The sequence below is a fragment of the Providencia sp. genome (assembly GCF_003533305.1).
Classification (GTDB): Bacteria; Pseudomonadota; Gammaproteobacteria; order Enterobacterales; family Enterobacteriaceae; genus Providencia.
In genome coordinates this window covers 57,672-115,342 of sequence record NZ_DOEH01000015.1, presented here as the reverse complement: position 1 = coordinate 115,342, position 57,671 = coordinate 57,672, and the positions used below count along the sequence as shown (strand labels likewise).

The window sequence follows — 57,671 nt, the reverse complement described above, 5'->3', positions numbered from 1 at the left end:
GTGACCTTTTGTAACTTATAACTTCACACTAAAAGGAAGAAAATATGTTGAAAAAAATTAGTTTCCTCATCTGCTCATTAGCAGTTGCTTTCACATTAACTGCCTGTAACACCACTAAAGGTGTTGGTGAAGACATAGAGGCGGGAGGAGAGGCAATACAAAGAGCGGCGCAGTAAAGCCTATCTTCTTACCTAAAACACTAGAGGATATATTTATTTTTAATCTTCTAGTGTTTACTTATGCATTTAACGAAGCTCAAATTTTTATTTTCTTTTCTATATTGATTTACACTTAATTCATGTGATAACTCTTTAAAACACTTATACTGACAGTGTATTCAACTATTACTTCATTTTATTTTGCCCGATACTTTGGACATTTTTATTTTTCTACAATTGAAAAAGTTATCTACAGTAAATTGATAGCTACATAAATTTAATGTAAATTATCGTAAATCAATGTACAAGCTAAACTGGGATAACTTAAATGTGTTATTTAAGAAAAACACTACTCATATGCTCCTTACTTTCTTTATGCGGCTGTATTTCAAGCACTAATATTTATGACGATACAAAGGACGATACTGTGAATAATGCGGTGCTTATTACAGGAGGAGGAAACTGGTCTTTTGTCAAAGATATTAACGCATCGACTTATCAAAAAAATAAAGATAAATTCAAGGGGATTTACGAAAAGTCCTCCATCCCAGAAACTACTATGTTTAATAATGTTATTGATATTTCTTTATTTTCTCGCGCTTGGGATTTTGAACCCACTGATGGTAGTCGGCCACCAGTAAAGCTAGAAATGCAAAGAGACGTCCTAATTATCCCCCCAGGTTCCTATAAAATAAGAACAGACTGTATAACACTAACCCCTCCTGGAGGTGGGTATTATTCAAGCCATAATCATACCCAATCCTTCAAAGCAAATACATATTATGCACTAACTTGTAATTATGTTGCTCCAGGCCCAATAATTAAATCGTCTATTGAAGAATTAAAATAAACTATTAATAACAGTTTAAATCGAAGCAATAATTATTTACTTCTTTCTGCTTCAATTTTCTATATTATTTTTATTACCAGTTACTCTTGTAGACATTCAGTATTTATATAACTCTGTAATCCTTTAATCATTTGTTTGGACTCTGCAATCCGCGTTCTGAGTAACCAATAATTTCCGACAGCGGAGTCAGTAGGTCTGGCGGTTGTTCCATCATCCAAGCCGGTGGCGATAGTGCCTTCGGCTTTTTTACAACTGGCTTTGTGATTGGTTATTTTTTTGTAATAAAAAACCCACCGTAGCGGGTCATTCGTAAAAAAATAGGACGTACAATACTGGTATAAGTATCATTACTGTTATAACTGTGAATATTATGAACATTAACCGTTCTTCTGAATCAATTTGCTTTGACGTTAATTCAGGCTTTGAGCTTTGCTCCATCATCACCTGTTTGTTTTGAATTGATTCTGCCTTTATATGCTTACCTCTGTCATACGTAGATAATATTATTATCGGCAAAACTAAAAGTATCACTATAAAGACTATGACAATTACGAATGTAATTAAGGCTGTTCCGCTATATCCATCCATAGAACACCAGACGCTAATAATTTGTTACTGATTAGTGTATCAATTTAGGTTTAGTATACAAGAATAAAAAGGCCGCTGAGCGACCTATTACGATACTACGTCTTGTAACTCGGGAATTTTTATTTGAATTTCATGTTTAAGTTGAGTTAATTTTGATTCCATAGTCACTTTTTCCCTACCACCCCCCATCTATTCATTATTCTTTCTGCTGTACTCACTCGGCGCTTCTTACTTTGATATTCAAACTCTAGTAAGTTAGCCTTCGCGAACATATCTAGGTGACCAAAAACAATTGAACAAAATGTCTGATAGACCTTAACCTCAAAAGCCGCGGAGAGCCATGCCGCATAACGCAAAGCTATCAGTTCATGCGCCCAAGTCCCCCTATCATTACCACCATGATTTGTAATAAGTATTTGATTTTGCTTCAAGGTGTCTTTTAGTACCTTGGTGACTTCCTCTACAAATTCCCTAACCCCATCAGCTTTTAGGGACTGGCTTGGTTTTTGCCATTTTTTAGCCAACTTCCCTGCCACGGCAGCTTTATGCAGGTCATTCAGATTATAGGTTCCGTTTTCACTCCCCTTTACGTGGGTATCCTCAATAATTATTGTTGGATAATGTATCTTCCCATGGAATGGAAGAACCTTCGCCCATCGGAACGCGCATGTATTTTTTAACCGCTTGTGCAATTGGCATTCGGCGAGGCGCTTTCAATAATGCGGATACATCCTTTCTTACTGTTGCTGCCGAGGCGTAATTTATGGTCACTCTTCTTCATCCTCCGCATCGAGTACTTCAAATGCCAATATATCTCTTAGCTCATCCACAACCTTTTGGGCTTCTGTTATTTGATCGGCTTTCCAACCTTTATCACGTTCGAGTTTATCTGGCCACGTATCCAGAACTTGTGATATGGCCTTTATAATAACGGCCATTTCTCGATGAACCTCGGAGACGGGGACTAATTGCTTGAGTGTTGTTTCAAGCTTGATCCTTTCATTTTCAGATTGGTACCAATCCTTTCTGTCTTTCGGAAACATAACAGCCGGATTTTGGATAGCATCGCCGCTTGCCTCTGGTTCAGCGCCAAAAAGTATTGGTCCCACATCACGTAAAGCTTAAACAGGATTACCCCGAACGGTATTTGCTATGGGGGTATTAGCATCAAGCAACCGCTTTTTAACTGTGCCACGATTTAAGCCGAAAGCTTCAGCAATCTTAGCCACGCTCCAGTTGTAGGCGTCCCCCAGATTGCTGACGTTGGACATTGACACCTCACTCTGTCAGGTGAAAACTGATATTTTTATTGATTATCAGATAGATATAACACATTGAGGTGACAACTCCATGTTGAAATTGTCACCTCAATATCGATATTATCAAGTTAAATCAGAGAGTTGGATTACCTGCTGCTGACAGCATGAAAATTTGAAAATGAGCCGTTTCCCGCGTGGTCGCCGCCCCGTGGAGAGGGTACCCCCTCGGGAGTACCTTTTGACTTATCCATAAAATTAATCAATCTGATGAATTTAAGGTTTCTTTGAGTACAAAAAAACCACCAGCTTTTAACTGATGACTATTTAGAATATTCTTCTAGATGAATTTATATAACTACGTGGTACCAAGTGACCACCAGAATTAAATAAAATCAAATCCTAAATATTCTAATAAGAGAAAATACGGAAGTTATAAGCACTGCAGATAAAGTAAGAACCAGCCAATAATCCAGAGTAAGATCAAATTTCAGCCACGTATATATGGCATTTACAATATAGACAACCATTGCTATTGATATACCAATAAAGAACAACAAAAAGTGTTTATATGTGACTATTGATTTTACTTGGTGTCGAATCATAACCACGCAAATAAATAGGACTAGTATAAAAATCACAGAATTACTCATATCACTACTCTAAAAATATTAATTAAATACAGTATAAATGCTCTCAATAAAATGACTCCAGTTTTCTGCTCCTATCTCGAACAAAAAAGCCACCAGTGATTAGCTGATGGCTATGACTTGATGAAAATGGATATCTAACTTATCCCCAAGTGCCCATTACAACTTTTAATAATTCAAGTTGACCACTTTCAGTTGTTTTAAATATATTAATTGGATAAGGATTCCCATGTGGACGGGACGGTGGTTGCTCTTTAATTCCCTCTGGAAACGTTTCAAAGTCTTCACCTTCATAATAAACAGAAAAACGCTTGCGTGTACCATCATGCCACCCAACAACAACAACGGAATCTTTGCCCACTTTTAATTCGCTAACTGGAAACTCAGATAACAATGAAGATTTATGCCCGGTAGAAACTGTTGATTGTTGTCCGCCAAAAAAAGCAGTAAATTCATCTGAGCCCTCACCGCCAATATAAGAATTATCCCCTAAAATTACAGCTTTCTTAAAAGGCCATTCAGAGACAATAGCGGAGTTATTACCTGTAGCAATACCAGTGCTACCGAAAAATAAATCGCCCATAACAGCCCCCTCTCCTGTAGTAATACCAAGAGAGTTACTTCCAGTCACTTGCAAAAGGGTTTTATCACCAGTCCCAATTAAGATTGCATTTTCCACAGCAGGAACGCCATCAACATATTCTGGTTCATCAGAGTCTATAAGGTCAAATCCTAATCCTAATTTAGCCCCTTTTCCAGAAACAAATGATACAGAACCAGATGACGCCTCAACAACGCAATTCTCACCTGTTGCAATAAAAAGTGAGTCCTTACCATTTCTGATGCTGTTTCCATCAGCATCTTCAACCATGCCTTCATTATCAAGTATTTTTACGTTATTACCCGTATGGATAATTTCTGCATTATCACCAATGCATTTGATAGTTTGGTTATCAAGCGTAAAAATACCTTTCTTAGTCTCACCACTGATTACCAAAGCTTCACTATCTTTTTGATCTGACATAAATACCACCTCTATTAGTTAATGTGACATACTGTATATACATACAGCATATACCTAATATAGATGATTGCAATAAGAGTAATTATGTTTGTTTAGAATCATTACTAATTCGAATTAAAATGCCAACAGACTAATTATAATTAGAATTAAAATTCAATAAATATCAAATAAAATAAAAATAATAGAATTTTAAATTGTAATGTTAGGCGTGTTTTAATTATTAACACGCAAGATAAATTCACTAACTCAGTGTTTTATTACAAATTTAGTTACAAGCCACACATCGTTAATAGATAAAAATAAATTATATTTATCTTGCTATATAGGTTAAATTACTTAAGTTTATTTAATATCAAAGCTGTGTAGTAACTAAATCTCTTCTGTCATTGGTTACCTTCTACTATTTTTTGTACATCACATAAATTCATACCGGTACGAATGGTGATACCTGTATCTAAATGAATCTCAGTGCCGCGAATACCATTAAAACTAATGCCTTCGAAATGAGTAATACGCCCCAATACCACAACAGTACTTGAATTGTAGCCGGGGCCATAAGGTGCAAAGCTATATGTTTTCATTGCGCTAGCCTTTTTATTTCAATCTCTCGAATGGCTTTCTTGTCTAAGTTGCACTTTGCTATTGAATTCATAGCGTCAGCCAGTAGTTGCGGCATATCTTTCCAGTCCATCTGCTCTGGTATATCAGGCTGAGGACAATCAGCGGTTAGTTGTGCCGGTATCGGTGGCGACTGAACGGGTATTAATTTCGGCGGCGTATTTCCGCAACTCACTAACAACATCATCGGGAACAGCAGTATTAGCGCACTCATTGTCTTTGAGCACTGTTTTGATAACAGTCTTAACTTTGACATGTTCTGAGTCCTCTAATTGCTTTGCTTTGATGTTGTCGAGTGAGACTTGATAATGAATAGTGATAGCGGATTGGGTTACTTTGCTTAGTAGCTTGCTTGCTGACAGCTAACTAGATAAAAGTTCATTCTCTTTACTTAGATTGCTAGCTTTTCCCATTGCAAGCCAATACATAAAACCAAGAGCAATAGCGACCACAACTAAAAGCTTTTCTGTTGCGCTCACAACAACGCTGAATGCTTGGCATGGCGTACCACCGACTAACACATCTGGAGCTATCACTTCACTGGCGTTTAACTTGTCAGTGATAACTGTCATATCGCCGAGGTTATGCGGCAGATGTGTGGAGGTATTTACTGTGACACGTACAAAAACATTGAAAACTTGGGCTGAAGAAGAATTTGAGGCTCCAGTGCCAAGCTATCAAACGCTAATACGTTACGCAAAAAACGGCATGATATCACCCCAGCCATTCAAGGCTGGTCGCTGTTGGCGAGTCGACACAAATGCACGATTTATTGGTATGAACACCAAACCAACAATCAAGCACAATGACGATCCGCGATTATTGAGGATATTAGAGGATGGCTCGTCCGCGTAAATACAATATCAACATACCCGGCTTATCTTGTTATATCGACGCCAGAACAAAAAAGGTGTACTGGCGTTATAAGCACCCTATAACTGGTAAATTTCATGGATTAGGTACAGATGAAAGCGCGGCAAAAGAAATTGCAATAGAAGCAAATTCTCGCCTTGCTGAAGCCAAAATGAATCAATTAATAAAAGCTAAAGATGAAATTAGTCGTAAATTAAAAAAAGGAATCACCGTCCATACATGGCTAGATCAGTTCTTAAAAATACAAAAAGAGCGGATCGAATATGGTGAAATAAAGCTTAATACATATAAGCAAAAAATAGCACCAGTAGAAGCATTCCGGCAAGCCTGCGGTAATCAAGTTCTATCAGAAATTGACGTTAGAGATATCGCCTCATTATTAGAAGAATATAAAGAGCGCGGTCAAACTCGAATGGCTCAAGTAGTTAGAATGGTTTTAGTTGATGTATTTAAAGAGGCTCAGCATGCAGGAGAAGTTCCTCCGGGATATAACCCTGCGCAAGCAACAAAATTACCAATGAACCGAATTAAACGTCAGCGACTAGATTTTGATGAATGGCTTGTGATCTTTAATGAAGCTGAAAAAACCCAACGCTATTTACAAAATGCGATGCTACTAGCCGTCATTACTGGCCAACGTTTAGGGGATATTGCCAAAATGCGGTTTGATGATATCTGGGATGACCATCTACATATTATTCAAGAGAAAACTGGTTCTAAAATTGCCATTCCTCTTTCGCTGCACTGCGAAAAGTTGGAGTACTCATTAAGAGATATAATTGCTCGATGCCGAGACCTAATAGTTAGCCCTTATATACTTCATTACCACCATACTACCTCGCAAGCAAAAAGAGGTGGGCAAGTGACAGGGAATGCAATAACTACCCTATTTCAAAGGATCAGAGATCAAACTGATTTAACGTGGGAAGATGGAACACCGCCAAGTTTTCACGAACAACGTTCTTTATCAGAAAGGTTATATAGAGAACAAGGCATCGATACCAAAACTTTATTAGGACATAAGAGCCAAGCAATGACAGATAAATATCATGACGACCGAGGGAAAAACTGGCAGGTATTAGCTATAAAATAGTGTTCATTTTGTAGCCCGTTTTGCAGAAGAGTTTTGCAGGAGTTTTGCAGAAGAATTTTTCAAGGCAAAATAAAACGGGAGTTTTTAGGCTCCCGTTATTAATCACACCACGTAATAAATTACATGTGTTTAATCATTGCGTCGCCAAATTCGCTACATTTCAGTAGTTTAGCGCCTTCTAGTTGACGCTCGAAATCGTAAGTTACAGTTTTAGCCGCGATTGCGCCTTCCATACCTTTAACGATTAAGTCAGCTGCTTCAACCCAACCCATGTGACGTAGCATCATTTCTGCAGATAGTATAATTGAACCTGGATTCACTTTATCTTGACCCGCATATTTTGGTGCAGTACCGTGGGTTGCTTCAAACAATGCACATTCAGAACCGATGTTAGCACCCGGTGCGATACCAATACCGCCGACTTGTGCTGCTAATGCATCAGAAATATAGTCACCGTTTAAGTTCATACAAGCGATAACATCATATTCAGCTGGACGCAGCAAAATTTGCTGTAAGAATGCATCAGCAATCACATCTTTAACAATGATATCTTTGCCAGTTTTAGGGTTTTTAATTTTAAGCCATGGGCCGCCATCAATTAATTCGCCACCAAATTCTTCTTGTGCTAATTGATAACCCCAATCTTTAAATGCACCTTCAGTGAATTTCATAATGTTACCTTTATGAACTAATGTCACTGAATCACGGTCGTTATCAATTGCATATTCAATTGCAGCGCGAACTAAACGTTTTGTTCCTTCTTCAGAACAAGGCTTAATACCAATACCACAATCTTGTGGGAAACGGATTTTTGTTACACCCATTTCATTTTGAAGGAATTTAATAACTTTATCAGCTTCAGCAGAACCTGCTTTCCACTCAATACCTGCATAAATATCTTCAGAGTTTTCACGGAAGATAACCATGTCAGTCAGCTCAGGTTGTTTTACTGGGCTTGGTGTGCCCGCATAATAACGAACTGGGCGTAAACAAATATACAGATCAAGTTGCTGACGTAGCGCAACATTCAAAGAACGAATACCACCACCAACTGGAGTTGTCAAAGGGCCTTTGATTGATACACGGTAATCACGGATTAAATCGAGGGTTTCTTGCGGTAACCAAACATCTTTACCATATAACTGAGTAGATTTTTCACCGGTGTAGATTTCCATCCAAGAAATTTTGCGTTCACCGTTGTATGCTTTCTTCACTGCCGCATCAACCACTTTTAGCATGGCAGGTGTCACATCAACACCAATACCATCACCTTCAATGTAAGGAATAATCGGGTTGTTCGGAACGTTTAGTTTGCCTTTTGCATCAATGGTGATTTTAGCGCCTTCTGCCGGAACTACTACTTTGCTTTCCATTAACCTCTCCTTTCAATTGCGTATTTAGCTTGTTAATTTTTTGTAAGAGACCTGTCAATATTACTTCAATCTGCATCGAACGCCAATGATTACTCGCCTAAGCTTCAATACAGATCGCATTTAACGTATCTATTAGTTATTACAATATAAAGTTAATATCCATGCAATTACTTTTAAATCAAACAATTAATTCTAAAATTATAATTTTCAATCCAATTTTTAGGTTAAAAAACAGACAATTACTATAATGAATTAAACAAATAATAAGATCAAAAAACCATATTCGTATAATTTTCATACTAGCAAAATAGTTTGCCTTAAAAATACGTATTGCTCACATAATTAATAAGCACATAATTATTTATACATTTATTATTAATATAAAAATTTGATTTTATTGTACTAAATGGTTTTAATGAACTTAATTATTTTCAATCAAATATCAATTTGAATTAACATTTATAAAGCGACTAAATACAAACAATCAAATCCAATAAATCATTTTAAAATAAGTTACCCATAAATAAAACCTCTCATTTAATTAAACAACATAAATTTAAATTTGCTCAACACCTTTTCTTTTCTAAAAATATTTCATCAAATTGACTGATTAACGAAAAGCTTTCATTCTTACCCAACATGTTATTTTTTATTATGAGTTTTGGTAATTTAAATAAATTTACATTGCCACTGAGTGATACACTTGAATAGTTTTGGTCAGAAAAATTATCCCCTAGCTGCCAACTTACCTATAATAACTTGATTGCAATAATCTCAAACCAACCTGCTAAATTTAGGCTTGTTGCTATTGAGGTAATGGAAGCAACAGGCAACGTAATGTTTTCATTTTTAAATAGTTTAACTAAATCTTCGCCTCTGCATTAGAGTTTTGCGGTGAGTTACATTTAAGTCATGAATCTGGTCACGCAATTGGAAGTGAACAAAATTTAATTGATCCCATTGATTTTTCTGAAGATGAACATCTATTTTGTGTCGACCTAATTCAACATGGTTTTCAATCATTCTATCAATTTATCAGCCAACTAGATGATTTTAATTAATTCCATTCATCACTTATACCTACTTATATACCTACTTTTTTTTGAATTTAACTAAGCATAATAACAATATTATTATCTCTACACATTACTATTCTTTGACAAGTAAATCACATAAACTAAGATCAATTGAGTAATTTTTTAATAGACAAAGAAAAACAAAAAGTTACTCACTATTTTATGTGGATAATTAACTGATTATGACAAAGCCAAACATTAAACGAACAACCAATAACAAACTGACACCAAAATCCCATGCGGATCGCACTCGACGAGCAACTCACTCCCCCTCTAAACCACCTATTGTGCGTAAAGTCATCCTATTTAATAAACCTTATGATGTGCTACCACAATTTACCGATGAGCAAGGTCGAGATACTTTAAAGAATTATATTCCAATAAGCGATGTTTATGCAGCAGGCCGCCTCGATAGGGACAGTGAAGGATTATTAATTTTAACCAATGACGGTAAATTACAAGCTCGCTTAACTCAACCTCAGAAAAAAACGGGCAAAATATACTATGCTCAAGTAGAAGGGATACCCGATACGGCGGCTCTTGCTAAATTTCGTCAGGGATTAACATTAAATGATGGTTTGACGTTACCCGCAAATATCGAGCTTGTTGAACAACCTGATTGGGTTAAACCAAGGAATCCACCAATTAGAGAACGTAAAAATATCCCGACAAGCTGGCTTAGAATCACATTATATGAAGGCAGAAATCGACAAGTTCGCCGAATGACTGCCAATATTGGCTTTCCTACCCTAAGATTGATTCGCTATCAAATTGGTGAATTCAAATTAGAAAACTTAGCCATCGGTGAATGGATGGAGGTAAAAATTGTCTAGCCCAAAATTTAGACCCAATATTACGGTAGCGACTATCGTACATGCCCAAAACAAATTTTTAGTAGTTGAAGAGTGGGTTAATGGTAAACCTACGTGGAACCAACCTGCCGGGCATTTAGAAGCAGATGAAACATTATTGCAGGCAGCCGAACGCGAACTTTTAGAAGAAACAGGTATCAGCGCTACACCGCAAAAATTAATTAAAATTCATCAATGGATAGCGCCTGATAACACCCCTTTTATTCGTTTTTTATTTGAACTCGAACTACCAAATACCTGTGAAACACATCCACAAGATAGCGACATTAGCTGTTGCCACTGGGTCAGCGCACAACAAATTATTGAAAGTAATTGTTTACGATCTCCATTAGTTGCGCAAAGTATCCTTTGCTTTCAAGAAAATACCACCTATCCCCTTGATATTCTGTCTGCTTATGGTGATCACTTTGGGTAATCAACTCGATTTGGCTTATTTTGATCTAATAAAAAACGATTAATAGAGCCGCGTCAGTCTTTACTCTGTTTTTCTTGCGCCAAGAATATTGCCGCTAACTCTGGTGCAACAAGGGTACAACATGCTAAAGTATGGGGCTTGATTTTTCCGCATTGAGACTATTTATAATGTCAGATAACAGTACCATGTCAGATAACAGCCAAAAGAAAGTCATCGTCGGTATGTCCGGTGGTGTTGACTCCTCCGTTTCAGCCTACTTGCTCCAGCAGCAAGGATATCAGGTTGTTGGTCTGTTTATGAAAAACTGGGAAGAAGATGACGATAAAGAATATTGCTCAGCGGCAACTGATCTTGCTGATGCGCAGTCTGTTTGTGACAAATTAGGCATCGAACTCCATACAATTAACTTCGCCGCTGAATATTGGGACAATGTTTTCGAACATTTTTTATCTGAATATAAAGCGGGTCGTACACCAAATCCAGATATTCTGTGCAACAAAGAAATTAAATTCAAAGCCTTCCTTGAGTTTGCAGCCGAAGATCTCGGTGCAGATTTTATTGCGACTGGTCACTATGTGCGCCGTCGTGATATTGATGGTAAAAGTCAGCTACTACGCGGCTTAGACACCAATAAAGATCAAAGTTATTTTCTATATACCTTAAGCCATGAGCAAGTCGCTAAAAGCCTCTTTCCTGTTGGTGAACTTGAAAAACCTGAAGTTCGTCGTATCGCGGAAGAAATTGGCTTAATCACCGCGAAGAAAAAAGATTCAACGGGTATTTGTTTTATCGGTGAACGCAAATTTCGTGACTTCTTAGGTCGCTATTTACCTGCGCAACCTGGCCCAATTATTACCGTCGACGGTGAAACTATTGGTCAGCATGAAGGTTTGATGTACCACACCTTAGGGCAGCGTAAAGGTCTTGGTATTGGCGGCACCAAAGAAGGCTCAGAAGATCCTTGGTATGTTGTTGATAAAGATGTTGAAAATAATCATCTTATCGTTGCTCAAGGGCATGAACACCCTCGCCTGATGTCTGTTGGCTTAATTGCTCAACAACTACATTGGGTTGATAGAGAAACCATGACGCAACCGCTACGCTGTGTGGTGAAAACTCGTTATCGTCAATCTGATATTCCTTGTACTATTACACCGCTGAGTGAAGATAGAATTGAAGTCGCATTCGACTACCCAGTTGCTGCTGTAACGCCAGGGCAATCTGCAGTATTTTATCTAGATGAAGTTTGCCTCGGTGGCGGTATTATTGAAGCCCGTATTCAGGAGTAACTGTGGCTAAAAATTATTACGATATCACGCTTGCTTTGGCAGGTATCTGCCAAGCAAGTCATATAGTTCAAAAACTGGCTCATGAAGGTGTTTCTAATGAGCAAGACCTTGAAACTATGATCAAAAGCCTGACGAATATGAATCCATCATCTACATTAGATGTTTTCGGTAACGATCCTGCAAATTTAAAAACAGGCCTTAGTACAATGCTTGGCATGCTAACAGGCGGCAACAGTGGTTTATCCGCTGAAATGACACGCTATATGCTTAGTATGATGGTTCTTGAGCGCCGCCTTAATAAAAATCAAGACGCCATGAACCAACTAGGTCAACGTATAGAACAATTTGAACGTCAAGCAAGCTATTTTGAACCGATGTCTGAAGGTGTTTTTAATGCTCTTGCGGGTATTTATGTGGATGTTGTCAGCCCTCAAGGACCACGTATTCAAGTTACAGGTTCTCCAGACATTCTCAAAAATACGTTGGTTCAAGCAAAAGTTAGAGCCACTTTACTGGCAGGTATCCGTTGTGCGGTGCTTTGGCAGCAAGTCGGCGGCAGCCGTATTCAATTAATGTTTTCCCGAAGCCGTCTGTCTAATCAGGCGAAAGATATTTTGTCTCACCTTTAATCTGGAGTTGCTACCAATGGAATTATCCTCACTGACCGCTGTATCGCCGATTGATGGCCGTTATGGTGATAAAGTCAGCGCTTTACGCACTATTTTTAGTGAGTTTGGCTTACTGAAATTTCGCGTTCAAGTTGAAGTTCGCTGGCTGCAAAAACTGGCGGCAACCGCTCAAATCAATGAAGTTCCTTCATTTGATGCTGACGCAAACGCTTACCTAGATGAAATTGTTGCAAACTTCTGCGAAAAAGATGCAATGCGTATCAAAGAAATTGAGCGCACCACTAACCATGATGTTAAAGCAGTTGAATATTTCCTAAAAGAAAAAGTCGCTAACATTCCAGCTCTACATGCTGTTTCAGAATTTATTCACTTTGCTTGTACTTCTGAAGATATTAATAATTTGTCTCACGCGCTGATGCTTCAAACTGCACGTAAAGATGTTTTATTGCCACAATGGCGTCAAATTATTGATAAAGTTAAAGCAATGGCTCACGAATATCGTGACTTACCGTTGTTATCACGTACTCATGGTCAGCCAGCAACACCATCGACTATTGGTAAAGAATTTGCAAACGTTGCATACCGCTTAGAGCGCCAGTATCGTCAACTCACACAAGTTGAAATCCTCGGTAAAATCAATGGTGCAGTGGGTAACTATAATGCTCACATCGTGGCTTATCCTGAAGTTAATTGGCACGAATTTAGTGAAACCTTCGTGACTTCACTCGGTATTCAGTGGAACCCATACACCACTCAAATAGAACCGCATGATTACATCGCTGAGCTATTTGATTGTGTCTCACGATTTAACACTATTGTGCTAGATTTTGACCGTGATATCTGGGGCTACGTCGCACTAAATCACTTCAAACAAAGAACCATTGCGGGTGAAATTGGCTCATCCACCATGCCACACAAAGTGAACCCTATTGATTTTGAAAATTCAGAAGGCAATTTAGGTTTAGCAAATGCGGTACTTGGCCATTTATCAAGCAAATTACCTGTTTCTCGTTGGCAACGTGACCTAACGGACTCAACAGTACTGCGTAACTTAGGTGTTGGCCTCGGCTATTCACTTATTGCTTATCAATCCACAATGAAAGGATTGAATAAACTGGAAGTTAATGAACAACATCTGCTTGATGAGTTAGACCAAAACTGGGAAGTATTAGCTGAACCAATTCAAACCGTAATGCGTCGCTATGGCATTGAAAAACCATACGAAAAACTTAAAGAGTTAACGCGTGGAAAACGTGTTACCGCAGAAGGGATGAAACAATTCATTGATAGCTTAGCACTACCTGAAAGCGAAAAAGCACGTTTGAAAGAAATGACACCAGCTAATTATATTGGTTATGCTGTCACTTTTGTTAACGATTTAAAATAACTCGTTAAATTTAATAAAGGCGAACATTTCACTCTGAATTGTTCGCCTTTATATCCTTCTCAGTGTCATTCTTGATATTTCGACGCTTAACTCCCCCATTAATTTTACTTATCCCATACAAATAAACCCCCTACCTCAGATAAGATCAAATAACACTTTGATAATTGACTAAATCGCAATAAATTGATCATTTGGAGTATATTTTTGGTTTGTTTGACTTATATTTACTTAATGACTTGTCGTCAGTGATTTCTCTTTTTAACATAGTGATAATATAACCGACAGGTTAACTCTCTTTTTTTAATATGAGGCTTTCAGATGCGTATTCTCATCGTCGAAGATAATGCTTTACTTCGCCATCACTTAACCGTTCAACTCAAAGACCTTGGACACCAAGTTGATTCAGCGGAAGATGCAAAAGAAGCAGACTACTTTTTAAATGAAAGCTGCCCTGATATTGCGGTAGTTGATCTTGGCTTGCCAGATGAAGATGGTCTATCCATGATCAAACGCTGGCGTAGTATGCATGTGACTATTCCCATTCTCGTCCTGACAGCCCGAGAAAGCTGGCAAGAAAAAGTGCAAGCATTGAATAGCGGGGCTGATGACTATGTAACTAAACCTTTCCAATTAGAAGAACTCGTTGCTCGTATGCAAGCGTTGATGCGCAGGAATAGTGGACTTGCCTCGCAAATACTTGAGCTAGACCATTTTGTTATCGATTTATCACGTAAAGAATTTACGGTTGCAGGTGAGCCCGTCAAACTAACAGCCTTTGAATATACCATCATCGAAACACTACTGCGTAATAATGGTAAAGTGGTGAGCAAAGACTCATTAATGCGCCAGCTCTATCCAGATGCAGAATTAAGAGAAAGTCATACCATTGATGTTTTAATGGGTCGGTTACGCAAAAAAATACAACAATTTCATAGTAATGATGTAATTGTTACCGTTCGTGGCCAAGGTTATCGCTTCGACGTGAATGGTTAATATGTCATTAAGAAAATTTAAAATTAAGCCACTATCATTACGGGCGCGCTTTTTATGCGCGACCTCTGCGGTTATTCTCGCACTAACATTGTCCTATGGTATTGTTGCCATACTGGGTTATCTGATTAGCTTTGATAAGACGACCTACACCCTGCTGCGCAGCCAAAGCAATCTAATTTATAGCCTTGCACAGTGGCAAAATAATAAAATTGATATCCGTGTTCCCCCTAATTTTACGTTAAATAATCCAACTTTGGTCATTATCTATGATGACCATGGTCAAGTTCTTTGGCGTCAACGCGATGTTCCCAATGTTGAGCAACTCATTCATCAAGATTGGCTAAGAAAAGAGGGATTATACGAAATTGACACCGATATTAAAGAAACGCGTCAACTGCTATATAACAATCCTGAATATAATACCAAGCTTAACGACATGAATAATGACGATGAGCCTCTCACCCACTCCGTTTCTGTCAACCAATACAGTGAAAGCGAGCATCTTCCACCTCTCACTATTGTTGTAGTCGATACACTTCCTCAAGATTTACAAAAAACAGGTTTAGTTTGGGAATGGTTTGGCTATGTGTTACTCGCCAACTTAATTTTAGTGATACCACTATTATGGCTTGCTGCCTACTGGAGCTTACGCCCTATAAAATCATTGGTGTCGCAGATTAGCGGCCTCGAAAAAGGTGAACGAGAAACCTTGGATGAAAATCCACCCGCAGAGTTAAGAGGGCTTGTCCGCAATCTCAATATTTTGCTCACCAATGAGCGCAAGCGTTATAGTAAATATCGCACAACACTTTCTGATTTAACGCATAGCTTAAAAACACCCTTGGCCGTTATACAATCCACACTTAGATTATTGCGCTCAGGTAAACAAATGAATATCGAGCAAGCAGAACCTATCATGTTGGAACAGATTGGACGTATTTCACAACAAGTCGGTTATTATTTGCACCGTGCATCAATGCAAGGTGACGAAAACCTGATATTACGTGAAATCTCATCAGTTCCTTCCATTATTGATAGTTTAGCGAGCGCACTTCATAAGGTCTATCTGCACAAAGGCGTATCTATTACTGTCGATATCTCACCTGAAATCACATGGTTAGGACAACCTAATGACTTTATGGAAGTGATGGGTAATGTGATGGAAAATGCCTGTAAATACTGTCTTGAATTTGTTGAGGTAACAGCTGCTGTAGGACAAGACAGTTTAACCATCACCGTTGATGATGATGGCCCTGGCGTACCTGAAAACAAACGAAATGTCATTTTTATTCGAGGACAGCGTGCGGACACCTTGCGTCCTGGGCAAGGTCTTGGCTTATCTATTGCTGTTGATATTATTGACCAATATGATGGCGAAATCTCAATTATTGATAGCCCACTTGGTGGAGCCCGCGTTATCGTCACTTTTAGGCAACAGATGGTCATTGAAGATAGCTAATCTGTGATGTGAAGCTATTTAGACCCTGTATTGCAGGCCATTTCAGGTATACTATTTACGACATGTTTTCTAATAGGGACAATAAGATGGATTATAAACTGAATCTTGACTGGCAGAGTTTTCTTGACAGTCATTGGCAGAAACGACCGCTGCTTATTAAACAGGGTTTTACGCGTTTTATTGATCCTATCTCGCCTGATGAACTTGCGGGATTAGCGATGGAAAATGAGGTTGATAGCCGTCTAGTCAGCCACAAAGAAGGAAATTGGCAAGTGGGTCATGGCCCATTTGAAAGCTATGAACACTTAGGTGAAGAAAATTGGTCACTACTCGTTCAAGCCGTTGATCATTGGCATCACCCAAGCTCGGCGCTAATGAAACCATTCAGAGTATTATCTGACTGGCGCATGGACGACTTAATGATTTCTTATTCAGTACCTGGGGGTGGCGTAGGCCCACACCTTGACCAATACGATGTGTTTATTATTCAAGGTGAAGGTCGTAGACAATGGCGCGTTGGGGAAAAAATCCCAATGAAACAGCACAGCCCTCACCCCGACCTACTCCAAGTCCATCCATTTGATGCGATTATTGATGAAGAGATGGAACCTGGAGATATTCTCTATATTCCACCTGGATTCCCACATGAAGGTTATGCCATCGAGCCTTCCCTAAACTACTCTGTAGGCTTTCGCGCGCCAAATACCCGTGAACTGATTAGTAGCTTTGCCGACCATTTGATTTCGAATGATCTTGGGAGTTATCGCTATAGCGATCCTGATTTATCATTTCGTGATAATCCCGCCGAAGTTTTGCAAGGTGAGCAAATTAAGCTACGTGAAATGATGGTCTCTCTGATTAATGACCCTGAATTATTCCGCAAGTGGTTAGGTGAGTACATTTCTCAATCTCGCCATGAATTAGATGTTGCACCACCAGAGCCGCCATATACGCAAGAAGAAATTTATGACTTGTTGAAAACTCAAGATGAAACTTTGTACAAACTCAACGGGTTAAGAGCTCTACGTGTTGGCGACCAATTTTTTGTCAATGGCGAATGTTTAGAGACTCAGTGTTATGAAGCAGCAGATAGCCTATGCCGATTTGATTCGGTAAATAGTAAGACGCTCGGCGATGCAATTGATGATGTGAATTTTATCCCATTAATTACTGCACTGGTAAATAATGGATACTGGTATTTTGACGACTAATATTAATAATCGCATTCAATAATTAATCTTAATAGGCCTTTATTAATAAACAAAACGCCCTATACATTGAACTGTGTAGGGCGTTTTACTGTAGTCAGATAAATATAATTTGATTACGATTGATTATTGCTTGCGTGTATTGCCGTCAACTCAGCGATACGCATGATGACACTAACCGCTTGCTCCATCCCTTCTTGAGTTATAAATTCATGTTTACTATGAAAATTATATCCACCAGTGAAGATGTTCGGGCACGGTAGGCCGCGATGAGATAATTGAGCACCATCAGTACCACCACGAATAGGTTGGATGATAGGTTTAATGTCACAATCAATCATGGCTTGTTTTGCTAGCTCTACAACATGCGGAAATTTCATTACTTCTTTATGCATATTGTAATAAGTATCATCTAAAGTGAGCTCGATATAACAGCTAGGATGCAGCCCTTCTCCGACTTTTTCAGCAATCCGAATGACATTTTTCTTTCTTGCTTCAAAGCCATTAAGGTCAAAATCTCGAATAATATAATTTAACTCTGCTTTTTCTACCGTTCCTTTAATCGAGGTCAAATGATAAAATCCTTCATAACCCTCAGTATTTTCAGGCGTTTCATCAGCAGGTAACATTGAATGAATGCGATTAGCTAAAGTTAATGCATTGACCATAACCCCTTTAGCCATACCTGGATGGGTATTATTACCCACAATTTTAATGGAGACATTGGCCGCATTAAAATTTTCATACTCAAGCTCACCGACACCGCCACCATCAACGGTATAAGCCCAAAGCGCATCGAACTCTTTAAAATCAATATGACGAGCCCCACGCCCTATCTCTTCATCAGGTGTGATAGCAATACAAATTTTTCCATGTGGCGTATTATTTGCTTTCAAGCGCACTAGCGCAGTGATTATCTCGGCAATGCCCGCTTTATCATCAGCACCAAGTAACGTTTTACCGTCAGTCATGATAAGAGTCTTACCTATCATTTGATGCAATATAGGGAACATCACGGGGGATAAAACTTCATCGCCAATCCCTAATGCAATATCACCACCACGATAATTTTCTAGCACTTGTGGACAAACATTTTTGCCCGAAAAGTCAGGCGCCGTGTCCAGATGAGAAATAAATCCAATAGTTGGCACATCCCAATCAACGTTTGATGGCAAATAGGCCGTCAAGCAACCTTGATCAGTCAATGTCACTTTTTCAAATCCTAACTCATTCAGTTCTTTATGCAACGCACGGGCAAATTTTAGTTGGCCACTGCTACTAGGTACTGTTTTTGCATTCAGTTTTGATTGTGTATCAAAAGCAGTATATTCAAAAAACCGCTCCAAGAGTTTGTCCATACTCCATCCCCCTTAATATTAATATTCATATTATGGGAAAGATCACACAAACAATTATTGTTTCAAATCAGCTTTGAGGTTAATGCAGGTGATTTTTTAAATAAAAATTGAATAGTTAATTCGTTAACTACTCTCTATTTACTCAAAATAGCATCTTATTGACTATCAACTACCTAATAATTAGGATATCAATAATAATTTAGTATTATTGTAACTATACCTCATGGTTTAATATAGAAATAATAATCTTAAGTTAAATAATATGAAGTCAAGTTAATTTTAATGCTAACACTTTAAAAATAAATGCTTTATTTCAGTAAGTCGAATTATTTTTGAGACGATAGTATTAATTTAACATTATTAATTTATATGCACATTTAACCAAACATCTACCCATTCATTCATGCTATACACTAATACTTAATATTGTAACGCTATTATCCCTTATAAAAATAAGGTGTATTTACACTTAATTTTACAGGTAATCAAATGTCAAAAACATTTTTAATTTATGGTGTGAGTAAAGGTTTAGGCAAAGCACTTATTGAAGGAATACCCTCCGAAAAAGATTTTATTTATGGGGTCTCACGTTCTGTGCCGCCGTTTAAAGCAGATAATTTTCATTGGATCCAAGCCGACCTTAATCAAATAAACTGCGCACAAATGATTAAAAACAAAGTGGGTGAACGCCCTATAAATACGCTTATTTATAACGTCGGTATCTGGGAAAAATTAGCATTTACTGAAGAATATACATTTGAATCCTCTGATGATCTCGAATTACTCAATATCATTCAAACAAATATTAGTGCATGCCTATTAAATTTAAAAAGCCTGTTAGCAAACCTAAGATTAGCCAATAACAGCAAAATAATACTTATTGGCTCCACATGGGGGCTGGATAATCATAAGAGCAAAGAAGTGACTTTTTCTGCAACTAAATATGCTCTGCGAGGTATTGTTCAATCCCTAAGGGAAACATTACGAGAGGATAAAATTGGTATATCTATTCTTAACTTAGGTTACTTAGCGACAGAATATCCATTATCGATGCCTGTAAACGAAGTTATTGAACACAGCGAAGGCAAGTTAATCCCCCTGCAAGATGTTATTAATGCTGTTCGCTTTATTTTAAGTACCAGCAATGCGACCTGTGTAAAAGAAATCACCATGCCAGCGATGATGGATGAGAACGTTTAAAATAGAATCAGATTGAATACTTTATTTCTAAAATCGCTAAAAGGGAGTCTAATGCTCCCTTTTCAGCTGTTTCGATGACTCTAACTATCAAAAATTAGATTTTGTTCGCTGAATTAAGCTCAGTAACTAGCTTATTAATGTACTCAACAACCACCTTACTCGCTAATCCATAGTGTTTTTCTTCAAACTCACTTTCTACTTGGCTAGGTTCCAAATTAAGCTCAACAGTATGGGCACCGTGTAATTTTGCTTCATGTACAAAACCTGCCGCAGGGTAAACATGCCCTGATGTACCAATAGAAATGAAAATTGTTGCATCTTCAAGCGCTTGATAAATACGTTCCATACCCAATGGCATTTCACCGAACCACACAATATGCGGGCGCAAAGGTTGAGGAAATTGGCAACAATGGCAGCGTTCATCAACAGCTAAATCGCCCTTCCAATCGAGAACCTGATTTGACCAACTGCAACGTACTTTAAGCAGTTCACCATGCATATGAACAATTCGTTTACTACCTGCTCTTTCATGCAAGTTATCAATATTTTGTGTGATAAGTAAAAATCTATCACCTAATAGTTCTTCTAATTGTGCCAATGCAAAATGTGCAGCATTTGGCTTTATATCATCGCTTTGTAGCTGCCGACGGCGCTCATTATAAAAGCGTTGAACTAATTTAGGATCACGCGCAAAGCCTTCTGGCGTAGCCACATCCTCAACACGATGCTCTTCCCACAATCCATCGGCAGAACGAAAGGTTTGAATTCCAGACTCGGCAGATATACCGGCTCCAGTTAATACAACAATGTTCACTTTTTTCATATCAGCTAGTCTACTATCAATATAAAAAGCCCGATTGCGAAGTCGCTGGCGGCGCACACACTTATTTTTTTTAACTTTTTTTAATCTATAACGGTATCGCAACATCAGAAAACATCCTTTCATCCATGCGTTTTAGCAACAAGTCTTGGCGACAGTTTACTGTAAAAATAATTTTTACTAAGAATGACTTATAATATCACTTCTACATGATGTAAATGTTAACACACTCAAACACATCACCATCATGAATACAGACAAAACAATGCTAAATTCATTAAATGACTGACGGTTAAAAAGGATAGTTACGTCAGCTTAACACCCTAAATCATAATATTAACAAAAAAACCTTTATCCACATGCCCCCAAACCGCTAAAATGTGACATACAGTTTTATCTGTTATCATTTTTATCACTTAAAAGGGTTTTCATGGAAAAGTTCTTCGAAAAAACAATGTATGCATCACGTTGGATCCTCGCCCCTATCTATTTTGGGCTTTCACTTACATTGCTTACGTTAACAATTAAATTCTTCCAAGAACTGTTTCATATTTTACCTAATATCCTCGCCATTCCAGAAGCTGACCTCATCCTCACGTTATTATCATTGATTGATATGGCATTAGTCGGTGGCTTATTAGTCATGGTCATGTTTTCAGGTTACGAAAACTTTGTTTCTCAACTTAGTATCCCTGATAGTAGTGATAAACTAGGTTGGATTGGCAAAATGGATGCAACTTCATTAAAAAATAAAGTTGCGGCTTCGATTGTTGCCATTTCCTCGATTCATCTACTAAAAATCTTTATGAACCTACAAAATATAGAAAATACCAAATTGATGTGGTACGTCATTATCCACCTCACCTTTGTTCTTTCAGCTTTTGTTATGGGTTATTTAGACAAAATGACCAAAAAAGAAGCCTATTAATACGGTGCTATTTTACTCTTAATATTTAGAAAATCAGACTCATCTTCCAATTTTAAAGCGCCTATTTATCATTCAGTTCAAATAGGTGCTTTACCTAAAAATAGTCTCACCTTTACAACCAAACACTTAGTAACCTGTGCTACCATCCCGTTAATTAAAACAAACGGTAATGACAAGACAGGTAAATCTCATGAGCGAACATTTTGTCGGAAAATATGAAGCTGAAATTAAATTCAAACTACCTGATCCTCAAGCATTTTTACAAAAAATAATTAACGATAAAGCTCAGGTTTTTACCTCAGACAATATAGAAACAGACTATTTTTTCGATAATGAAAATACATCACTTGCCGATAAAAATATCAGTATGTCAGTCAGAGAAATGACCCCATCGGGGATCAAATTATGGATAGTTAAGGGTCCTAGTGCTACTGAATGTAAAGCCATTAATATAGATGACTGCCAACATGTCAAAAATATGCTGCAAACATTAGGTTACCAATGCAATTTAACTTTAACGAAAACACGCAGTATTTATTTTCTCAACGACGTTCATATCACAATAGACAATCTTACTGATTTCGGTTGGTTCGCTGAGTTCGCAATTATGACCGATGACATAATGCGACTTAATGAGTTTAATCAACGCCTTATGAATCTAGCAATCCATTATGGGTTTACGGAAGAATTAATTGAGAAACGAAGCTATAAGCAGTTATTTTTAGAAAAAATAAGCAAAGGGATCACAACTAAATAGATTGGGCTAGTTACCGAATGAATAGCTCACTCAAAATAACTAACCCAATAGGATAGAGCAGAAAAATTATTGTTCACTACGATTAATAGCGACTATTGCCCACTTAGAATACGCGCAGGATCTAACTTACTTGCTCTGCGAGCAGGATACCAACTCGCTAATAAACTCAGGACAATCGTTGTTATTAGCACATAAATAACATCCATAAAGTGCAACTCTGATGGTAAGAAATCAATAAAATATACATCACCAGATAAAATAGGATGCCCAATCAATAATTCTAATCCTTTGATCATCGTGGTTAAATTAAGCGAAATAAGTACACCAAATATCACGCCAATTAAAGAACCAATTAGACCACTTAATAAGCCATACCATAAGAAAATAGCGCGAATTTGTCGGTCTTTGGCTCCTAAAGTACGAAATACTGCGATATCACTGCTTTTATCTTTAACCGCCATCACTAACGTCGAAACGATATTAAAGCATGCGACGCCAATGACTAAAATCATCGCTAGATACATAATACTTCGTACCATTTGAATATCGTTGTACATATAGCCATAGTCACCAATCCAACTTTTAACCATGACATGATGCATTGTCCTTAACCCTGCATCATAGACAACTTTATCAGCGATAAATGGGTCATCCGCTTTAATTTCAAATCCACTAATTCCATTGTCATAACCAAGATATTCTTGAGCATCCGCAAGAGGAATTAGGGCCAACTGGTGGTCAAGTAATCCACTCAAACGAAAAATACCAGATACCTGAACTCGAATGCGTTTTGGCTGCTGAATTTTTAAGCTAGTATCCGTATTTGGGATCATGATAGTCACCCAATCACCTACTTTTACATTCAGTGAATTAGCAACCCCTTGGCCTAAAATAATCGATTGTTTACCTGCTTCAAAATGCTGCCATGCATCATTAAGAATGAATTGAGGTAAAGCGCTAACTTCCGATTGGCTTTCTTTTGAAACACCCATCACTTGAATCGCTTTTAGATTTGCGCCACGCTCAAGTAAACCGGTAAAATTCACATAGGGACTAACGCCCTGCACGCCTGGCGTTTTACGAATAATATCCTCAGTGAATTTCCAATCATTATAAGGCGGTTTAACAGCATAGATTTGTCCATGGGGTACCACTGAAAGCACACGATTATTTAGCTCGCGCTCAAAACCATTCATGGCACTTAAACCAATAATCAATACCGCAACACCCAATACGATCCCAAGCGTTGACACAATAGAAACCAAAGACACCATGCCTGTTCGGCGGCGTCCTCGACTAAAGCGTAATGCCGCTAATAGCGTCAGAGGCATTTTAAGCATCAGTTAGCCCCCAAGCTGAGTTCCTGCTGTAAATGTCCATCACGCATTTCTAATTGACGTGATAAACGATGCGCAAGTTTCATATCATGAGTAACGACTAAAAATGCAGTTCGTTGCTTACGATTAAGCTCACCTAGCAATTCAAAAATTGCATCTGCATTACGTAAGTCCAGATTCCCTGTCGGTTCATCAGCGAGTACCAAAGCAGGGTCATTCACTAATGCTCGCGCTATTGCCACTCGTTGGCGCTCACCACCAGAAAGTTCTGATGGGCGATGCCCCGCACGGTGAGCCAACCCCACGGCCGTAAGCATTTCTGTCGCTTTAGCAAAAGCTTGTGTTTTCGATACACCACCAATTAATAAGGGCATCGCAACATTTTCTAAGGCGGTAAAATCAGGTAATAAATGATGAAATTGATAAATAAAACCTAATTCTTTATTACGGATTTCAGCTCTTGAATCAGAAGACAACTGGTTAATGTGTTGCCCTTTAAAAATAACATTACCTTGAGAAGGCGTATCTAGCCCACCTAATAGGTGTAATAATGTACTTTTGCCAGAGCCTGAGCTGCCGACAATTGCCATCATTTCTCCCTCATTCATTGAAAAATTAACGTTTTTCAACACTTCTGTCGTCATTGGCCCTTCTTGATAAACCTTACTTAAATTTTCACAGACAAGAAGTGGTTGATTATTCATAACGTAAAGCCTCAGCAGGTTGCACCGCTGCCGCACGCCAAGAAGGGTATAGCGTAGCAAGCAACGAAATAAACATAGCGGAAAGTGCAATAATTAAAATACCGGGGTAATCAAGTACAATGGGTAATGCCACCCCTTTAGGTAGCAAACCAATTAACGGCATCAATACATTCAATTGGCTCGAAAGCAATATACCCAAGAACGTGCCGATTAAAGTACCAATAATACCAGCCCCTGCACCTTGGATCATGAATATCGCCAATATACGACCACGCTTTAATCCTAATGTTTTAAGGATCGCCACCTCTCCTTGCTTTTCCATAACAAGCAAAGAAAGTGATGTAATGATATTAAATGCTGCAACCGCAATAATCAGGCTGAGCAATAATCCCATCATATTTTTTTCCATTTTAACAGCTTGAAAAAACTCACCTTTGCGTTCACGCCAATCCGTCCAGACAAGCCCGTCAGGTAAAATTTGCTTACTCAAAATATCTACTTTGAGAGGCTCATCCAAAAATAATCGCCACCCTGTCACATGGCCAATAGGGTAACGTAAAATTCTAGCGGCATCTGACTGCGCAACAATTAATTCGCTCGTATCAGCTTCACCATTAGTTTGAAAAATACCCGCGACGGTAAATAGTCGCTGACTCGGAATGCGCCCCATCGGTGTTAATTGGCTCACTCCAGGTATGATTAAACGCACATCATCGCCACGCTTAAGCCCTAAGGTTTCCGCTAATCGACTCCCTAAAAAAACATTGTAACTTCCCTCGACAAGTTCTTTACGGTCGCCGCTAATCAGCTTATCCAATAACGGAGATGGCTCGTTAACATTAACCCCTGTCATCATACCGACACCAACGTTGGTACGGCTTTGTAAGACCACATCCGATTGCACTGTAGGAGTAATGTAGTTCACCCCCTGCAAGTGCTGTAGGTCAGAAAGAGGATGTGCTTTTGGGTCAATATTTCCAGTTGCTGATGTCAATATAGCCTGCGGCATGTATGCAAGTATGCTATCTTGTAGCGATCGCTCGAAGCCGTTCATTACTGAAGTTACTGTAATTAATGCCGTAACCCCAAGTGTGATACCTATTGCCGATAAACTGGAAACAAAACGACCAAATTTATCAGCAGCTCGTCCGCGCATATAGCGCAGACCTATGAATATTGAGACAGATTGGTGCATGAAATCTTTGATGCCCCTGTTGCCAAAGCGAAGTGTTTAGCGATAATAAAGGGTACGATAGATGAATGGAACCACCCAACCCTGCTTTTGTGGTTTTTTTTATTATTGATATACCTATTTGCGTTACTTTCAGACAAATCATGGAGTAAAGCGGACTAATTTATTGATAATTTTTTATCGGTAACTGAACTGCAAGTTTAGCTAGTCGCTTAATTTTTTAACTAATAGCTGTGAGAAGCCGAATATTTTTATGTCGTTAAAAACTCGTTATGAACTGCCTAGCCGTAGTGGCGATGTTCGCCATTTAGGATGCCTAATAGGTGCAGCTGGTGCCCTTGAATGTGCACAGATGATGGAACGTCATCAAGGCCCTGTCGTTATTGTCACTCGCGATATGCAAAATGCATTACGCTTGAGAGATGAAATGCAACAGTTTTCTCATCATCCAATCGAAACACTCTCGGATTGGGAAACCTTGCCTTACGATAATTTTTCGCCTCATCAAGAAATTATCTCTCATCGCTTATCGACACTTTATCATTTGCCAACAATGCAAAAAGGCGCATTAATCTTACCGGTTAATACCTTAATGCAGAAAGTGTGTCCATCGAGTTTTTTAACCAGTCATGCACTCGTAATGGCAAAAGGCGATAAACTTTCGCGCGAAAACTTGACAATAGAGCTCGATAAAGCAGGCTATCGCCATGTCGAACAAGTTTTAGAACATGGTGAATACGCCATAAGAGGCGCTTTACTCGATTTATTCCCGATGGGAAGTTCATTACCATTTCGTCTTGATTTCTTTGATGACGAAATTGATAGTTTACGTACTTTTGATGTGGATTCTCAACGAACCCTTGACGAAGTGACGAGCATTAATTTATTACCGGCTCATGAATTCCCTACAGACAAAGAGGCAATTGAACGCTTTCGTAGTCAATGGCGCGAACGCTTTGAAGTTCGTCGAGATCCTGAACATATTTATCAACAAGTCAGTAAAAACACACTACCAACAGGCATTGAATATTGGCAACCGCTCTTTTTCCCCGAGCCACTAAGTTCGCTTTTTGATTATTTTCCCGATAACACCTTATTTGTCTCACAAAGTTTGCAAGAAGCCGCAGAACGTTTTCAATCTGATACCCAACAGCGTTTTGAAAGTCGTAGCGTTGACCCGATGCGTCCGTTGCTACCACCCGCAGATTTATGGTTGACCGTTGAACAACTTAATCAATCATTAAAAAAATGGCCTCGAGTTCAACTATCAGCAGAAAAACTAGCAGATAAAGCCGCCAATACTAATTTAGATTATCTACCATTGCCGGATATCAGTACCCAAGGGCAAAGTAAAACCCCGTTAGAGAAACTGCGCCAATTTATAGAACAATTTGATGGTACCGTTGTTTTTTCAGTAGAAAGCGAAGGCCGCCGTGAAACTGTTACAGAATTATTAGCACGCTTGAAAATTCGCCCTGAGATTATTGATGACTATACGCATCAAACCACGAGCCGTTTTGCAATAACGCTAGGTGCAGCAGAGCATGGATTTATTCAATCAAGCTTACACAGGGCACTGATTTGTGAAAGTGATTTGCTTGGAGAGCGAGTTGTTCGCCGGCGTGCTGATAACCGCCGCACCATTAATACAGATACCTTAATTCGTAATCTTGCTGAATTACGTCCAGGACAACCTGTTGTTCATATTGAGCATGGTGTAGGCCGCTATCAAGGGTTAACCACACTTGAAGCTGGCGGTATAACAGCCGAATACCTCATACTGACTTATGCAGGCTCAGATAAACTGTATGTTCCCGTATCATCATTACATTTAATTAGCCGCTACTCAGGTGGAGCGGATGAAAATGCCCCATTACATAAATTGGGGAGCGATAGTTGGGGCAAAGCGCGCCAAAAAGCCGCTGAAAAAGTACGCGATGTGGCCGCTGAGTTGCTGGATATTTATGCTCAGCGTGCAGCAAAAGCTGGATTTGCTTTCAAACATGACAAACAACAATATCAAGAGTTTTGCCAAGGTTTTCCTTTTGAAACAACGCCTGACCAAGAAATGGCAATCAATGCTGTTTTAAGTGATATGTGCCAACCTTTAGCCATGGATAGATTAGTTTGTGGTGATGTCGGCTTTGGTAAAACTGAAGTTGCTATGCGAGCAGCATTTCTTGCGATCAACAATAATAAACAAGTTGCTGTATTAGTGCCGACTACCCTACTTGCTCAGCAACATTTTGATAATTTCAGAGATAGATTTGCAAATTGGCCGGTTAAGATTGAAATGCTGTCGCGCTTCAAAACAGCAAAAGAACAACAACAAATTATTGCTGAAACCGCTGAAGGTAAAGTTGATATCTTAATTGGTACTCACAAACTGCTTCAGCCAGATATCATCTGGAAAGATTTAGGTCTGTTGGTCGTGGATGAAGAACATCGTTTTGGTGTCCGTCATAAAGAACGCATTAAGGCCATGCGAGCAGACGTCGATATTTTAACCCTAACAGCCACGCCAATTCCCCGTACACTAAATATGGCAATGAGTGGTATGCGTGATTTATCTATCATTGCAACACCACCAGCGCGTCGTTTAGCGGTTAAAACCTTTGTTCGCCAATATGACGATTTAATCGTACGTGAGGCAATATTACGTGAAACCTTGCGCGGCGGGCAGGTCTACTATTTATACAACGACGTAGAAAATATAGAGAAAACGAAAGAGCGTCTTGAGAAATTAGTCCCTGAAGCCCGCTTTGTTGTGGGGCATGGACAAATGCGAGAGCGTGAATTAGAACGGGTAATGACCGATTTTCACCATCAACGTTTTAATGTCCTTATTTGTACCACTATCATTGAAACGGGCATCGACATCCCAACAGCCAATACAATTGTGATTGAACGTTCAGATCGTTTCGGTTTAGCACAATTACACCAGCTACGAGGTCGTGTTGGTCGCTCCCATCATCAAGCTTATGCTTATTTACTGACGCCACACCCGAAAGCGATGGCAGCTGATGCCCATAAACGCCTTGAAGCTATTTCGTCATTAGAAGATCTCGGCGCAGGTTTTGCACTTGCAACCCATGACTTAGAAATTCGAGGAGCAGGTGAATTACTGGGTGATGACCAAAGTGGACAAATGACAACCATAGGCTTCACGCTATATATGGAATTACTAGAAAGCGCCGTGGATGCATTAAAAGAAGGTCGTGAACCTTCCCTTGAAGATTTAACGAATCAACAAACAGAAGTTGAATTAAGAATGCCAGTCTTGTTGCCTGATGATTATATTCATGATGTAAATATCAGACTTTCTTTCTATAAACGCATTGCTAGCGCCAAAGATTCACTCGAGCTGAATGAGTTACGTACAGAACTAATTGACCGTTTTGGTAAAATACCAGATGCAGGTAAATTCTTGCTCGCTAACGCTGCGATACGACTACAAGCACAAGCTCTTGGTGTGAAACGAATTGAAGCCCATGAAAAAGGTGGATTTATTGAGTTTGGTGAGAAAAATAAAGTCGACCCAAGCTTTTTAATCAGCTTATTACAAGGACAACCACAAACCTATCGTTTAGATGGCCCTGTACGATTGAAATTCTTCAATGACCTGAGTGATCGAGTCGGTAGAATCGAATTTATTAAGCAGCTACTGACGGATTTTGAAGAGCATCAATTATCATAGATAACAAGAAAGGCTATCAGAAATAAACCTTGATAGTCTTTTTTATCACTTCAATTGGTATGATTCAAAAATAAGCTATTACTCGAAAAAACCATAGGTATTTTTGCTGGGTTTTAATTCCAAAATGGAGGAAGGGTCATTATTCGTCAGTAATTCGTTTTGCTTGATACAGTAAAAAGGGGCTAAATCCTTAACGTCACTTCGTAATGTCTCACAGACAGCACTATTAGACACCGTTAAATTTAAGCGGCCATCTTCATTCAATGGAATAAATAAGCCGGGGTCATAAGCTGTTCTAACCTTACCGACTGTATCCCCTATCCGATATACCACATCATATCCGACGATAACCAGTTCCATTTTTTTAGTAATCACACAAGTTCGTTGATGACTATCTGAAAAGAAAGGAAATGATTTATCTTGTAGTGCTTCAATCATAAACACTATTTTGCATTCATTTTGCGCAGGATGAAAACGGGAAAGTGATTCTTGACTAAAAGTACCTGGCACCCCAGTTACTGCACAATTTTCATATTCAATAATACGATTTGATTTAATAGGTTCTGTAGATAATACCGTTGCTAATTTAGCTTCTGGAGAGCGAGAAAATGAAGTTATTAGGAATGCTATAATTAAGATTACAGTAAGGCAAACTACTGATGCTGTTAACAACTTAAATCTAAGCTTCATAGAATGCCCTTATAAAAAAACAGAATGAATCTATTGTAGCAATTAATTAGGATAATTCGATAATTACCTACAGTAAATAAGGTTTTTTAGAATAATCCTAATTTTCAAAATATTATTTTAATAATATTTTGAAACAATTATAAACATTAAGTCACTCTAATAGCATACCCCCAAAATGAGTCGAGATTTAATGTTATCTTCTATCCAAAATAACAATATTACACCAATGATATCACAGGATAAAATCAATATTAATCATGATGTTAAAAAATCACGCACAAAATACATACAAAATAAACTTCAATTTAGACAATCTAACCTTGACTAACATTTAGCCAAAAAACTTTTTTATAAAATTTTCCAAATAGTCATTAATTATATTTCGTATTTATTTAATATAAGGTCATAATATTTTTTAAATAATTAATGTGCTTTCTATCATAAAAACAATTAAATAATTATTTAATTCGTAACAATTAAAATTTATTTAATTAAACTTTACTTATAAAATCAATTATATTTAACAACAAAATACATAAATCTCAACTATCTCTAAATACAGATTCGTTTAAATACATAACAAAAGAAATAATAACCATTGTAATTAGTTTCGGGCGGTAATGAGTGGTCAAGCAGTAAGATCCCATCATAGCAATAAATTCACCCTAATATAATAAGGTGAATTTTTATTGCCAATAAATACCTAACCGCTATTTTTAAAGATTGAATTAATGAAGTTTTAATTTAGGTCGAATAATACGGTTAATACTTCCTACTAGCATCATCAATCCTGTTTTCACATAACCATGAAGCGCTATTTGATGCATTCGATATAGCGAAATGTAGACAAATCGAGCAATACGCCCTTCAACCATCATGTCTCCACGCATCAGATTACCCATCAAACTACCCACGGTACTAAAACGCGACAACGAAACCAAAGAACCGTGATCTTTGTAGATATAATCTTTAAGCGGTTTTTGTTTCATAATCGCAATAATATTATCATAGCAACGACTTGCCATTTGATGGGCAGACTGTGCTCTTGGCGGGACAAATCCACCTTCGGGCTTAGCGCAAGAGGCACAATCACCAATAGCAAAAATCGAATCATCGAGAGTTGTTTGTAACGTCGGTTTGACTACTAATTGATTAATACGATTAGTTTCAAGCCCCGCAATATCTTTCATAAAGTCTGGTGCTTTAATTCCAGCAGCCCAAACCATAAGGTCTGCATAAATTTTGCCATCATCTTTAGTGTTAAGACCTTCTTTATCGGCACTTATTACCATCGTTTTAGTCAATACATTGACACCGAGCTTGTTCAGCTCTTGATGTGCGGCTCCCGAAATTCGAGGAGGTAAAGCAGGTAGAATTCGTTCCCCCGCTTCAACCAAAGTGACGTTTAATGCATCAGTATCTAAACCTTTGAAACCATAACTCGTCAATTGTTCAACAGCATTATAGAGCTCAGCCGATAACTCAACACCCGTTGCACCCGCGCCAACAATCGCGATATTAACTTTTTCTTCAGCATTATCACGAACCGAGTAACGAAGAAATAAATTAAGCATTTCATCATGAAAACGATGCGCTTGGTTCGGGCTATCTAAGAAAATACAATTTTCTTTCACCCCAGGTGTACCGAAATCATTTGAGGTACTGCCGAGCGCTATCACCAAAAAATCATAATGTAATTCACGCAATGGCACTAATAACTCGCCATTTTTATCGCGCAATTCACCTAAAATCACTTTTTTATTTTCACGGTCAATATTTGTTAACGAACCCAATTGGAAATGAAATGCATTATGGCGTGCATGGGCAAGATAGCTAATAGCATCTACACCATCATCTAATGAACCCGTAGCGACTTCATGTAATAGCGGCTTCCATAAATGACTTGGATTACGGTCAACTAAAGTGATCTCGGCACGTTTTTTGCGGCCCAATTTGCGTCCTAAGCGAGTTGCCAGCTCTAAACCACCAGCACCACCACCTATAACGACAATCTTAGGTTGAGATAAGGTCATAATTTCCTCAATACAAAATATATTAATGTTATTAAAGATTTCTCATCATAAACATCTTTAATAACAATAATTAACCACTATTAACTCGAATAAAATAAAGAATATCACGACTGGCGCATTGGTCATACCAAATATTGATCAATATCAATTTAGTTGATTATTATGACAACGATCACAATCGTCAAATCATTTTTTGAAAAAAAGGAATCCAGATAGCGCTGACCATGCTGATATTAATCAATTTATGATAATCCGTCCAAGCTATTTGATAATACGAATCATTAATATTTTACATATCAAAATAAATTAGCCATAACGTAATCATTTATATTGTGATATTTGGATTAAAATTGAGGAAGTTATGATGAAATAGTCAAAAAAATGAGAAGGAATTATAGCGATAAAAAACCCTGAAAATAGTCATTTACTTTCAGGGTTTGTTCAATGTTAAATCATAGCGTCATCCAACGCTGATAGGTAAACTCACCTTATTTAACTTTTTTGATACGTGTATCCGTTGGTAATGCAATTGGTGAATTATCTTTGAAGTATTGCATCAATGCTTCATTGTCAGGTAAACCATAAACACGGTCTTTACCTTCTTTGAATGCAGAGAAACGACTTCCACCTGTTGCCAAGAATTCATTGGCAGCAACACGATAACTCTTATTCATATCAATTGGCTTACCGTTAAGCTTCATTGAGCCTGGAATGACTTTATCGCCAACTGCACGACTATCGTCCCACTCATAATAGAAACCTTTGGAAACTGGCATAATTTGTGGACGAGCACGATCCCATTGCTGTTCTAGTGCAAGCTTAATTTGAGCGCCAGTTAATGACTGAGTCACAATTACATTTGAGAAAGGCTGCACAGTGAAGATATCACCATAAGTTAACTCGCCTGCTTTCAAATCAGCACGGATACCACCACTATTCATAAAGGCAATTTGTGCACCGCCAGCTTCTTTTGAAGAGGCTGAATACAATTGTCCGTCTGCAATAATTTTACCGAGTGTTGAATCACCCGCTGGCGATAATTTTTTATCCGCTGAGCCATTTAATGTTCCCATCACTTGTTGGGCGATAGGTAAAGAAATACGCTCATACTTTTGCACAAACGTGGTTAACTCAGGATTTTTCTCATATCGCTTAGTTTCAACTGGGATATTTTTAGCGTCAATGCTAACAATATCTTTCGTTTTTCTATCAATTTCGATATTCAGTTGAGAAATCAATGTCCCGTTAGATTGTGCAGAAATCACTGTTTTACCATTAATTTCACAATTATAAGCTTGATGTGTATGTCCACTAACAACAAAATCCACAGCACCATCTAATTGCTTCACGATATCCACGATTGGACCTTGGATATTATCACAACGGTTTATATCTTTTTTCTTGGTATCAATTTGTTGAGTCGCACCTTCATGGATCAACACACCAATACTATTAATACCTTGTGCTTTTAACAATTGCACTTGCTTATTAATAGTTTCAACTTCATTTTTGAACTCTAAACCCGCAGTTCCGCTTGGTGTAACAATCGCAGGCGTACCTTCAAGTGTTAGACCAATGAATGCAACGGGGACACCGTCAAACTCTTTGATAAAGTAAGCAGGAAACAGCGTATTTCCCGTTTCTTTCACGATAACGTTAGCTGCTAAATAATTGAAATCAGCCCCTGCAAATGAGTCTTTACCGACACAACCCGCAGTTGGATGACAGCCACCATTTTGTTTTCTTAAAAGCTCTTCTTTACCTTTATCGAACTCATGATTACCAACGGCGCTGGTTTCCATGCCGATTGCACTTAAAGCTTCAATCGTAGGCTCATCATAAAACATGGATGAAAGTAGCGGACTCGCTCCCACTAAGTCCCCTGCACCCACCACGATCGTTTTATTATTTTCAGCTCTTAATTGATTGATAAGGGTCGCGATAGACTCAATACCACCTAATTCACCATCACCTGGTGCTTGAAGTGCACCATGGAAGTCATTGATACCAATAACTTGAACTTTCAAATTATCATTAGTCGTTTTAGGTGCGCAACCAGCCATTAATGCACCAGCAACAAGCACTGTGAGTAACCCAATTTTATGTTTCATTTATTATTACCTTTTATAAACATCTACTTTCTAGAACATTTTGAAACGATATGTGGTTGTCATAGAGCCCGATAATGAATGCGCGCGCTGTGAATGGCCATTATATAATTTCGGTGTAGAATAATCAGATTCTTGCTCATGGTGCCAGCCATAACCACCGCTTAAAGAGATTGATAAATTCTTCATTGGCGTCCAATAACTAAACAAACCTGCTTGGCCTTGTCTTAATTTTTCGCCTTCATAAGAGAATTCACTATAGTTAGAACGAACACCCACTGAGAGATCTGGATTAATTTGATATTCAGCAGAAAGTCCTAACATTGTTTCGCCATCACGAACATAGTCGATATCTGAGTAGGCTGGTGAATTAAAACGACCTCGCGTATTACCGATTGGATTACGTGCAAATTGACCCACGCCATTGGTTTTTTTCGCCGTGGTATGTGTTAAGCCTGCACCCAAAGTCCAAGGCGTTTCTGGCACTTTCCACTCGACAGTACCCGCGTAGTGCCATGCTCTCTTATCAAAATTGCGTTTTGTATTTTTTTCAGTAGTACGTTTTCCGTCACTGCCATACTCATGATTATAAATTTGAGAAGCCAGTGTAACGTCCGATGTTAGTTTATATTTAGCCTCGAGACCTTGTTGACGGAATACATCATCTGCTTGACCATAGAAATAATAAACTTTCAGCGGTTTTGTTTCATAATTGATGCCACCCGTAATTACGTGATCAAGGACATGGCGTTTACCATTACCGTCATCAAAATACATTTTATCAATATTAGGGCTATCACGACGCATTACTTTACTGTCGAGATACATCAAGTCTAAATTCCAATCACCGAGTGCAGTATTGGTGTAATAACCGCTATAGGTATTAAGAGAAAGACGTTGGGAGTTAGTAAAAATACCCTTGTTTTTCAGTGTAAACCAACCTGCTTTACCATTTATTTTAACAGGTTCAAAATCAAGTTTTACTTTAGCGTAGCGTTGACCAATTTTGTTATAGCCTTTAGCTTCACCATCATCGTTATACAAAATTGCACGAGAGGCGAAGTCTTTACTTGCCGCAAGTTTAATACCACCGTAGTACGAAGCATCAAACCCGATAACATCAGCGAAATAACCTGATTTATAATCAAGTTGTAAGTTTTGACCCCAAGCCTGTGCGACTTGTTTTTTATAACGTTGTTCTTCTTTGTCAAAACGATTTTCTGTTTTTAAATACTTCCACATATTACGTGTAGAAATCTCAAGTTCAGAATCAGCAACAAACGAATTTTCCTTGATTGTATCTTCCCAGTTACTCGCATTCGCTGCAGTAACGGCTAAATAACAAGGAGAAAGCATTAGTAAAACAAAATTTTTAACTTTCATTATGAATAAACCTAGTTAATGATTATTTGAATTAATTTTATGTTTGCCCATGTTGCCATGGGCAATAAAACACCATCTTTATATTTAGCTTAAAATAACTTCACTGACTTTTAATAAACATCACTTCCATTTCAAACACTAAAATCTTATTTTTCTACGCAAAAGAATTAAACACTAATATCAACTTACTTATCTCTTTAATTATTATCTTAATAACTATTTAAAAATAGACAAAACGAGTACGATGAGGCGTAATCCTCATACATTTAGTTATATTTAACTTAAACAGTTCAGCGTTTTTTTTGTTTTTTATCTCTCGTCGAGTAAATCTTCATTAGCTTCGAATTGTAATAATTTCGTCATAATCTGAATGCTATCGTAATTTACCGTCAATTAAAACGATCACTGTCACAACCTGTTACATCACTTGCATTTTATCTATGATTCAATGTGATTTACATCACATTGCGCTGTTGTATTCACTTTAATATCCACTGAACGATTAAAATTAAAAATCGCTATTTAGGTACATTTCAAATTTATCCAAACAATTTAAATGCAGATATATGTAATTACCTTCTACATATCGGTAAAGCAACCGATTACTTAATAGTAAAGATTGAAATATTAGATTTTGGATACATTGCAATCTATTTCTATATAACATTATTAATAAATATCTTTTTATATTACTTAACTTTTTTTATTATTTTCATTTCAGTTAAATAATATTAACAATTTGAAATCACACTAATTAGATGTAAATTCCATCAGTACTATTTTTAGTTTTATATGACAAGTTAACTAATAACTGCCAACTCTTAATGGACTATTTACCTAAAAAAATAAAAATAAAAAGAGATTAAAACTATATGAAGCTAAAAAACAATCAATATTTTTCCGATGCACAATAATGGTATTGATTAGAAATAATACTATTGGGGTATCGACTGCGTTCACTAACCTCATGTGAAATTTTGGACGATAGAGTAACAATAATTAATGTAATGGAAGATGTTTTAATCAGGGGGGAATCGAAAATTTATCCATCTGACATGGATCATCAAAGAATCAGCATGGTAAGGAATCGGAGGTTGTTACATATTTTGATGTATATCAGCTAGATATAATTTCTAGCTGATATCGATAAATTAGAAATTCAATAAAACTACTGACGATGCTCTTGCCATTTTTGGTGCAAATTGACTAATTGACGATGACCATCTTTCCAACGCTCTACACTTTGCAACTCTTTCAAACTGTATTGACGACCACTATGATATAACTTAGAGGCTTGGCTATTTTGTTGTTTTGGTAAATTATCCAAAACACTCACAGCTCCTTCAGGGTTATTACAAACAAGAACCATATCACAACCCGCATTTAAAGAAGCGCTAGCTCTTTCAGGGTAACTTCCCATAATAGCCGCGCCTTCCATAGAGAGGTCATCAGAAAAAATAACCCCGTTAAAGCCAAGTTGCTCACGAAGCACTGATTTCAACCAAAATGGCGAACCACTTGCAGGACGTTCATCTACCTGAGTGTATATAACATGAGCTGGCATAATGGCATCTAATAAATCTCGCTGGATAAAATCTTTAAAAATCGACATATCCTTACCACGAATGGTTTCTAATGAACGCTCATCACGAGGCGTTTCTTTATGTGAATCAGCTTTTACAGCACCATGCCCAGGGAAATGTTTACCTGTGGTCTTCATTCCAGCACTGTGCATACCTTTAATGAAACGCTCAGCCATCAGCATTGCAATCTCAGGATTATCATGAAATGAACGTTCTCCAATCGCAATACTTTGATGACCTAAATCTAAAACGGGCGCAAAGCTGATATCAATATCCATCGCTATCATTTCGGATGCCATTAACCACCCTGCTTCTTGAGCAAGTTTTGCACCATCCATTTGGCTGTTTAGCTCAGCAAAAGCTTGTGCTGAAGGTAAGGCGGTAAAACCATCACGAAAACGCTGTACACGTCCACCTTCCTGATCGACAGCTATCAATAAGCGATGTCTTGATGCATCTCTGATTTGACGCACTAATTCTCTTAATTGAGCGGCGTCATGAAAGTTACGGGTAAATAAAATCAAACCGCCAACTAAGGGGTGGGCTAATATTTCGCGCTCTTCATTGTCCAGCTCATATCCCTGAACATCCAGCATTATCGGACCCATATCCTGCCTCGCTTATTAAACTATTCTACAAATGATTATCAACTCAGTTATCAGCGTTAACTATCAACCAAGTAAATTGAAATATTGCCTTAATGAATGTGATTGTAGCAAAAACTGCGGCTGATGACTTTCATTCCACTGCACTTCATACCACATTAACATCATATATTTTACCCATGGCGTCCATAAATGACAGTGCTTAGCTAGCCGTATTTTATCGCTATACGCACCACTGACATCACAGTAATGATGAAGAAAGAAATCTTGCTGATTTAAAGTAAGCTCATTGAATTGAAAATAAGTTTCTAATGAAAATGCGATATCCGTATTCGCTGCATATTCCCAGTCTAACAGCATTATTTTCCCATCACTGTTACTGACAACATTTCCACTATGAATATCCATATGCGCCGGCGCAAGTTTTAATGTTTTCGGCATTTTCATCGTCAAAAATTGATGATGAATTTTTTTCCACCTTGGCGATAGGCGCTTTTTATCGATAAGAGCACCATAATGCGCAATTTCATTTCTCAATTGTAAGCGATAATTTAATAAAGGATGGCAATGCAACTGCGCAACAATGTTAGCGAGCTTTGCTTGAAATTCAGGAGAGACAAAGGTGGTATAGTGAGGGTTTTGCCCTACGCACCACGTTAATAATAACCAATGACTATTGCGGCCAATCAATTTCGGGGCATAAGGAAATTGTTCAAGTTGCTTTAAAATTCGTGCTTCTTTATCGCGATCAACATATAAAGATGACTGAGTTTGTCCATCGGCACGAGCAATAAGACTAATACGCTGATGGGCACACCGAGTTTGTAATAAATATGTGCCTCCAGACAAACCAGCTAAAGGCGTTATCTCCCAATTTTGCGTTAATACATGAGGAAAATAACGCATAAGCAAAGAGAATAACGCATTATTGTTATTCACTTTTTATTACTCAGCTGGTTACTGCTCGACTTTTCATTGTGCAGATTTTTACTACTCAATCGTGTGTTTACCCGTCCAAACAATTTCGCCTGTTTGCACTTCCATTAGCTGCATTTCAATATTGCGCTCTTTAGTTGAACCTGAAATAACACTGTAAATGACATAATCCGCTTGCACGTAACGCCCTAAACCAATCGCTTTACTGCGTGTCACAAGGCTATCATCTTGTGATAAACCCAATGTTTTACGTGCCGAACTCACAACACTTTGTGGCACAACCTTGAAGCGTTGCGTATTTTCAACCGCAGTGGTCATGGCACCGGTGACAACTTGTACAGGTAAAGAACCATTTGTATTATTTTTTACCGAATCAACCAACAACACTTTACCACTTTCAACACCTTCCGCTGATGCCATTTGCCCAACCAAAGGGGTAATCGATGCAGACCAATTCGTAGTTTGCTGTTTTGGTGGTGTAGGTACTTTATCTGTCGGTGGTGGCGGTGTCACTTGTGGCGGTTGTTCAGGCTCTACAGGTACGATTGGCGGTTGTTTAACCGGCTCTTGCGGAGGATAAGAGGGACAACCAGCTAATAATAACGTTGCAATTGCAACCCATAAAACGTGTTTCATGACTATTCTCCAGCCTTTGGTGGTAAGAATATATAAATACGGACATTGCGCGCTAAAGGTGAAAGACTCACAGCATTAACAGTCACCATCGAATTTCCTGGAATTTGTTGTGTTAAAACAGCGGATGTTTCAATTCTCAGCCCTTGCTCATCATACCAATACAAGCGGTATAACACTGTCACAGCTTGTGGCTGTATATTGCTAATATTAATTGTGGCGGCTGTTTGATAATTTTCCACACTGATGATCGGATTTTCAGCAATGATACCTTCTGCTAAGACCGCAGATTCCATAATTATCCGCTGCTGCTCGTTAAATATGAGCCCATTTTTTTTGCCCCAAAGGCAACCACTCAATACCATTATCATGATACTGAGTGCAAAAAAACGCTTAGCCGTTATAGCAACATGTCCCACTGGATTATCCATTATTTTGCAAGTAATGGGCCTAAATGGCGTCCGCCAACAAGGTGCATATGGATATGAAAAACTTCTTGGCCTGAATGTTCATTACAATTCATAATCAAGCGATAACCATTTTCAGCAATGCCTTCTTCTTTGGCAATTTTAGCTGCAACTGTAAATAAGCGACCGAGTGTTTGTTCATCATCAGCGGTAACATCATTAACGGTAGGGATAAGCTTGTTAGGAATAATCAAAACGTGAGTCGGTGCCTGCGGTGAAATATCACGAAATGCAGTAACCAGTTCATCTTGATAAACCACATCAGCAGGAATTTCACGTCGAATAATCTTACTGAAGATAGTTTCTTCTGCCATTTCATTTTCCTTAATAATTCAATAATGACTTATATTATGGTTAGTTAAAACCTAATCGCTGTTCTTACCCACATTCAAATGGAACAAGCGATTAAAATTCTCTGTGGTAATTTCAGCCATCTGCTCAACACTAATACCTTTAAGCACAGCCATATACTCCACAACATCACGAACATATGCAGGTTGATTCTCTTTACCACGATGGGGAACCGGTGCCAAATATGGCGAGTCAGTTTCCACTAAAATTCGATCAAGCGGGACAACACGTGCGGCTTCTCTTATTTGCTCAGCATTACGAAAAGTCACAATTCCCGAAAAAGAGATATACATTCCTAAATCAAGTAATTCTATCGCCGTATCTTTATCTTCAGTGAAACAATGTAAAACACCCCCACACTCAGTTACCTTTTCTTCTCGTAAAATCGATAAGGTATCTTCACGAGCTGCGCGAGTGTGCACAATAACAGGTTTGTTAACTTGACGCCCAATTCGAATGTGCTGACGAAAAGACGTTTGTTGCAACGCGGCATTTTCTTGCTGGTAATAATAATCAAGCCCCGTTTCGCCAAGGGCAACAACTTCACTGCCAGCCGCTAATTGCGCTAATCTTTCAAAATCATGGCCTTCATCTAAATTTAGTGGATGAATACCACAGGAAAACGCAATATTATCACGCTTCCCAATAAGCTGTTTCATGCTTTCAAAGCCTTGCAGCGTCGTGGCAACGGCTAACATAAAATTGACATCACGCGCAGATGCCTTAGTAATAACATCATCAACGTTAGAGTGTATTTTTTCATAATCTAAGCAATCGAGATGACAATGTGAATCAACTACAAACATATTTTACTCTTTTCATAATGAGGGATTTGCAATCAATGCTTCCCATTGTAATAACTGATTAGTCAAAATCAATTCTTGATTAAGCGCAGAGACCGTCACTAATTGATGGCGACAATTTTGCCACTGCTCATAAGCATTAACTAGTTGTGAACGTGTCATCGAGGTCGATAACAATGAGACCCGTGATAATTGGTCTTGATTAATACAATATTGTACGGCATTTTGCTGCAATTTTAACGCATCCGATAATAGTCCTAATAACCAACTAATCAATTCAGGCCCATTATCGCTGTTTAAAATAGGTAGCAAACGTAATAAATCACGTTGTTGTAATGCAATCTCTAACTCGTCAAATAATGTACTACGTTTTTGCCAATGTTCTGGGCTAAGAAGTGCTAATGCCGCTATAGGTGAGCCTTGGCAAAGTTTCAACGCGGTTATCACATTATTTGTATTCAAATTAGCAATTTGTTTTTGCAACCAATATAACGCGATTTGTTGTTCTGGCGCGGGTAAAAAATGTGTTAAACAGCGGCTTCTTAACGTTGCCAGTAGACTTTCTTTTTTCTCACAGCCTAGTAAGAAATAAGTTTCTTTGCCCGGCTCTTCTAGCGTTTTTAACAACGCATTTGCTGCTGCATCGGTTAATATCTCTGCATTAGGAATATAAACAACTCTAGCGCCGCCTTGTTGAGCATGACTGCTAAGTATTTCCGTGAGCTTCCTAACCGATTCAACACTAACCGTTTGCTTACCTTTTTCTGGCACTAAAACATGATAATCAGGATGTGTTCCTGCTAACATTAAGCGACAACTATGACATTCACCGCAACTTTTCAGTCCATCTTTCTTCTGACAAATTAACCAACGGCTAATACCATAGCAAAGAGCTTCAGCTCCATTTCCCGGAAATGCGTGTAATAATAAAGCATGATGCCCACGACCACTTTGATAAGTCGCTATTAATTGGCGATAGCTATCATTTAACCAAGGGTACCAGTTCATTACATCATAACCTTATTTAGCTAACCATTGCTGAAGTGTACTACGAATATCTTTTTGAACTTGCTCGATATTTTGACTTGCATCAACGGTTAAAATTGACTCATCTTGAGCGGCAAGTTCGGTATAACGAGCACGAGTCCGTTCAAAAAAAGCTAACGACTCTTTCTCAATTCGATCAAGCTCACCCCGTGAACGTGCACGCTGTAAACCTAATGCAGGTGGAAGGTCAAGATAAAGCGTTAATGCAGGTTTGAAATCCCCTAGCACTAAATCACGCAAAGATTGCATAAGTTCGCGATCAATACATCTTCCGCCACCTTGATACGCTTGAGATGAAAGATCATGACGGTCACCAACAACCCACTTACCTGCGGCTAAAGCGGGTTTTATCACGGTATCAACTAACTGAACGCGTGCAGCATAAAGCATCAATAGCTCTGCTTTATCAGTCACTTTATCACCTTCAATACCTTGTTTAACCAGTTCTCGTAGCTTTTCAGCTAACGGTGTACCACCGGGTTCACGTGTGAAAACGATATCTTGAATTCCGGCTTGGTTAAGGGTTTCAACAACTGTATTAATTGCAGTTGTTTTCCCTGCCCCTTCTAATCCTTCAATAACAATAAATTGGTTTTTCATTTTGTTTATCAATTTTTCTGTTCAATTTGTCGGTAAACTTTAACTGCACGGTTGTGGTCATTAAGGTTATGACTAAAAGTATGCCCACCCGTCCCATTTGCAACAAAATATAAGTAATCTGTTTTTGCTGGGTGTGCGGCCGCTTTTATTGATGCTAAACCCGGCATAGCAATTGGTGTCGGAGGTAGTCCATCTATCTTATACGTGTTATACGCTGAGTAGTTATCGAGATCGCTTCGGTAAATTTTACCACGGTACTTATCACCAAGCCCGTAAATAACGGTTGGGTCTGTTTGCAAACGCATGTTTTTCTTCAGTCGGTTAACAAATACAGAGGCCACCTGAGACCTTTCGCTATCAATTCCGGTTTCTTTTTCAATGATTGAGGCCATTATCAGCATTTCATATGCATTTTTGTACGGCAAATCACGATCACGCCCAGCCCACTCTTCATCTAGGCTGTTTTTCATACGCTGATAAGCGCGTTTGAGGATATCGGTATCTGCTGTTCCCGCTGTATATGAATAAGTATCAGGATACAACCACCCCTCAAGTAAACCTTCGCCATCATAACCAATCATCGCGTATAATTCAGTTTGAGTTGCATCCTTAGCTTTATTTTCTAAATAAGGTGCATCACGTAAAATATTACTCCAATCTGAGAAACGATTTCCTTCGATAAAACGAATTGAAAACTGAGCTTCTTTACCACTCGCAATAAGCGCCAAAACTTGTTCAACATTCATTTCAGGTTGTAAACGATAAGTACCTGCTTTCATTTTTGCCAATTCAGGGCGTAGCTTTAATAACCACTGAAATTCATGTCCTTGCTCAATGATATTATCTTTAACAAGTAAATCTTCCAATGCAACACGACCCGTTCCCGCAGGTACTGTAAATATTTTTTCTTGCGTTAAATTGACTGTCACTTTTGCATAGTTAATAACCTGTCGATACTGCAAATAAGCAGCAATTCCACCGACTAATACGAGAACAAAGATAACAAGTGCTATTTTTTTGGCTAATTTCATGTTTTGACCACTTAAAAACTAGGTTTGCCGATATAGATCAGATTTGAAAGCATTAACTACATCTGACAACGCAAAAGCAGATATTCAAATAATTCTCGTGATTGGTATTCCAATACAGACTGTGACTCTTTCAAGGTAATTGTCGCCACCGGTAAAATTGGCATTAAACTATTACAAATAACAACCTCATTACATTGAGCCAATATCGCCGGAAACCGTTCGACTTCTTCCAAAGTGTACTGACTGCCAGAAAGAAGTGCCATTATCTTTTGTCTCATAAGCCCATTCACACCTGAATAAGATAATGCCGGGGTATAAACTCGATTTTTCACACGCCAAAAGAAATTAGCACTACAACACTCGACCATGATGCCATTGGTATCTAATACAATCGCTTCATCTACTTGCGCTTCATCGATTTCCTGTCGGATCAAAACTTGTTCTAAACGATTAAGATGCTTCATTCCTGCCAGCAAAGTATTTCGACTCAATGGAATTGAGCTAAGGATAAGTTGAGCACCTGTTTGCTGCAATGGCGGATAATGTTGAGGAAATGCTGAAATCGCAGTGATGACTGTGGGTTGGTTAAACCCTTTTGAACTATACCCCCGACCACCTGCACCACGGCTAATAATCACTTTCACGACAAACTCATCATCAGTTTGTTCACGACATATCGCTTCTATGTGTGCGGTAAGCGCCTGCCAATCTGGTTGTGGTAATTTTAATCGTCGGCTATCACTTATCAAACGACCAATATGATTTTTCAACATTTGTGCATGTTGGTTAACCCCATGTATAGTCGTAAAGCAGCCATCCCCGAATGAAACAGCGCGATCAGCGACATCGATTTGATTACAAATTTGACCATTTACCCAGTATGACATTGATTATACTTATAATAAAAGCTGATAAATCAGACAGTAACATAATGGAGTTATCATAAACTAAAGCATGAAGTGCTGTAAAGGATAGGAAAAAGAAAAGCCCCAGACCCTAAGGTAATCTGGAGCTTTAATTTCAATATAGCCGATGCTTATTCTGCGTGATAACGACGGAATATCAACGAGCCATTTGTACCACCAAAACCAAATGAGTTACATAGCGCATATTCCATGTTCTCAACTTTCCTTGCTTTACCCGGTACAAGATCTAACTTGCAAGATTCATCTTGGTTATCAAGGTTAATGGTCGGTGGAACGATTTGATCACACAACGATAAAATCGTAAAGATAGATTCAACAGCGCCCGCAGCACCTAAAAGATGTCCTGTCATTGACTTAGTTGAACTGACTAATACATCAGTACCTTCGCCAAATACAGAAATAACTGCTTGAGCCTCAGCTAAATCACCTGCTGGAGTCGATGTTCCATGAGCATTAATATAGCCGATATCACTTGCTTCGATACCCGCGTCTTGCAGCGCATTAATCATTGCACGAGCAGCCCCTTCACCATTTTCAGGCGGTGAAGTCATATGGTAAGCATCGCTGCTCATACCAAAGCCTGCAACCTCTGCATAGATTTTTGCACCACGCGCTTTTGCATGTTCATATTCTTCAAGTACGATGATACCCGCACCATCACCAAGAACAAAACCATCACGGTCTTTATCCCAAGGACGGCTAGCCGCTTGTGGGTTATCATTACGTGTTGATAATGCTCTAGCTGCGCCAAAGCCAGCAACACCTAGCGGGGTTGTCGCTTTTTCTGCGCCACCTGCCAACATTATGTCTGCGTCACCATAAGCTATCATACGTGCTGCATGCCCAATATTATGCACACCCGATGTACAAGCAGTGGCGATAGAAATACTTGGACCACGCAAACCGTACATGATGCTTAAATGACCTGCAACCATGTTGATAATTGTAGAAGGCACGAAGAATGGGCTTACTTTTCGAGGACCACCGTGTTGAATAGACTCACAGTTATCTTGAATTAAACCTAACCCTCCAATACCAGAACCAATCGCTGCACCGAAACGTGTAGCATTGGCTTCTGTTACTTCCAATCCCGCATCTTTAACAGCTTGATAGCCTGCTGCAATGCCATATTGAATAAATGGGTCCATCTTCTTCGCATCTTTGCGAGAGATGTCATAATCTTCGTAATTGAAATCTTTTACTAAGCCTGCAAATTTAGTTGCGTGGTTAGTAGTATCAAAATGCTCGATAAGGCTGATACCACTCTGTCCGCCACAAACAGCTTTCCATGATGATTCAACTGTGTTGCCGACAGGGGATAACATGCCTAGTCCGGTTATGACTACACGACGCTTAGACACGCGCATCCTCCTAAGAGGGAAAAGTGACAAAGGGAACATAGGCGATCGAGTGATCGCCTAGATAAGTTTAGTACAATTATTTAGATGCGTTCTCGACGTAGTCAATCGCAGCCTGTACTGTTGTGATCTTTTCAGCTTCTTCGTCAGGGATTTCGCAATCGAACTCTTCTTCTAGAGCCATTACTAGCTCAACTGTGTCAAGAGAATCAGCGCCCAAGTCATCAACAAATGAAGCTGTATTTACAACTTCTTCCTCTTTAACACCCAGTTGTTCAACGATGATTTTCTTAACGCGTTCTTCGATAGTGCTCATACTATTAAAATTCCTATCAAAACTCGCTTTCGCGATGGTTTTCGTAGTTTATGAATACAGGAAAAGATACAACCCAATCCCGGCTGTGGAAACCATAATTTTGCATTATTTTGCGCTATATAACACTAATTAATGCAAATGGTTCCCTCATTTCTTTAGATCATATACATGCCGCCATTGACATGCAATGTTTCACCCGTAATGTAGGCCGCTTCATCAGAAGCTAAAAACGCTACAGCACTGGCAATTTCTTGTGCATCACCCAATCTATCTGCAGGAACCTGAGATAAAATGCCTGCACGCTGTTCTTCTGTCAACGCCTTAGTCATATCAGTTTCGATAAAACCAGGTGCTACTACATTGACAGTGATACCACGAGAAGCGACTTCACGTGCTAATGATTTACTAAAACCAATAAGCCCTGCTTTCGCTGCTGCGTAATTCGTTTGCCCTGCATTTCCCATAACACCGACAACTGATGCAATGGAAATAATACGTCCACAACGTTTTTTCATCATGGCACGCAAAACAGATTTAGACAAACGGTAAACGGATGAAAGGTTGGTGTCAATAATATCTTGCCACTCATCTTCTTTCATGCGCATCAATAGGTTATCACGTGTTATGCCCGCATTGTTAATCAAAATATCAATTTCACCAAATTCTTCACGAATTTTGGTCAAAGTTTCTGCAATTGACTCTGGCGAGGTCACGTCCAATGCAAAACCCTTCCCCTTACCATCAAGATAAGCGGTAATTGCTTGTGCACCATTTTCGCTTGTTGCTGTACCAATAACGGTCGCACCGCGAGCAATTAAAGTTAAAGCGATTGCTTTACCAATCCCGCGACTTGCACCCGTTACAAGGGCAATTTTTCCATCAAAGCTCATGTCGTCCTCAGATATTTTCTAAAGCAGTGTCTAATGATACAGGATCATTGACTGCTACGGCAGTTAAATTAGAGACAATCCGCTTGGTAAGACCAGTTAATACTTTGCCCGGTCCCATTTCAACAAGATGATCAACACCTTGTTCTGCCATTAACTCGACTGTTTGCGTCCAGCAGACTGGATTATACAGTTGACGGACCAAAGCATCACGAATATTTTTCGCTGATTGCTCCATTTTAACATCAACATTGTTGATCACTGGATAATCTGGCTCACAAAATTCAATTTTTTCTAATGTAATTGCTAATTTTTCAGCCGCTGGCTTCATTAATGCACAATGTGATGGCACGCTAACAGATAAAGGCAACGCACGTTTAGCGCCCGCTTCTTTACAGGCCGCAGCGGCGCGTTCAACAGCATCTTTTTCACCAGCAATAACAACTTGGCCTGGTGAATTAAAATTGACCGGCGCAACAACTTGTCCTTGAGCCGCATCTGCACAAGCTTTAGCAATCGAATCATTGTCTAAACCAATAATAGCGTACATAGCGCCAGTGCCTTGAGGAACTGCTTCTTGCATTAGTTTACCGCGTAATTCTACCAGTTTAATCGCTTCTTTGAAGTCGATAACACCTGCGCACACTAATGCAGAATACTCACCAAGGCTGTGACCTGCCATCATTACTGGCATTTTACCTTTTTTTTGCTGCCAAACACGGAAGATTGCCACAGATGCTGCTAATAACGCAGGCTGTGTCTGCCATGTTTTATTTAATTCTTCTTCTGGTCCATTTTGTACTAATGCCCAAAGATCGTAACCCAATGCATCTGATGCCTCTGCAAATGTTTGCTCAACTAGCGGATATTGCTCAGCTAATGATGCTAACATTCCAAGAGACTGAGAACCCTGTCCGGGAAATACCATAGCAAATTGTGTCATGTCTATTTTCTCAGTAAATTAAAAACGAACCAGCGCCGAACCCCACGTGAATCCACCACCAAATGCTTCTAATAGCACAAGTTGACCTCGCTGAATGCGACCATCACGCACAGCTTCATCAAAAGCTGTTGGGACTGATGCTGCAGAAGTATTACCGTGACGATCAAGTGTGACAACAACTTTATCCATTGTCATATCTAGTTTTTTGGCCGTCGCTGTAATAATTCTTAAATTAGCTTGATGTGGCACTAACCAATCAAGTTCTTCTTTTGCAATGCCACTCTCCGTTAGTGTTTCATCAACAATATGAGCGAGTTCGCGCACTGCAACTTTAAAAACTTCATTACCTGTCATTGTCAGGTAAGCAGGGTCATCAGAACAACGACTACGATTTGGTAGCGTTAATAGATCGCCATAGCGCCCATCAGCGTGTAAATGCGTTGAAATAATACCCGGTTCATTAGATTCACCAATCACAACCGCACCCGCTGCATCACCGAATAAAATAACAGTACCGCGGTCGTTTGGATCTAATGTTTTTGATAATGCATCTGCACCAATAACGAGTGCTTTTTTCGCCATACCGGTTTTAACGAATTGATCTGCAATACTTATTGCATAAGTAAAACCCGCACAGGCTGCTGCAATATCAAATGCAGCGCAATCATTAATACCGAGCATTTGTTGGACTTGGCAGGCTGCGCTTGGAAATGCATGAGTTGCAGATGTTGTGGCAACAATAATTAAACCAATTTCACTGCTATCAACGCCTGCCATTTCGAGTGCGTTTTTTGCAGCATGAAAGCCCATGTCGGAAACACTTTCGTTTTCCCCAGCAATTCTTCTTTCATGTATACCCGTGCGCGTTACAATCCACTCATCAGAAGTATCAACCATTTTTTCCAAGTCAGCATTGGTACGTACTTGCTCTGGCAAGTAACTGCCTGTTCCTAATATTTTACTGTGCATAGACATAGGTTATTGATCACTCCTGGGTAAAACAATATTTAGTCGAGCTGTTATTTTTTCAGGTACTTGTTTATCCGCCGCTTGTACCGCACGCTCAATTGCTGCTTTAAAAGCATGTTCGTTCGCTGCACCATGACTTTTGATAACAATACCATTCAATCCTAACAGAGTCGCACCATTATACTGGTCTGGATTCATATCCACAAAACGCTTCATTAAGCGTTTTTTTAACCATTTTTTTGCCAGTTGCATAAACCAACTGCTTTTTTTATTTTCATCGCCCGCTGACTTTAACAATGAAAGGATAACACGGATAACCCCTTCCATTGTCTTCAATGAGACGTTACCTGCGAAGCCGTCACACACTAATACATCGGTTTTACCTGTGAGCAATTCATTGCCTTCAACGTAACCAATATAATTAATCGACGCGGCTTGTTTTAATACTGCGGCGGCTTCGCGGATATTATCTAGTCCTTTACTTTCTTCTTCACCAATATTCAGTAAAGCGACTTTAGGGTTGTTGATATTGGCAATTTCTTCTGCCATAACCGAACCCATCACTGCAAACTGGACTAACATTTCACTACTACAATTCACGTTTGCACCTAAATCTAGGACAACCGTTTTACCTTTTTTCTGATTAGGCAATATTGTCATCAATGCAGGGCGTTCTATCCCTTCAATTGATTTTAACATCAATTTTGCCAAACCCATTAGCGCACCAGTGTTTCCTGCACTTACACAAGCTTGTGCCTGCCCTGTCTTTACCAACTCTAAGGCCACTCGCATCGATGTTCCTTTACTCTGCCTAATAGCGCTTGATGGCTTCGCATCGTTTGCTATGACGCCTTGTGCTGGAATAATTTCAATACGCGAAATTTGCTCGGCACTTTGTTGTGCAAGCAAGGGTTGAATGGCTTCGGGTTGACCGACAAGCAGTAATTTTAGTGCTGGATTAGATGCCAATGCCTGCAAAGCCGCAGGCACCGTGATGCGGGGACCAACATCCCCGCCCATAGCATCTAACGCAATGGTTAGATTGGCCAAGGTATCAACTTGTAAATTAAAAACTACTTGTTGATAACTTTACGGCCACGGTAATAACCATCTGCAGTCACATTGTGACGCAGGTGAGTTTCACCAGAGGTTTTATCTACAGAAACTAGGGTTGCAGTCAGTGCATCATGTGAACGACGCATACCGCGTTTTGAACGAGTTGGTTTATTCTGTTGTACGGCCATTGACCTTACTCCTTAAGTACTTTTCTTTAAACTGGCTAATACGGCAAATGGGTTTGGTTTTTCAGCCTCAGGAGGCAATTCACCAAACACCATGTCCGCTTCGGACACTTCACAGTGTTCAGAATCATGAACCGGAACAACTGGTAAGGAAAGAATTATTTCATCTTCTATCATTCCCAGCAAATCTATTTCACCAAATTCATCTACATGAACAGGTTCGTAGCATTCCGGTAATGCTTCGGCCTTTTCGTCATTGACGACAGGACTAAAACAATACGATATGTAGACATGGTGCTTAATATCTTTTCTGCAACGTTGGCATTCTAGCGTGACATCCACAGTGGAATGCCCTTCTATAACTGTCAAACGCTGATTATCAATTTTAAATGATAATTCGTTATCAACATCACTATCTACGCTAACTACTGACTCAGCAATACGAGTAACTTGCTCAGGCGTATAACTCCCAACATAGTCGAGGTTTTTCTGAGCTGTACGCTGTGCATCAATCGTTAGGGGTAATTTTACCTTTTGCATAAGGCGCGCATATTAACTTTCAAATGAACTATAGTCAAAGAAAAAGGCAATGTAATCTTGCCTTTTCACCAAAAAATCGCAGGTTTTGCGGTGTATAGTTTAAAATGAGTTATCCCTTTTGGCTATGAGTTTCGAGAAAAATTATGAAATCAATTATTTTGGCTTCCACTTCACCCTATCGCCAAGCCTTATTAAAAAAACTAGGCATACCATTTTTAACGGCTGCACCCGATATTGATGAATCCCCTATACTCCACGAATCTGCGCAAGCTTTAGTTACTCGTTTATCTCACGAAAAAGCCAATGCACTGGCTAAGCAATACCAACAGCATTTAATTATTGGCTCAGACCAAGTTTGTGTCATTAATGATCAAATTGTTGGTAAACCACACACCTTTGAAAATGCCTTTAAGCAGCTCAAAGCAGCATCCGGCAGCAAAGTGACTTTTTATACTGGTTTGTGCTTACTAGACACAGAGACAGGCAAATTTAACGTTCAATGTGAATTGTTTGATGTCTATTTTAGGCCATTAAGTGATGAAGAAATAACGCACTATCTCAATAAAGAAGCGCCATTCCAATGTGCAGGAAGTTTTAAATCTGAAGGATTAGGTATTGCTCTATTTGAACGATTGGATGGCCGCGATCCAAATACATTAATTGGCCTACCCATCATTTTACTACTCGAAATGTTACGTAAGCATGGCATAAACCCATTAAGCTAAATAAGCGTTAACGAGGATCTAACTGCTACTCCTCGTTAACGCAAATCAGATTAAATGCCGATTAATTTGCCTTACGTGCACGTAAGGCTTTCAAGCAATTGCTCAGTTTCACATCTAAAGGTGCTTGTATTTGCATTTCTTCACCTGTTTTAGGATGAGTGAAGCGCAATGAGCTGGCATGTAAAAATAGACGCTTTAAACCTGTATCAGCTAACTGACTATCAAATTGCTTGTCACCATAGCGGTCATCAAAAGCTATTGGATGCCCTGCATGTAAGGTATGTACACGAATCTGATGCGTTCTCCCCGTTACAGGGCTTGCTTTTATCAGTGTCACATTATCAAAACGCTCTTCGACTTTAAAACGTGTCTCAGAGGGCTTTCCTTCACTATTAACTCTGACAACTCTCTCACCACTTTGCAGAATGTTTTTTAATAATGGCGCTTGAATCACTTTGATATGTGATGGCCAGTTGCCACGCACCAATGCTAAATAATCTTTTTGCATTTGCTTGAGGCGTAATTGCTCATGTAATGCTCTTAATGCAGACCGTTTTTTTGCCACAAGTAAAATACCGGAGGTATCTCTATCTAAACGGTGAACTAATTCAAGAAAACGGGCTTCTGGTCGCAATGCTCGCAACCCTTCAATTACACCAAAACTTAAACCACTACCACCATGCACAGCGGTACCTGAAGGTTTATTGATCACTAAAATCGATTCATCTTCATACAATATGCAATCAGCTAAAGCAGCAACTTTATCCAATTTCGCTGAGACAGGCGCATTTTCACGCTCTGCAACTCTCACTGGCGGCACGCGAACTTGGTCACCATCTAGCAATTTATACTCAGGTTTAATCCGTCCTTTATTAACACGTACCTCACCCTTACGGATGATGCGATAAATCATGCTTTTAGGAACACCTTTTAGCCTTGCTAGCAAAAAGTTATCGATGCGTTGCCCTGCTTCGTCATCGCTAATATCAATAAAATGAACTTGGTTATCTGTTTTCATTAAGGAATGCGTTAACTCTAATTGATTAAAATTTTAATTGATTAAAAAATACTCGAACTCACTCTTTCTATCATACCTTTTTCGTAAATTTTTTTATCTTTTTTTTCAATTTGCTTACTTTCTGGCTGAATAATCCTATTTCTCAATAAAATTTCCATATAACTTACGTATCAACTTGCTATAATGCACATGGCAATGGAATAATAAGAAGTTGCCGAGATGTTTGAACACAAGAATTGGCACTAAAATAGATATATGCCCAAAATAATTCAAATTGCATGTAGGTATCGAGCGAAAATAGCCCGATAAGCATGGATAAATTATGTGGTTCAGGCAGTTGAGTGATGTACTATGTTTATAATAAACACCATTCAATTTGAAATATAATGGGTATTGAATTTGTTATTTGATGGCGTAACGATGCAGCAATGGCGTAAGACATTTAACAACATCAAATAAATTAGCGAGCAACGAATTTTAGCTTATTGGGTTAGGAACTTCCGTTTTTTATGAAAATTTACGGCATCCTGATTAAGAACGCTGAATTTTTAATCTAAGAATCAGGTTCACCGAATACTGCGCGTCTCTATACGAACGACTGCCGAGAGGCAGACGGCTTTGTAAAAATCATGAGGCCATCGGTTTACAGTAGCTCTTTTTTTCGCTGCTCTTTATTTATAAAGTAAAAAATAATGAGTAAGTAACAACATGAAAAGAATGCTAATAAACGCAACTCAACAAGAAGAGCTGCGTGTTGCCCTTGTTGACGGGCAACGTCTTTATGACTTGGATATTGAAAGCCCAGGTCATGAACAAAAAAAAGCCAACATTTACAAAGGTAAAATTACCCGTATCGAACCTAGCCTTGAAGCCGCTTTTGTTGATTATGGTGCTGAAAGACACGGTTTCCTCCCGATTAAAGAAATTGCCCGCGAATACTTTCCAAGCAACTATCACTCTCAAGGTCGCCCTAACATCAAAGATGTTTTAAAGGAAGGCCAAGAAGTTATTGTTCAAGTTGATAAAGAAGAACGTGGTAATAAAGGTGCGGCACTAACCACTTTTATTAGTTTGGCCGGTAGCTATTTAGTATTAATGCCAAACAATCCTCGTGCAGGCGGAATTTCACGTCGTATCGAAGGTGAAGATCGTACCGAACTTAAAGAAGCATTATCATGCTTAGAAATTCCAGAAGGTATGGGCCTTATCGTTCGTACTGCCGGTGTTGGTAAATCAGCTGAGTCTTTACAACAAGATTTGCTTTACCGTCTGCGCCATTGGGATGCTATCCAAAAAGCGGCTGAAAATCGTCCGGCGCCTTTCTTAATCCATCAAGAAAGTAACGTTATTGTACGTGCATTCCGCGATTATCTACGCCCTGATATTGGTGAAATCCTTATCGACAACCCGAAAGTTGTTGAAATGGCTCGTAACCACATTGAAGCCATTGGTCGTGGTGATTTTGCGAGCAAAATTAAACATTATAGTGGTGAAATACCGCTATTTAGCCACTACCAAATCGAATCTCAAATAGAGTCTGCATTCCAGCGTGAAGTGCGTTTACCTTCTGGTGGTGCGCTCGTTATTGACACAACTGAAGCATTAACGGCAATTGATATTAACTCCTCACGTTCTACGCGTGGCGGTGATATCGAAGAAACCGCGTTCAATACTAACCTAGAAGCCGCAGATGAAATTGCACGTCAATTACGTCTTCGTGACCTTGGTGGTCTAATTGTTATCGACTTTATTGATATGACGCCAGTTAGGCATCAACGTGAAGTTGAAAACCGTTTACGTGATGCCGTTCGACAAGACCGTGCTCGTATTCAAATTGCGCGTATCTCACGTTTCGGTTTGTTAGAAATGTCTCGTCAGCGTTTGAGCCCTTCTCTTGGTGAGTCAAGCCATCATGTGTGCCCACGCTGTACAGGGACAGGAACTATTCGTGATAACGAATCACTTTCTCTTTCTGTTCTTCGTTTAATTGAAGAAGAAGCACTAAAAGAAAATACGCATGAAGTTCATGCCATTGTTCCTGTGCAAGTCGCATCTTATTTACTTAATGAAAAACGCAAAGCAATCACTGAGATTGAACAACGTCAACATCAAGTACGTGTCATTATCGTCCCTAATGACCAAATGCTAACGCCTCACTACAATGTGATCCGTATTCGTAAAGGCGAAGAGATTAGTACGCTTAGCTATAACTTAGCGCAATACCATGAGTCGGAAACACTCAGCAATACTGACGACACAACCTCAGAACGTAAAGCGCCAGAACAACCGGCTATCTCAGCGTTTGCGCTACAAGAACCTGTTGAAGTTCCTGCACTTAAACCAAAAGAAGTCCCGGTTAAAGCGCCTACCCAAACAAGCGCTGATAAACCCGCTAAGCCAGGCCTATTTAGCAAAGTTGCGACCTTCTTTAAGAATCTTTTCGCTGAAGAAGAAAAAGTTGTCGAAGCGCCGGCGCCTACGCCACGACCAAGCAATAATGACCGTCGTCGTAATAATGATCGCAGAAATAATCGTCGCAATAATAATCGACGTGACCGCGATGACAGCACAGATAATCGTGACAACCGCGATAATCGCAATAACCGTAATACGCAGTCTGATGATGCAAATAATCGTAATAAAGGTAGAAACAACAGAAATACTGCTCAGCCAGAAGAGCAAGCGACAACTGAAACTGCCACTGTAGCTAATGATAATCAGCAGCAACGCCGTGACCCACGAGCTGATCGCCGCCGCCGTCAAGACGAAAAACGTCAACAACAAACGGCTAAAAATCAGCAAGAAGTTCAGCAAGACAGTGCTGTAACACCTGCGGTAAAAGAAGAAGATGAACAACGCCCAGCGGCGCAACGTCGCCAACGCCGTCAGTTAACACAAAAGATTCGTGTTACTGATAACGACCAAGCAGCAACATCTGTAGAGTCAACAACCGCTGCTGAACAACCAACAACAGTTGTGGCAAATACTACCGCTGCTTTACCGGCACCAACGCCTGCTATACAACATAAAGTAGTAAGCCATGATAATGACAATCAACAGGCTAATACTGTTACACAAAATAATGCACAACTTAATGATGAAAACCTGCAAGATAATAACGATCTAGTAGGCGATGATGAGAAGCAGGATACGATTATCCCACGCCGTTCACGTCGCTCTCCTCGTCACTTGCGCGTGAGTGGTCAGCGTCGTCGTCGTTTCCGTGATGAGCGTCATTTAAATAAATCTCCGATGCCATTATCAGGGGCTGTTGCTTCGCCAGAATTTGCTTCAGGTAAAGTATTCATTCGTTATCCAATTGTTCTGCCTCCACAAGAAAGCTTTGCAATTATTACAAATGAAGAAATGCTGGAACAACAAAACTCAGCTAACGCATCACTCGCCGAAACCGCTAAATTAGCTATATCAGTAGCAACTGAACAAGCGATTAATGTTGAAACTGAAACTAAGCCAGTAGAAATCATTGAAGCAGTTGAACATGTTGTGACAGAAGCTGTTATTTCTACAGTAGAAACAACTGAAACAGTAGCTGAAGAATCAACTCAAGCAGTAATTGAGCCCGTTATCGAAAGTACGGCTCCAATCACTCAGCCTATAGTTGAAGAACCTGTTTCTGTAGAAACGACACTTGCAGAAGTGAAAGAAGAAATAGTCGCTGAGCCTATCAATGTTATTGTTGAAGAAACTCAAGAAATAGTGACAGCTACTGAAACGCCTTCTGTTGTTATTGTTGAATCTATAGTTGTAGAACCTGTAGTCGTAGAGCCTGTCGTTACTGAATCGGTAGAGACTGAATCTATCGCGACTGTATCTCCTGTAACTGATGCTATAGCTGAAACTACAATTGAACTCGCAGTAGTAACTGAAACGATTGCTACAGTGCCTGCTGAGACGAAACCAACAATAGCGTCTGCAACTCAAAAAACTGCAAGGCAGTACAAATGTCATTCATCTTCACCAATGACAAAAGCACCTGCACCTGCGGCTGTTGAATCAACATTTGAGAGTAAAGAATATCAACGCGAAGCTTCTACTTTTGAAGGTAAAGGTGGTGCCGGTGGGCACGCAGCATCAAGTGTAGCCACTTCAGAAATGGCAAAACCAGCTAGTTTCTAACGATTACACTCAGTTGTTCAAAAGGCCTTGATGACATCATCGAGGCCTTTTTTATTGCTTAGAGATAATACAATCAACCCTCTATTATATAAATACCAATCCATTCCCTAGATAATTTGCATTGTAAATAAGCGGTAAGTAAGCAAATTTTAAAAATCTAGATAACCAAATGATTCAGAATAAAGATAAATAAAACCACTCTAATATATTTCCTAAATAGTTCGCGTTGTAGGTAGGCGGCAAGACGAAGCTATCTCGGGGAGCATACATAAGGATGAGACCTGAGTAGCTGAAGCGAAGCCAACACCTCAGCGACCCGAAATATGACAAGAACAGATATTCCCTAAGTAGTTCGAGTTGTAGGTAGGCGGCAAGACGAAGCTATCTTGGGGAGCATACATAAGTATGTGACCCGAGTAGCTGAAGCGAAGCCAACACCCCTACGGCTCGAAATATGACGGGAAGTTAGAACCAAGGAGCGGCAACCATAACCCCTCCATAAAACAGCGCTCTACCCGCCAGCTCGCCACTAAATAC

Annotated in this window: 53 protein-coding genes and 3 pseudogenes (1 of these 56 only partly in view); 18 read left to right on the top strand and 38 right to left on the bottom strand. The window is 39.1% G+C overall.

The features are described from left to right. The first annotated feature begins 44 nt into the window (after positions 1 to 44). Both DD649_RS07915 and DD649_RS07910 read left to right on the top strand, forming a co-directional pair. Positions 45 to 176, top strand: coding sequence for an entericidin A/B family lipoprotein (locus DD649_RS07915; protein ID WP_048607741.1), 132 nt, complete (start codon positions 45 to 47; stop codon positions 174 to 176). A 409-nt stretch (positions 177 to 585) separates the two neighbouring features. Next, positions 586 to 1,008 (top strand): hypothetical protein, encoded by a 423-nt coding sequence (locus tag DD649_RS07910; RefSeq protein WP_294105628.1) that lies wholly within the window; start codon positions 586 to 588, stop codon positions 1,006 to 1,008. A gap of 80 nt (positions 1,009 to 1,088) precedes the next feature. Here DD649_RS07910 and DD649_RS07905 read toward each other — a convergent pair. The 8 genes and pseudogenes from DD649_RS07905 to DD649_RS07875 all read right to left on the bottom strand — a co-directional run. Further along, a pseudogene (locus DD649_RS07905) lies at positions 1,089 to 1,208 on the bottom strand (lysis protein); the annotation flags it as partial. A gap of 552 nt (positions 1,209 to 1,760) precedes the next feature. Beyond that, positions 1,761 to 2,132, bottom strand: coding sequence for a KilA-N domain-containing protein (locus DD649_RS07900; RefSeq protein ID WP_336429858.1), 372 nt, complete (start codon positions 2,130 to 2,132; stop codon positions 1,761 to 1,763). A 64-nt stretch (positions 2,133 to 2,196) separates the two neighbouring features. Next, positions 2,197 to 2,367 (bottom strand): hypothetical protein, encoded by a 171-nt coding sequence (locus DD649_RS07895; protein WP_336429856.1) that lies wholly within the window; start codon positions 2,365 to 2,367, stop codon positions 2,197 to 2,199. Then, positions 2,364 to 2,867, bottom strand: a pseudogene (locus tag DD649_RS07890) (DUF1441 family protein). Before DD649_RS07890 ends, DD649_RS07895 begins: the two are co-directional and overlap by 4 nt. Positions 2,868 to 3,644: 777 nt before the next feature. Continuing rightward, positions 3,645 to 4,526, bottom strand: a complete 882-nt coding sequence (locus DD649_RS07885) for a hypothetical protein (protein ID WP_294105622.1) — start codon at positions 4,524 to 4,526, stop codon at positions 3,645 to 3,647. A 383-nt stretch (positions 4,527 to 4,909) separates the two neighbouring features. Next, positions 4,910 to 5,107, bottom strand: coding sequence for a hypothetical protein (locus tag DD649_RS20085; RefSeq protein WP_336429853.1), 198 nt, complete (start codon positions 5,105 to 5,107; stop codon positions 4,910 to 4,912). Continuing rightward, entirely contained in the window at positions 5,104 to 5,400 is a 297-nt protein-coding gene (locus tag DD649_RS20080; protein ID WP_336429851.1) for a hypothetical protein, read from the bottom strand. Before DD649_RS20080 ends, DD649_RS20085 begins: the two co-directional genes overlap by 4 nt. A gap of 229 nt (positions 5,401 to 5,629) precedes the next feature. Then, positions 5,630 to 5,737, bottom strand: a pseudogene (locus tag DD649_RS07875) (DNA cytosine methyltransferase); the annotation flags it as partial. Here DD649_RS07875 and DD649_RS07870 point away from each other — a divergent pair. Together DD649_RS07870 and DD649_RS07865 are read left to right on the top strand one after the other, a co-directional pair. After that, the gene (locus tag DD649_RS07870) at positions 5,703 to 5,999 is read left to right on the top strand and encodes an excisionase (RefSeq protein ID WP_336430107.1); all 297 of its coding nucleotides are present in this window, start codon (positions 5,703 to 5,705) and stop codon (positions 5,997 to 5,999) included. The pseudogene DD649_RS07875 and the gene DD649_RS07870 overlap by 35 nt on opposite strands. Then, on the top strand, positions 5,983 to 7,110 hold the full coding sequence (locus DD649_RS07865) for a phage integrase Arm DNA-binding domain-containing protein (protein ID WP_294105617.1): 1,128 nt from the start codon (positions 5,983 to 5,985) through the stop codon (positions 7,108 to 7,110). Before DD649_RS07870 ends, DD649_RS07865 begins: the two co-directional genes overlap by 17 nt. Before the next feature lie 119 nt (positions 7,111 to 7,229). Here DD649_RS07865 and icd read toward each other — a convergent pair whose 3' ends face one another. Next, positions 7,230 to 8,483, bottom strand: coding sequence for an NADP-dependent isocitrate dehydrogenase (icd, locus tag DD649_RS07860; protein WP_294105615.1), 1,254 nt, complete (start codon positions 8,481 to 8,483; stop codon positions 7,230 to 7,232). 1,258 nt (positions 8,484 to 9,741) lie between these two features. Between icd and rluE the strand changes: the two genes are divergently transcribed. The 8 genes from rluE to DD649_RS07820 all read left to right on the top strand — a co-directional run bounded on the left by rluE (position 9,742) and on the right by DD649_RS07820 (position 17,814). Further along, complete coding sequence (gene rluE, locus DD649_RS07855; RefSeq protein WP_294105612.1) at positions 9,742 to 10,392, top strand: 23S rRNA pseudouridine(2457) synthase RluE; 651 nt, start codon at positions 9,742 to 9,744, stop codon at positions 10,390 to 10,392. Continuing rightward, entirely contained in the window at positions 10,385 to 10,846 is a 462-nt protein-coding gene (locus DD649_RS07850) for an NUDIX hydrolase (protein WP_294105611.1), read from the top strand. The genes rluE and DD649_RS07850 overlap by 8 nt, the downstream gene beginning before the upstream one ends. A 185-nt stretch (positions 10,847 to 11,031) precedes the next feature. Next, on the top strand, positions 11,032 to 12,135 hold the full coding sequence (gene mnmA / locus DD649_RS07845) for a tRNA 2-thiouridine(34) synthase MnmA (RefSeq protein ID WP_294106186.1): 1,104 nt from the start codon (positions 11,032 to 11,034) through the stop codon (positions 12,133 to 12,135). A gap of 2 nt (positions 12,136 to 12,137) precedes the next feature. Then, positions 12,138 to 12,764 carry a high frequency lysogenization protein HflD gene (gene hflD, locus DD649_RS07840; RefSeq protein WP_294105610.1) on the top strand — a complete coding sequence of 209 codons (627 nt, stop codon included), beginning with the start codon at positions 12,138 to 12,140 and terminating at the stop codon, positions 12,762 to 12,764. Positions 12,765 to 12,780: 16 nt separating this feature from the next. Then, positions 12,781 to 14,151: an adenylosuccinate lyase gene (purB, locus tag DD649_RS07835; protein ID WP_294105608.1), complete on the top strand. Its 1,371-nt coding sequence runs from the start codon at positions 12,781 to 12,783 to the stop codon at positions 14,149 to 14,151. A 318-nt stretch (positions 14,152 to 14,469) separates the two neighbouring features. After that, positions 14,470 to 15,144 (top strand): two-component system response regulator PhoP, encoded by a 675-nt coding sequence (phoP, locus tag DD649_RS07830; protein WP_294105607.1) that lies wholly within the window; start codon positions 14,470 to 14,472, stop codon positions 15,142 to 15,144. 1 nt (position 15,145) lies between these two features. Then, positions 15,146 to 16,603 carry a two-component system sensor histidine kinase PhoQ gene (phoQ, locus tag DD649_RS07825; RefSeq protein WP_294105606.1) on the top strand — a complete coding sequence of 486 codons (1,458 nt, stop codon included), beginning with the start codon at positions 15,146 to 15,148 and terminating at the stop codon, positions 16,601 to 16,603. Positions 16,604 to 16,689: 86 nt separating this feature from the next. Beyond that, positions 16,690 to 17,814, top strand: a complete 1,125-nt coding sequence (locus DD649_RS07820) for a cupin domain-containing protein (protein WP_294105604.1) — start codon at positions 16,690 to 16,692, stop codon at positions 17,812 to 17,814. Positions 17,815 to 17,927: 113 nt separating this feature from the next. Here the strand turns inward: DD649_RS07820 and pepT are convergent, their stop codons facing one another. Continuing rightward, complete coding sequence (gene pepT, locus DD649_RS07815) at positions 17,928 to 19,169, bottom strand: peptidase T (protein ID WP_294105598.1); 1,242 nt, start codon at positions 19,167 to 19,169, stop codon at positions 17,928 to 17,930. Positions 19,170 to 19,658: 489 nt separating this feature from the next. Between pepT and DD649_RS07810 the strand changes: the two genes are divergently transcribed. Then, entirely contained in the window at positions 19,659 to 20,369 is a 711-nt protein-coding gene (locus tag DD649_RS07810) for an SDR family oxidoreductase (protein WP_294105595.1), read from the top strand. Positions 20,370 to 20,463: 94 nt separating this feature from the next. Here the strand turns inward: DD649_RS07810 and cobB are convergent, their stop codons facing one another. Beyond that, positions 20,464 to 21,294, bottom strand: coding sequence for a Sir2 family NAD+-dependent deacetylase (gene cobB, locus DD649_RS07805; protein ID WP_294106183.1), 831 nt, complete (start codon positions 21,292 to 21,294; stop codon positions 20,464 to 20,466). Between the two features lie 325 nt (positions 21,295 to 21,619). Between cobB and DD649_RS07800 the strand changes: the two genes are divergently transcribed. Then, positions 21,620 to 22,117 carry a TIGR00645 family protein gene (locus DD649_RS07800; RefSeq protein ID WP_294105593.1) on the top strand — a complete coding sequence of 166 codons (498 nt, stop codon included), beginning with the start codon at positions 21,620 to 21,622 and terminating at the stop codon, positions 22,115 to 22,117. A 190-nt stretch (positions 22,118 to 22,307) separates the two neighbouring features. Continuing rightward, positions 22,308 to 22,874: a class IV adenylate cyclase gene (gene cyaB / locus DD649_RS07795; RefSeq protein WP_294105591.1), complete on the top strand. Its 567-nt coding sequence runs from the start codon at positions 22,308 to 22,310 to the stop codon at positions 22,872 to 22,874. A gap of 92 nt (positions 22,875 to 22,966) precedes the next feature. On the opposite strand, the gene lolE is transcribed toward cyaB, so the two are convergent. Genes lolE through lolC form a run of 3 tightly spaced genes read right to left on the bottom strand, consistent with a single transcriptional unit; the run spans position 22,967 to position 26,110 of the window. Beyond that, positions 22,967 to 24,214 (bottom strand): lipoprotein-releasing ABC transporter permease subunit LolE, encoded by a 1,248-nt coding sequence (gene lolE, locus DD649_RS07790; RefSeq protein WP_294105589.1) that lies wholly within the window; start codon positions 24,212 to 24,214, stop codon positions 22,967 to 22,969. Then, positions 24,214 to 24,915, bottom strand: a complete 702-nt coding sequence (lolD, locus tag DD649_RS07785) for a lipoprotein-releasing ABC transporter ATP-binding protein LolD (RefSeq protein WP_336429841.1) — start codon at positions 24,913 to 24,915, stop codon at positions 24,214 to 24,216. The genes lolE and lolD overlap by 1 nt, the downstream gene beginning before the upstream one ends. Then, positions 24,908 to 26,110 carry a lipoprotein-releasing ABC transporter permease subunit LolC gene (gene lolC / locus DD649_RS07780; protein ID WP_294105584.1) on the bottom strand — a complete coding sequence of 401 codons (1,203 nt, stop codon included), beginning with the start codon at positions 26,108 to 26,110 and terminating at the stop codon, positions 24,908 to 24,910. The genes lolD and lolC overlap by 8 nt, the downstream gene beginning before the upstream one ends. Before the next feature lie 250 nt (positions 26,111 to 26,360). Between lolC and mfd the strand changes: the two genes are divergently transcribed. Next, positions 26,361 to 29,804, top strand: a complete 3,444-nt coding sequence (gene mfd, locus DD649_RS07775) for a transcription-repair coupling factor (protein ID WP_294105581.1) — start codon at positions 26,361 to 26,363, stop codon at positions 29,802 to 29,804. A 78-nt stretch (positions 29,805 to 29,882) separates the two neighbouring features. Here mfd and umoD read toward each other — a convergent pair whose 3' ends face one another. The 22 genes from umoD to yceD form a co-directional block, all read right to left on the bottom strand. Further along, a complete protein-coding gene (gene umoD / locus DD649_RS07770) occupies positions 29,883 to 30,494 on the bottom strand; it encodes a UmoD family flagellar biogenesis regulator (RefSeq protein WP_294105579.1) in 612 nt (203 codons plus the stop codon). Positions 30,495 to 31,222: 728 nt separating this feature from the next. Next, the gene (locus DD649_RS07765; RefSeq protein ID WP_294105576.1) at positions 31,223 to 32,527 is read right to left on the bottom strand and encodes an NAD(P)/FAD-dependent oxidoreductase; all 1,305 of its coding nucleotides are present in this window, start codon (positions 32,525 to 32,527) and stop codon (positions 31,223 to 31,225) included. Positions 32,528 to 33,015: 488 nt separating this feature from the next. Continuing rightward, positions 33,016 to 34,638 carry a bifunctional metallophosphatase/5'-nucleotidase gene (locus tag DD649_RS07760; RefSeq protein ID WP_294105574.1) on the bottom strand — a complete coding sequence of 541 codons (1,623 nt, stop codon included), beginning with the start codon at positions 34,636 to 34,638 and terminating at the stop codon, positions 33,016 to 33,018. 30 nt (positions 34,639 to 34,668) lie between these two features. Then, positions 34,669 to 36,018 (bottom strand): OprD family outer membrane porin, encoded by a 1,350-nt coding sequence (locus DD649_RS07755; protein ID WP_294105571.1) that lies wholly within the window; start codon positions 36,016 to 36,018, stop codon positions 34,669 to 34,671. 1,168 nt (positions 36,019 to 37,186) lie between these two features. Next, positions 37,187 to 38,209 carry a beta-N-acetylhexosaminidase gene (gene nagZ / locus DD649_RS07750; RefSeq protein WP_294105569.1) on the bottom strand — a complete coding sequence of 341 codons (1,023 nt, stop codon included), beginning with the start codon at positions 38,207 to 38,209 and terminating at the stop codon, positions 37,187 to 37,189. A 63-nt stretch (positions 38,210 to 38,272) separates the two neighbouring features. Further along, a complete protein-coding gene (locus DD649_RS07745) occupies positions 38,273 to 39,145 on the bottom strand; it encodes a phosphotransferase (protein WP_336429835.1) in 873 nt (290 codons plus the stop codon). 51 nt (positions 39,146 to 39,196) lie between these two features. Next, the gene (gene lpoB / locus DD649_RS07740; protein WP_294105564.1) at positions 39,197 to 39,778 is read right to left on the bottom strand and encodes a penicillin-binding protein activator LpoB; all 582 of its coding nucleotides are present in this window, start codon (positions 39,776 to 39,778) and stop codon (positions 39,197 to 39,199) included. A 2-nt stretch (positions 39,779 to 39,780) separates the two neighbouring features. Next, complete coding sequence (locus tag DD649_RS07735; RefSeq protein WP_294105561.1) at positions 39,781 to 40,206, bottom strand: YcfL family protein; 426 nt, start codon at positions 40,204 to 40,206, stop codon at positions 39,781 to 39,783. Then, positions 40,206 to 40,556, bottom strand: a complete 351-nt coding sequence (hinT, locus tag DD649_RS07730; protein WP_294105559.1) for a purine nucleoside phosphoramidase — start codon at positions 40,554 to 40,556, stop codon at positions 40,206 to 40,208. Before hinT ends, DD649_RS07735 begins: the two co-directional genes overlap by 1 nt. Positions 40,557 to 40,607: 51 nt before the next feature. Further along, positions 40,608 to 41,399: a metal-dependent hydrolase gene (locus tag DD649_RS07725; protein ID WP_294105556.1), complete on the bottom strand. Its 792-nt coding sequence runs from the start codon at positions 41,397 to 41,399 to the stop codon at positions 40,608 to 40,610. A 12-nt stretch (positions 41,400 to 41,411) separates the two neighbouring features. Then, positions 41,412 to 42,404 carry a DNA polymerase III subunit delta' gene (holB, locus tag DD649_RS07720; protein ID WP_336429832.1) on the bottom strand — a complete coding sequence of 331 codons (993 nt, stop codon included), beginning with the start codon at positions 42,402 to 42,404 and terminating at the stop codon, positions 41,412 to 41,414. Positions 42,405 to 42,416: 12 nt separating this feature from the next. Next, positions 42,417 to 43,043 (bottom strand): dTMP kinase, encoded by a 627-nt coding sequence (tmk, locus tag DD649_RS07715; protein WP_294105550.1) that lies wholly within the window; start codon positions 43,041 to 43,043, stop codon positions 42,417 to 42,419. Between the two features lie 8 nt (positions 43,044 to 43,051). Next, positions 43,052 to 44,074, bottom strand: coding sequence for an endolytic transglycosylase MltG (gene mltG, locus DD649_RS07710; protein ID WP_336429829.1), 1,023 nt, complete (start codon positions 44,072 to 44,074; stop codon positions 43,052 to 43,054). A 56-nt stretch (positions 44,075 to 44,130) separates the two neighbouring features. Further along, positions 44,131 to 44,961, bottom strand: coding sequence for an aminodeoxychorismate lyase (gene pabC, locus DD649_RS07705; RefSeq protein ID WP_294105542.1), 831 nt, complete (start codon positions 44,959 to 44,961; stop codon positions 44,131 to 44,133). Positions 44,962 to 45,110: 149 nt separating this feature from the next. After that, a complete protein-coding gene (gene fabF / locus DD649_RS07700; protein ID WP_294105539.1) occupies positions 45,111 to 46,361 on the bottom strand; it encodes a beta-ketoacyl-ACP synthase II in 1,251 nt (416 codons plus the stop codon). A 76-nt stretch (positions 46,362 to 46,437) separates the two neighbouring features. Next, on the bottom strand, positions 46,438 to 46,674 hold the full coding sequence (gene acpP / locus DD649_RS07695) for an acyl carrier protein (RefSeq protein WP_004253236.1): 237 nt from the start codon (positions 46,672 to 46,674) through the stop codon (positions 46,438 to 46,440). A gap of 155 nt (positions 46,675 to 46,829) precedes the next feature. Then, positions 46,830 to 47,564, bottom strand: a complete 735-nt coding sequence (gene fabG, locus DD649_RS07690) for a 3-oxoacyl-ACP reductase FabG (RefSeq protein ID WP_294105391.1) — start codon at positions 47,562 to 47,564, stop codon at positions 46,830 to 46,832. 7 nt (positions 47,565 to 47,571) lie between these two features. After that, the gene (gene fabD, locus DD649_RS07685; RefSeq protein ID WP_336429813.1) at positions 47,572 to 48,504 is read right to left on the bottom strand and encodes an ACP S-malonyltransferase; all 933 of its coding nucleotides are present in this window, start codon (positions 48,502 to 48,504) and stop codon (positions 47,572 to 47,574) included. Between the two features lie 18 nt (positions 48,505 to 48,522). Next, complete coding sequence (locus DD649_RS07680) at positions 48,523 to 49,473, bottom strand: beta-ketoacyl-ACP synthase III (protein ID WP_294106180.1); 951 nt, start codon at positions 49,471 to 49,473, stop codon at positions 48,523 to 48,525. 9 nt (positions 49,474 to 49,482) lie between these two features. After that, positions 49,483 to 50,523: a phosphate acyltransferase PlsX gene (gene plsX / locus DD649_RS07675; protein ID WP_294105389.1), complete on the bottom strand. Its 1,041-nt coding sequence runs from the start codon at positions 50,521 to 50,523 to the stop codon at positions 49,483 to 49,485. A gap of 23 nt (positions 50,524 to 50,546) precedes the next feature. Next, on the bottom strand, positions 50,547 to 50,717 hold the full coding sequence (rpmF, locus tag DD649_RS07670; RefSeq protein WP_068444665.1) for a 50S ribosomal protein L32: 171 nt from the start codon (positions 50,715 to 50,717) through the stop codon (positions 50,547 to 50,549). 12 nt (positions 50,718 to 50,729) lie between these two features. Next, positions 50,730 to 51,254, bottom strand: coding sequence for a 23S rRNA accumulation protein YceD (gene yceD, locus DD649_RS07665; protein WP_294105369.1), 525 nt, complete (start codon positions 51,252 to 51,254; stop codon positions 50,730 to 50,732). A gap of 143 nt (positions 51,255 to 51,397) precedes the next feature. Here yceD and DD649_RS07660 point away from each other — a divergent pair, with 143 nt between their 5' ends. Further along, a complete protein-coding gene (locus DD649_RS07660) occupies positions 51,398 to 51,979 on the top strand; it encodes a nucleoside triphosphate pyrophosphatase (protein ID WP_294105367.1) in 582 nt (193 codons plus the stop codon). 61 nt (positions 51,980 to 52,040) lie between these two features. Here the strand turns inward: DD649_RS07660 and rluC are convergent, their stop codons facing one another. Then, a complete protein-coding gene (gene rluC / locus DD649_RS07655) occupies positions 52,041 to 52,997 on the bottom strand; it encodes a 23S rRNA pseudouridine(955/2504/2580) synthase RluC (RefSeq protein ID WP_294105365.1) in 957 nt (318 codons plus the stop codon). Between the two features lie 708 nt (positions 52,998 to 53,705). Between rluC and rne the strand changes: the two genes are divergently transcribed. Further along, positions 53,706 to 57,134 carry a ribonuclease E gene (gene rne / locus DD649_RS07650; protein WP_294105362.1) on the top strand — a complete coding sequence of 1,143 codons (3,429 nt, stop codon included), beginning with the start codon at positions 53,706 to 53,708 and terminating at the stop codon, positions 57,132 to 57,134. A gap of 465 nt (positions 57,135 to 57,599) precedes the next feature. On the opposite strand, the gene DD649_RS07645 is transcribed toward rne, so the two are convergent. Beyond that, positions 57,600 to 57,671 carry the final stretch of a DmsC/YnfH family molybdoenzyme membrane anchor subunit gene (locus DD649_RS07645; RefSeq protein WP_294105359.1) on the bottom strand. Its footprint extends 750 nt past the window's final position, so 72 of the gene's 822 nt are visible here — the last part of the coding sequence; the start codon falls outside the window, past its right edge; its stop codon occupies positions 57,600 to 57,602.

Excerpts from the sequence above, each read along its gene's own strand:
- DD649_RS07915 (WP_048607741.1), top strand. The coding sequence starts at position 45 with ATGTTGAAAAAAATTAGTTTCCTCATCTGCTCATTAGCAGTTGCTTTC.
- DD649_RS07885 (WP_294105622.1), bottom strand. The coding sequence starts at position 4,526 with ATGTCAGATCAAAAAGATAGTGAAGCTTTGGTAATCAGTGGTGAGACT.
- DD649_RS20085 (WP_336429853.1), bottom strand. The coding sequence starts at position 5,107 with ATGAAAACATATAGCTTTGCACCTTATGGCCCCGGCTACAATTCAAGT.
- DD649_RS20080 (WP_336429851.1), bottom strand. The coding sequence starts at position 5,400 with ATGTCAAAGTTAAGACTGTTATCAAAACAGTGCTCAAAGACAATGAGT.
- DD649_RS07865 (WP_294105617.1), top strand. The coding sequence starts at position 5,983 with ATGGCTCGTCCGCGTAAATACAATATCAACATACCCGGCTTATCTTGT.
- icd (WP_294105615.1), bottom strand. The coding sequence starts at position 8,483 with ATGGAAAGCAAAGTAGTAGTTCCGGCAGAAGGCGCTAAAATCACCATT.
- rluE (WP_294105612.1), top strand. The coding sequence starts at position 9,742 with ATGACAAAGCCAAACATTAAACGAACAACCAATAACAAACTGACACCA.
- mnmA (WP_294106186.1), top strand. The coding sequence starts at position 11,032 with ATGTCAGATAACAGCCAAAAGAAAGTCATCGTCGGTATGTCCGGTGGT.
- purB (WP_294105608.1), top strand. The coding sequence starts at position 12,781 with ATGGAATTATCCTCACTGACCGCTGTATCGCCGATTGATGGCCGTTAT.
- phoP (WP_294105607.1), top strand. The coding sequence starts at position 14,470 with ATGCGTATTCTCATCGTCGAAGATAATGCTTTACTTCGCCATCACTTA.
- phoQ (WP_294105606.1), top strand. The coding sequence starts at position 15,146 with ATGTCATTAAGAAAATTTAAAATTAAGCCACTATCATTACGGGCGCGC.
- DD649_RS07820 (WP_294105604.1), top strand. The coding sequence starts at position 16,690 with ATGGATTATAAACTGAATCTTGACTGGCAGAGTTTTCTTGACAGTCAT.
- pepT (WP_294105598.1), bottom strand. The coding sequence starts at position 19,169 with ATGGACAAACTCTTGGAGCGGTTTTTTGAATATACTGCTTTTGATACA.
- DD649_RS07810 (WP_294105595.1), top strand. The coding sequence starts at position 19,659 with ATGTCAAAAACATTTTTAATTTATGGTGTGAGTAAAGGTTTAGGCAAA.
- DD649_RS07800 (WP_294105593.1), top strand. The coding sequence starts at position 21,620 with ATGGAAAAGTTCTTCGAAAAAACAATGTATGCATCACGTTGGATCCTC.
- cyaB (WP_294105591.1), top strand. The coding sequence starts at position 22,308 with ATGAGCGAACATTTTGTCGGAAAATATGAAGCTGAAATTAAATTCAAA.
- lolE (WP_294105589.1), bottom strand. The coding sequence starts at position 24,214 with ATGCTTAAAATGCCTCTGACGCTATTAGCGGCATTACGCTTTAGTCGA.
- lolD (WP_336429841.1), bottom strand. The coding sequence starts at position 24,915 with ATGAATAATCAACCACTTCTTGTCTGTGAAAATTTAAGTAAGGTTTAT.
- lolC (WP_294105584.1), bottom strand. The coding sequence starts at position 26,110 with ATGCACCAATCTGTCTCAATATTCATAGGTCTGCGCTATATGCGCGGA.
- mfd (WP_294105581.1), top strand. The coding sequence starts at position 26,361 with ATGTCGTTAAAAACTCGTTATGAACTGCCTAGCCGTAGTGGCGATGTT.
- umoD (WP_294105579.1), bottom strand. The coding sequence starts at position 30,494 with ATGAAGCTTAGATTTAAGTTGTTAACAGCATCAGTAGTTTGCCTTACT.
- DD649_RS07765 (WP_294105576.1), bottom strand. The coding sequence starts at position 32,527 with ATGACCTTATCTCAACCTAAGATTGTCGTTATAGGTGGTGGTGCTGGT.
- DD649_RS07760 (WP_294105574.1), bottom strand. The coding sequence starts at position 34,638 with ATGAAACATAAAATTGGGTTACTCACAGTGCTTGTTGCTGGTGCATTA.
- DD649_RS07755 (WP_294105571.1), bottom strand. The coding sequence starts at position 36,018 with ATGAAAGTTAAAAATTTTGTTTTACTAATGCTTTCTCCTTGTTATTTA.
- nagZ (WP_294105569.1), bottom strand. The coding sequence starts at position 38,209 with ATGGGTCCGATAATGCTGGATGTTCAGGGATATGAGCTGGACAATGAA.
- lpoB (WP_294105564.1), bottom strand. The coding sequence starts at position 39,778 with ATGAAACACGTTTTATGGGTTGCAATTGCAACGTTATTATTAGCTGGT.
- DD649_RS07735 (WP_294105561.1), bottom strand. The coding sequence starts at position 40,206 with ATGGATAATCCAGTGGGACATGTTGCTATAACGGCTAAGCGTTTTTTT.
- hinT (WP_294105559.1), bottom strand. The coding sequence starts at position 40,556 with ATGGCAGAAGAAACTATCTTCAGTAAGATTATTCGACGTGAAATTCCT.
- DD649_RS07725 (WP_294105556.1), bottom strand. The coding sequence starts at position 41,399 with ATGTTTGTAGTTGATTCACATTGTCATCTCGATTGCTTAGATTATGAA.
- holB (WP_336429832.1), bottom strand. The coding sequence starts at position 42,404 with ATGAACTGGTACCCTTGGTTAAATGATAGCTATCGCCAATTAATAGCG.
- tmk (WP_294105550.1), bottom strand. The coding sequence starts at position 43,043 with ATGAAAAACCAATTTATTGTTATTGAAGGATTAGAAGGGGCAGGGAAA.
- mltG (WP_336429829.1), bottom strand. The coding sequence starts at position 44,074 with ATGAAATTAGCCAAAAAAATAGCACTTGTTATCTTTGTTCTCGTATTA.
- pabC (WP_294105542.1), bottom strand. The coding sequence starts at position 44,961 with ATGTCATACTGGGTAAATGGTCAAATTTGTAATCAAATCGATGTCGCT.
- acpP (WP_004253236.1), bottom strand. The coding sequence starts at position 46,674 with ATGAGCACTATCGAAGAACGCGTTAAGAAAATCATCGTTGAACAACTG.
- fabG (WP_294105391.1), bottom strand. The coding sequence starts at position 47,564 with ATGAGCTTTGATGGAAAAATTGCCCTTGTAACGGGTGCAAGTCGCGGG.
- fabD (WP_336429813.1), bottom strand. The coding sequence starts at position 48,504 with ATGACACAATTTGCTATGGTATTTCCCGGACAGGGTTCTCAGTCTCTT.
- DD649_RS07680 (WP_294106180.1), bottom strand. The coding sequence starts at position 49,473 with ATGCACAGTAAAATATTAGGAACAGGCAGTTACTTGCCAGAGCAAGTA.
- rpmF (WP_068444665.1), bottom strand. The coding sequence starts at position 50,717 with ATGGCCGTACAACAGAATAAACCAACTCGTTCAAAACGCGGTATGCGT.
- yceD (WP_294105369.1), bottom strand. The coding sequence starts at position 51,254 with ATGCAAAAGGTAAAATTACCCCTAACGATTGATGCACAGCGTACAGCT.
- DD649_RS07660 (WP_294105367.1), top strand. The coding sequence starts at position 51,398 with ATGAAATCAATTATTTTGGCTTCCACTTCACCCTATCGCCAAGCCTTA.
- rluC (WP_294105365.1), bottom strand. The coding sequence starts at position 52,997 with ATGAAAACAGATAACCAAGTTCATTTTATTGATATTAGCGATGACGAA.
- rne (WP_294105362.1), top strand. The coding sequence starts at position 53,706 with ATGAAAAGAATGCTAATAAACGCAACTCAACAAGAAGAGCTGCGTGTT.